The sequence below is a fragment of the Paenibacillus pseudetheri genome (assembly GCF_924513355.1).
Lineage (GTDB): Bacteria > Bacillota > Bacilli > Paenibacillales > Paenibacillaceae > Paenibacillus_AQ > Paenibacillus_AQ pseudetheri.
In genome coordinates this window covers 1-57,671 of the sequence record NZ_CAKMAB010000020.1, presented here as the reverse complement: position 1 = coordinate 57,671, position 57,671 = coordinate 1, and the positions used below count along the sequence as shown (strand labels likewise).

Sequence of the window (57,671 nt, the reverse complement as noted above, 5' to 3'; positions counted from 1 at the left end):
AAAAGTTCTGAGCAATGAGATTTTAAATCCGGTAATCAATCCCTTGAAGGAGAAGATGGCATCGTAGTTTGCCCAAGTCCACTTTCTCGGCCAAAGGTATATCCCTCCCTTGACGGTATCCATAGAATCATTTAATGATATGGCCAGTACGTTTAGAAAGGGGTAAAGCGTAATGACAAACGCCAAAGTCATAAAGGAACAGTTAACGATGTCAAATATCTGATCGGACCTAGAAGCGTTAATAGCTCTGCTTTGTCTGTTCATATCCCTGCCCTCCTACATAATGCTTTCTTTCGATGTTCTTTTAAATATCGTGTTCGCTGTAAACAGTAGGATCACTGCAACTACAGAGTTGAATATATTAATGGCCGTACCAAAGGAATAACGCCCAAGCTGTAAACCATAATTCAAGGCATAAAGGTCCAAGGTTTCGGCCTTATCAGCAACAATCGGGTTGCTCAACAGGAACTGCTTTTCAAAACCGATATTAATCAAGTTTCCGATGGACATAATCAGCAGAATGATGATTGTTGTCCGAATTCCCGGAAGCGTAATATGCCACATTTGTCGAATCCGGGCCGCCCCATCTACTCTGGCCGCTTCATACAGTTCCGGATCAATTCCCGTCATTGCAGCCAAGTAGATGATCGAATTCCAACCTGTCTCCTTCCAGACATCGGAAGCTGTCACAATTCCCCAAAACCAGTCTGCTTTCGCCAAAAACTGAATAGGTTCAGCAATAATATGCAGATTCATAAGTAGTCCGTTGATTCCGCCATCAATGGACATCATCTTGTTGATGATTCCAGCTACGACAACCCAGGATACGAAGTGGGGCAGGTACGATACGGTTTGCACAATACGTTTAAACATTTGACGACGCAGTTCATTAAGCAAAAGGGCAAATAGGATAGGAATTGTAAATCCTGCGAATAACCCCATAAAGCTCATTGCCAGCGTGTTTTTGAGCGCCATGTAAAACCGTTCATCATGGAACAATTCCCTGAAGTTATCAAGCCCGACCCATTCCTGCTTCATGAAAGACTTACCCGGCCGATAGCGTTGGAATGCCATCGTCCAGCCCCAGATCGGGATATAGTTAAATAAGAATACCCAAGCAACAAAAGGTATGGACATCAAATACAAATACTTTTGTTGAAGAAGGGTCCTCCAGAACTTACCCGATTTCCCCCGGGGTTTAAGTGGTTTCGCTACTGTTAACGCTTCCATTTACATTGCCTCCTTTTCTCTGACTTCATGATAATCTCTTGAAATCGCTTATATAACCCAATAAAATAGTGTAATTAATCATGTGAAAACTATATTTATTATTTGAAGAATGCTAGCCTTAAGTTTTATTCTTGAAATTGAAATGTATTTACTAATACCAAAAGCCATAGCTTTAGTGCTTTTAAATCTTTTGGATACTTTGCTTTTTTGAGATATCCATGCTTCTTTAAATAAAAAAAGACCTCGTATAGGGTCTCTTTATTGTTAACTTAGGCCTGAACCTTTTGAAGTTCTTTCTAAACGATAATCATTTGTGACAACAATAAACTAGAAGAAGATATTTCCTCTACAGATGCAAATTGTTCTTGAGTTGCATCTGAAATATCTTGTGTTCCATATGAAGTATTTCAAATACTTTAGCTTATCTATACTCATGAAAATACTCGAATTTATTAGTAATTATTACGATTTCCGAGTTGATTATAAGTTCATTTGAAAATAATGTCAATCTCAGTTTGAACTAATTAATGCTACTTACGATAAATCTAATCTAGAGACAGATGGGGGCTGCCCTGAAAAATAAACCTGAGGTTGTTATCAAAATCATTAACAGCGACTTGAGGTCTGATTGTACGGGATGCATATATGGGTGCGGTCGCACCCTTCCGACTCCTAATGATTGGGAAAACTCTGAAAAACCTATCACCTATCTCTCGCAGTGGTCTAGTATATATTCTTTTCCAGCTCTTGTTGCCAATAATAATTTTGGGTCGGGAGCCTTTGAATAAAATTTCATCCTTCACGCAACATTTCCTCTATGCCAGTTGTTTACACAGTGTAGACCAAATAAGCGGTTCAAGACGAGAGGAGAACTTAACTATGAATAAACTTTCTACAGCCATTATGGCCTGCACACTTGCGCTTACATTACCGATGACGGTTCTTGCCGCTAATGCACCGAAGAACGGGCTGACTGCCACTCATCAGGAGTATCACATTACTGGGAATAAAATAGTGATAAAACTGCATCCGAAAGTGATCAATAATGTCACCATGGTGCCTGCTCGTGCAGTTTTTGAAGCCCTTGGCTTTACTGTCAAATGGGATGGAAAAAAGAAGGCATTCCATGCTGAAAACGGAGAGAGAGAAACTGATTTTGTTATTGGAACAGACAGTTTTTTTGCCTATAGCACTCATTCCCTTGGTATGACTGCACCCACTTCCCTTGGTACGGCTCCCGTTACAATCAGTGGCTCCGTTTATGTGCCTGTGGGACTGTTCCGTATTATACTTGGCAATGACAATGCCGTCGTTGTAAAAGACGGTAACATCAGTATTAATGGTGATAAAGTAAACAAAGACGCCGACAAAAAGGGAACAGAGATTCCAAATCCCTATGTGAGCTATAATACTGTGGAGGATGCACGAAAGGCAATGGGCGTAGATTTTACGGTTCCTTCATTGCTTCCGAAGAATTACAAGCAGGACGTTATTTCTATCATAAATGACACTGAGATTAAAATGGCACAGATTGTTTATCGGAATGGGGATAATAAACTGTATTATCGTGTATCGCAAAACTCCGGTGACATTAGCGGTGATTACAACGAGTATGAGACCACAAAAACTGTAGCTATAGGAGAGTTAAAGATTACACTGAAAGGAAATAAAGGACTTGTCTCCATAGCTTCTTGGGAAGCAAATGGCTTCAACTATTGCTTGATGCCAGATATTGCACTCTCCGTTGAAGAGTTACAAGCTATCATTAAAAGCATCATATAATTCTAATTCTACGCAATTATGCCAACCCGGAATCAGTTGATTTTCCAGGTCCCTTGTTTGTGATGATTTTAGAGAAAGTGAGGGTATGATGACGAATAATCCCGTCTTACTACAAGCATCCTTTAAATACCTTTTCAGGATTAAAACAGGTTTAAATTTCATCATTTATTTATGTCGTCTCTTCTTTGGCCAATATATTAACCTTAGTAGTGCAGCCAGCAACCAGCCAAGACTTAATTCTGATGCGATGCAGTTACAAGTCAGAGGCGCTAATATACTGCGAGTGGAGACTGCATTAAAGGAGCATGGTGATGCTCTCTTGCGGTTATCCCATTCCTATCTTCATAATATTTCTGATGCCGAAGATATCTTGCAGGAGACCTTAATCCAGATGCTACGGAAAGCGCCGGTTTTTGAATGCCTGGAGCACGAAAAGGCTTGGTTATTGAGGGTAGCCATCAACTTATGCAAAAATAAAATTAAATATAACCAGCGACGACGCTGGGAGGAATTGTCTGAATCACTCTCTTGTGAGATATCGGAGGATCTCACCTTTGTGTGGGATACTGTCGGTTCGTTGCCAGTTAAGTATCGAGAAGTAATCCACCTATTTTATCAGGAGGATATGACTACCAAAAAGATAGCTAAGCTACTCGATAAGCAAGAATCTACTGTTCGTTCCCTGCTACACCGGGCTAGGGGCTATTTGAAAGATGAATTAAAAGAGGTGTATGATTTTGAAGAATAAGTATCGGCAGGTGCAGGAAATGATCTATGTAACACCGGATATGGAACAAAGGGTTTTGGCTCATTTAGCCCAGGCAGAGCAAAGTATATCCGAGGCGAAGAAGCCCGTTGTGCCCCGTATTCCTCTTAAGTTTGTGATTTCCATTGCAGCCTGTTTAGCCCTTGTGGTTTGTTTTATGACGGTTAAGCCTTTTATAATGAAACCGGACACTCCTATACCACCTTTACTAACTACCTCACCCGTTATAGATTATGAGAGCCTGTCCCAGCTGTCTGAAAATCTTCCCTTTCAGCTTTATATGCCTTCGAGTTTATCTAAAGATTATACACTGGAATCCAGTTCGATTCTGTTTGAGAGAACCGCCCAGCTGATTTACTCAAGCAATACTGACAGAATTAAGTTCCAGATGACAGAAGGAGCGCTGGATGAGAGCGGAGATTTTACTGAATATAAGCAAATCAAGATTGTTCCCTCAGACCATGGTGAATTGACCATTAAAGGAAACAACGACCTATTTTCTGTTGTATCATGGTCTCAAAACGGTTTTTCCTTCTCAATTTCCACCAGTAAGCCCTTGTCACTAAAGACTATGGTTGGATTAGCTGAAAGTGTTGCTCCATACTCATCCCAATAATAATAGAGGTGGGCACATAGTTGTGTCCGCCTCGTATTACATGGGTTCATTCATCCAGAGAACCGCCCGAAAGGGTGTATCTTCTACCAGGCTACAGTGACAACCATTGCTTTAGGACTTGGAGTATGAAGCGATGGGCTGAAGTCACGGACATCATCATAGCAAAAGCCGTAGGCCAACCGATCGATACTGTGGTCATGCCAGAACTTCACATATTCGTTGGAAGGTGCTGTTTTAAAGAAATAACTTTCATTTCCCCAGTTTGTTGGGTCAACCGTAAGCAGCAGGTGTCTGTTGATTGCCGCGCACAGTTGGGCCTGGATCGCCAGTTCAACATCGGTAATCGACGCAGGTTGGCCAGCACTTCTTCTGTCAAAGGCACCTTTACCTTCCAATGCGTCAGGAGTTGTCGGTTTATCCACATAGTATAGGTACGGTGTGAATCCACTGCCGTTATTCGCATCCTTTTTGAATACGAGCTTGTCGGTTCCCGGCATCACATGCCCGCTGTAGGTTACCAGATTGCCTCCGCCGACAGGGACGGAAAATACCAGTTCTTTGCTGCGGTAAGTATTCCAGATGTCATTAATGTAGGCATCAAAAAAGTGCGTATTGTCTTCACCGTTCACGGGGTGTCCAAATGAGCCTTTACCCGGAGCCAGAATCCGGTATGGAGAGTTTGCCAAGGAAACGAACTTGTCGGATACCTCGTTCTTGTAGGCGGCGTAAATGGCCGCGCGAGATTCCGTTTCGCCGACAGTACGGTTGTAACCGTCGTGTCCGATCAATTGCATTTTTAGCGGGAACCCGAATTGATCCACTCTTGTTGTGTTGCCATGGAATCCGTTTGGACCCAAATTGAATTCGATAAAATCAAAATAAACCTTCTGGTTGGCGTCCGTTGGGGAGTTGATGTCCGGTCCCTGATATCCAAGGCCGACGATATTTCCGGCGCCATCCAGAGCGTCAACCGTACGGATTAACACAGGCTCACCATAGCTCACATAGAGCCTTGCAGATTCGATATCCGGGATGGATACCCAGCTTACGTCACTCAGCTTATGGAAGTAGTTGGTGTAATAATCATTCGTATTATTGCCGTCTTGGTTATTCTTGTAATAGGTATTGTCCGTTCGTTTCATTTCGACTAGGCTGCCGGTTGCATCCACGTGAACGAATTTTCCCGTTTGATAGGATTTGCCGACAATCTGCCAGTAAACCTGGCTATCTGTGTATTGGCCTTTGCTGTCATTTTTAATCTGGATAGTCAAGCGGTTGCTTCCGACCGGCACATCCGGGCCTCCGCCCGTATTAATGCTGTATGCCGAAATCGCTGCTGGAGAGTCAAAATAACCGGTTTTTACAGCTATGGCCTTGAGGGTCTGGCTTTGCGACACTTGGATGGCTCCGGTGTATAGTGCGGACTGGCGGGTGGGTGTGCTGCCGTCGGTGGTGTAATAAATGGCGGCATCGCTTGGTACAGCAGAGATAGTAACATTCTGTGCTGAGGTGTAAGTGCCTGCACCTGGGCTGAACGTTGGAGCGGATAATGTTGCCGGATTTTCTCCTCCGCCTTGTCCGTAGGTGTAAGAAACCTGTGCTGTGTCGGTTGCTCCTCCGGTTGCTTCATTAAAATAGGTAAATGAGTATTTAATGACATCATTCGCAGCTAATGCAACAGGAATTTTATATTCATAGTTGCCTGTAGCTGTATTTTTTTGCATGGAGATATTCTGCTGAACACCTGTTTGACCACCGGATGTGATGGTGTAATGTACATCCAGGAATCTCAGCGTTAAGCTGGTCTGAAACCAAATTGTGCCTGTGGAGCCGGTCTCACTTATGCCGGCAGTGTAGTCACCCGCCGCATTCACCTTCGTGCCCACCAGCGGCAAAATAGCCAACGCCAGCGTTAACCAAACTGTAAAGATTTTTTTAAACATAATTAGCCTCCGTTTCTTTTTGTTTCTTCTATTTTTACTTCACCATCAGCGAATCGCGTCCATTCCCGATGAATTCCCAGAAAATTTATTCATTGGAATGAACGAAACAGAGTTTCGGGATTTCTTTGTGTTTGTTTCGCAAAGCTATTATATGCCGGGAAAATAGCGCTTACTATACATTCATCTACATAAATCAATGATTTTTTACGAAAATTAACGAAACAGTTGATTTCCAATGCACTGAGGACGTATCAAGATTGAGCATTTGATCGAAGTCTGGACAGCGGGGATAAATCGTTATGTGAAGCGGTAACCATTTGAGTATAGACGTAGAGATGCACACAGGGTTGAAACCGAGCATGAACGAGAAATGCGTCGTTTGAAATTGGAGGTAAATGTCCTGAAAAAGTGGTTACAAATCTTGAAAGGGGAGGGTTGGAAGAAGAGATATGTCGTCATCGGCGAGCTTAAGCACAAGCAAACCATAAGCCTCTGCCTATCTGAAACGCAAGGATAAGGATACTGACGGGCGTAAGATCAAAGCCATTTATGAGCACCGTAACAGCACCGTAGGATACCGCCTTATACAGGATGAGTTGTACCTTCAATATCGTCTTGTTGTGAATCACAAAAAGGTTTTGCGACTCATGCGGGACCTCGGTATTAAAGCGACTATACGCCGTAAATATGTTCACAGAACAAGCTGTGAGGCGGCAGTCTCGAATGGATGGATCGTTGAAAATCTGTCGAAACGAGACTTTAAAGCCGACAAACCCAATCAGCAGACATAATGATAATCCGCTTTCAGCATCGTACACTTCACCTGTGTATTTGAAAGAGTTGGAGGTTCCTTCTTTCCGGCAAGTGCTCTTTATATAGTGCAGGCCTCGGCATAATACCGGAAACTCGTGTTGCTCCCATTTTTGCCGACAGCCTAAACCTATGTATAATTTGACATGATATCAATCTTGTTTCTATTTGACTAATTTCCCTAAAAAAGATAAAAAACCTCCAACCCCGTATATGCGGCTTCGGAAGTTATTCATTGACTGCGTTTCGCAGTTACTCTAAGTACAGAATCCCAAAATCACAGCTGCTATGAAATTCTGGTTTGTTCGAATGAACTTCGCTCCATGTTCCATAGTGCGGATAGGTCGTATCGTCGCCGCACTTGTAAAAATTTCCTCTTATCCTTTTTCCCGGCACTGCCCGAAAGTCCGAAAAATAAGATTGTACCCAAACCCATGAGATCGAAAAGCTTAATTCCCAATACACTTCCCCTTTATCATTGATTTGATCCGTGGTGGATAGGATGTGGAAAAGTGCCGGATTGATAGTGATTGGGAAGCGATCATACCGATCCGCTCCTATCTGCAAGAGGATTGCACCATTCGCATTAAATTCGAAATTCATATAACGCTGGTCCGAATCTGGAGTAGGCTGAAAAAAGAACTCGATGCAGCTATCCTTATACACGGGATCATTCATGTTTCTATATGTTCGTATAGGATTCTTTTCGTAAACCTTAAACTGAAGCTTCAGATCCTCCTGACTGTAATTTAATCTTGCTGTAACGACCGGATTATACCCTTTAAGCCATTGATACTGCTTGATGATCTGGACTTCATCTGTATCTGAAACATCCGTCTGATTTGTCAGGCGGGAAATTACTAAGGTTTCCAATTTTCTTTCCATGGTTCGTTCCCTTCTGTTCGGAATCCCACTGGGGTTAACACAGCAAAACAACACTATGTTTCCAGAGCCTATAATCTCTGTAATCCGTTGATGATCCAGCTGCTGGTACCCGACGGCACCGTAAACATCCCTCGGATCTACCGCCTGATGTCGGATGCTGTCCTTCACATAAGTGTGGACGATATAATCCTTCAACAGGTGTATACCATGCACCGGGTCATCCCCTGTTACCATCACCATGTTGGTCCACCCTTATTTCGTGCAAGGTAACGTAATTCCTTCATGGATCGCCCGGTCGGCCAGGAGAGCGATCTCCATCGCCTGGAAGGCATCCTCCATTGCCGGTATAGCGGGCAAGTTGTTCTCCAGCATGGACAGGAAATAGTCCAGTTGGGCACCCGTAGGCTTCACGGAGAAGTCCATATTGATCTGCCGGACCGTTCCTTTCCGGTGGTCTTCGACCTCGACCAGATTTCCCAAATGCTGATCCTCTCGCGGTCGTTCGTTCTTGTAGATGATGCGGATCCGGCCTGCGGGTCCGATGAATTCCTTCCGGCTATCAGTCGGAATCCCCTTGCCCCATCCCGTCTCAAAGTAGCCGATGGAGCCGTCCGACAGACGGAGGGTCATGAGTCCGTAATTGTAAGTGTACGGCGGGACTTCTTCATAGAGACGCTGCCCGATCCCGTTGACGCTTACCACGTCCGCCCCTGTAGCCCAACGCATCACATCGATATAATGGACGCCGCAATCCACGATCGGCGAGACGTCCCGGAGCAGGGACAAGTGGGAATCCCAATTTTTAGAGGGCTTCAATTGGGATAACCGGATGACCAAGGGGAAGCCGATGGCGCCCTCCCGGATCATCTTCATAACCGCCTGGTACGTGGTGTTATGGCGAAGGATGTGACCGATCAGGACCTTGGTTTTGGCTCCACGGGCCAGCTTCATGAATTCCTGCGTTTCCCGTGCATTGCCCGCCATCGGCTTCTCGCATAGGATATGCTTCCCTGCAGCGAGACAATCTTTTGCGATCTCCAGATGGGAGGACGGGTACGTGGCGATAATGACCAGATCCACATCGTCACGCTCGATCAAAGCCCGGTAATCCGTGCTCCAACACTCGGCTCCGTATTTGATTGCCACTAAAGAGGCCCTGTCTCGGTTCCAATCCGCCACGCCGATCAACCGGACCCGCTCCTGTCGTGATATCGCGTCCAAGTGGAGAGAGCCCATATAACCGCAGCCTATCACGACCGCCCCGTACCTTTTCATGATGCATCCATCCTATCCTTCTCACTCGCGGAGGTTATTTTATGTTGATCCAAGCTCCTTGTTGGGAGAAACGAAGTCTCCCTACAACGTCTAGTCTTCTTGGGCATTGATGACTTACCATTCTTCATGCATATCCTTCTCTTACATTTGTATTATACCGGATTACTACAGAATAACTTTCGTCTAGTTATGATACCTTGTTACCTTTATTATATAAGAATGATGGAGAGTTTTATTTAGCTAAGAAAGTTACTTTTTGCACGATTCCGTTATTCCATCTAATCTATGTAAGGGAGCTGTCCCGCTATGCCCCCCCTCTCTCCAACACCCGGTCTGCAAGCGAGTCCCCTTCCATGAGTGGACTCCATCCATCCATTACGCGCAGTTCCAGAAGGTCCGCCTCGCTTGTTCCCGGGAAGGAGGCTGTACGATTTCGAGCTGCTCTATGTGTGCCACGGCCAGTTGTCCGTTGTGATGGAGGAGGGAACCTACACGGTGTTACCCGGGCAGCTTATCGTTAAGCCTTCCGGCGTCTACCACCGGAAGGCAACGGAGGCTGATCCGGCCACCAAACTGATCGCGATCCATTTTGACTTCTTCGGGGAATTGAACATCAACAGGGAAGAGGATATGGTGATTCTGGAGGAGGGGGTAATGGAAGGAAAAATTGAGGTAGAGGCAGTGAAAGAGAGCTGTTCCCCGTTGTCGGAGGAGCCGGTATATCAACCCTCCCACGATTGCGTGCAATTCATGGAGAAGCTGGTCCACGAGTTTACGATGCGTCCACTGGGCTACCAGCTGGTATGTAGGGGGCTAATGCTGAACATTCTAGCTTCCCTCATTCGTTCCCAGATGTCCCGGCGAATCACAGGCGCTTCGGTCCATGACCAGAAGGTAAAGGAGATCATACAGGACATAGAGGACATAGAGGAGACTCCGGCTGCAACGTGGAGCAATGCCATTCTTGCGGAACGTCTCGGAATGTGCGAGGACTCCACCTCCAAGCTCTTCCGCCAGATTGTAGGGATTCCCCCTGGAGATTATGTGCGCTCCATCCGGCACCGGGAGGCCCACAAGCTGTTGCAGGAGACTATTTGGCCAAACGAACGGATCGGAGAACTCGTCGGTTACCCGGACATCCACTACTTCAGCCGGGTGTTTACCGCGCCGAGAGAATCTCTCCACGAGGTTATCGGAAGTTGTCGCGAGTGCTGTAACTTGACGATTCAGGTAACTAGTTCTTATCGATCGATAACTTTAATCCAAATGATTTAACCCACGTTGAGTAGCGAGGAAGCTATAAGCTGTTTTTCACTATGATTATAGCTGGAGGAAATTTCATTATCAATGAGATGAATCAAGCTTTCGTTTATTAAGCATTAGCAAGAATAACATAGCGATCATCGTACCATATAGTAATGACGCGCCTACTACCGATAATTTATTAAACAGCGTCGCCGATTCATAATCAAACAACACATTTATAATGCTATTTAATGGGGGAAACAATATCATAGCACTTTTTAAGCCATCAGGCAGACGATCTTCAATCCCTTGTACAGAAAGCGTAATGACAATGAGAAGACCCAACATCAAGAAAGACATTACGCGGGATCGAATGAATTTAGAACTGAACCAACAAGCTAGCGCGACCCCTAACCAAGCTGCAGCAATATGATAGATGAAGGACATGCCTAGTTCTTCGAGGCTAGGATTTCTATCAAATTTGTGGAATATGGCTGGGAACAAAACCGCATATAACGCCAACGGAATGGAAAATAACCAGCTATATAACAATTTAGAGATATAAAGTTTGAGTAAACTTCCACTGTGTAAAAGTGTTACAGATTCCTGATTAACCGTTTCAATATCAATAAGCGTATAACCAATCACCGCAGAAACAATAAATAAAAATATTGTTGAAAAGGCATAACTGGACATCACTGGATTGGGAACCACACTATATACAAATAGGATACCTAGGATAAAAACAAAAGTAGGTGGACCATACCGATAAGAACGCATGAAGCAAGTATGTATGAATGATATCAGTGCAGTCATTGTTTCAATTCCTTTCTTGTTAGGTTGTTAATAACTCCACCTTTATGTATAAATTCAAGTAAAAAGTCACGATAATCCTCCTGCATAATGGTGAATAAGAGATGACCACTATCACATGTTTTCCAAGTAACGTCAGAAAATAAACCAGAAAGACGATCCAAAGTCTCCTGATCCACTGAGCCTTCCAATTCGAAAAAAGCAGTCGATTGATCTGAAGAATTATCTGAATTATCCATCAATATTCGCCCTTGTCTGATCCAGTATGTCCTATTCTCCAATTGACTTGCTAATAACGGCTCATGAACAGCTGCAAGTATTGAGGTTCCATGAGATTTTATTTTCTTCAATGAGTTAAGTAAGTGGGCTGTAGATTCTTTATCTAATCCTGAAAACGGCTCATCCAGTACAAGGATATCTGGCGTTTTAATCATCGCTTGCATTAGATTCGTTTTTTGTAACATTCCTTTAGAAAATTGAGTCATTTTCAAAGTATTGCTCTGTTCAAGACTAAAAAACTCATGCAATTCCCTAATGCGATTTTCCAGATTTTTTTTGGGAATATCAGATATTCTTCCCATGTGTGTCAGGTACTCAGTAGACGTCATCCTTAGTTTTGAGAGGCGGTCAGGTGTGTAACCAATAACTAAATTAGAATGCTTCAGTAACCTCTCTCCAGAACTTATTGGAATTAACCCACTTACAATTCGGAGCATCGTACTTTTTCCGGAACCATTGTTCCCCCTCAGAATTATACAATCTCCTCTGTTAATCGTAAGAGAGACATCTGTTAACACATCTCTATTTCCGTATTTTTTCGAAACTTCTTTTAGTGTTAATAGTGCATCCACTGTCATTTGTCCACCACCTTTTAAAAAAATCACTACCGTTATATATTAACATTATAATATAATTAAAGGAATATAATGTATTTACGGCGTTGATTATGCTCACAAATTCATGAATAAAATAAATAGTTGCAAGTCTGATTAATGATATTTAATACCTCACTACAATGCTGCTCAATGAAAAAATGTCCGCTTTATAATAAACTGTAGCGGAGCCCCCTGCATGAGGAAATGAATATATTCTCATTAAACTGCCACTCCTTCAAATCTGAATATTAAGAAGTATGATAGGCCTCATATAATGAACGATACTTCCCCTGCTGTTTCATTAACGTTACTGGAGAACCGTATTGTATAAGTTCTCCATCGTCAAAACAAGAACAAGATCTGAATTCTTTGTCTCATCAATTTTGTGTGTTATTGAGATCGTTGTCCTGCTTTTCATGAATTGATTCAATGCTCCGTTACGGTAATTAATACTAAAGCAAATTGTACATTCAGCCACAACATGGCACCAATCGTTACTATGCCTAAAACAAGATAGTAAACGTAGTTACTAAATCGATCTGTCAATGTTTTCTCTACAACAAACAGGTCATTTGTAAATAAAGAGCGCACGCTCTCGCTGTGATGCTGGTCATAATAATAAAGTGGCATACGTAATAAATGAGCAACCATATAATTACGCATCTCATAGGACCAGTATTTAATAGTTCTCCAAGTTAGAAAAGCAAAAATAGGGGATGCAAGTATAGCAATTGGTTTCGAATCTGTTGGTTGTGAACATCATAGGCCGGGTGCCAGTCATTTATTCCAGACAATCGGCATGCCCTTTTTCCTCGTTATTAGGCATTCTGTACAGCTCTACTTCTTCCCTTACGTTATCTCCGATTGCCCAGCCAAGCAGCTTCAGGTCTACATCTATGTATTTCTTGCTCGTGCGATACTCCGAGATTACTTCTGGAGAAAAATGGCGCTCTTCCTAGTGCTGCTTTTTGTCAGCGGTGTGTTATACGATTTGATATGTATTCTTTTATTCTAGAAGCAAAATCTATCTGACACCCTTAAAAGGATGCAGCCTTCTAAGCTGCATCCTTTTAATTTACGGATTTTTAATTTATATAAACATTACTTACTAATTCATCGGCAATCACATTGGTCGGAATGATAAATTCAACTACACCCATATAACCTGGCGCAACTTCGTATTTATCAAAAGAAATGACAAGTTTGCCATCATTGTTAATATAAAAGGATTGATCTTTAGCAATGCTTTCAAAACTCTCAAAATTGAGTTTATCATCTACCCAATACGTTTTGTCCGGGTCCGCCTTCATCTGATGTCTCATTTGTTCTTTAATATTTTCACTGATCAGCCTGATATAGCTGTCCTCTTTAAATAAACTTGGTAAGGTAATTAAAAGTTGATTTTTCTTATCGATTGTATCGTATTTAAATGTTGTTGAGGATGAGCCAACCGTATTTACGACATATCTGCCAATGGCAAGAATCTGATCGTTGTCGGTTTTGACTTCATAGCCGCTGTCCACGCCTGTATGGCCCCCGCCATTTTTCTTTAACTCCTTCATTTCAGCTATAAAATCGCTGTACAGCTTTTCACTTTCTTCCAGATATTTGGTATTTAGAGCGGCTTCTAACGTTTTATTTTCCATATTCGTAATGGCCGGTACTTTGATATTGGCTTTAGCGGTTCCTTCATCTACTTTAAGCTCTGTAAAAGTCAGTACTTTGACGAGTGAACCAACCAGCGGCACATCTGATAAAGCCTTTGCAAAGGCAGGACTGGCATTAATGCCTGTTACCAATATAATAGCCGCTGCCCCAACCCCAACGAGATTCTTCAACCAACCCACATGTCTTTTTTTGCTTTGTTTAATGGCTTTCTTCACCACGAAGTCCAGTTCATCTGGGAGAGGCGTATTTTTATATTTGCTTTTTAACTGTTCCAGTTGTTCGTTCATCTTATTTTACCTCCTCTAAAATCTCATCACTCATTTTAATTCGAAGTTTGCGGAGCCCTTGATACAATCGTGTTTTTACAGTACTGATGTTTTCATTCATAACTTCCGCAATTTCGTCAATTTTTAAATCTTCAAAATATCTAAGTACAATCACAGTACGATAAGGATGGGGCAATTCCTCCAAAGCTTTCTCCAGATCTATGTCAGGGTAGACGTCTCCACCTGTAGGACTGTTAAATTCCAATGTCTTATCATCTACAATTTGAATCCGCTGTTGTTTTCTCAGGAAATCGATCGATGTATTCACCAGAATCCTGTAAAACCAGCTTTTTATCGAACCTTCGGATTTCAATGTTTTTGATGAAGAGAGAGCTTTATGGATCGTATCCTGAACAATATCGAGTGCATTTTCAGCATTTTTCACATAACTAAAGGCTAAGTGATACATATTCTCTTTATTTTCCGTAATAAAATCAATGAGTAACTTTTCAAACTTCTTATTCATTTAAAGACTCTCCCTTTGATATGCGCATATCATTTCCTGGCTATACAAATAAGACGTGAGTGGTACCTAAAAAAGTTTGTTTTTCGGTTCATGAGTATGAAATGAAAAAATTTCAAGTTCATTTCCTAATTCGCAAAGTAGGGTCCCCCACTGTAATGAGAACTACTAAGAGTTCCGTCGGATTAAAAAACTCGATGTTCCTAATCCTAAGGAAATCGAGTTTTTTACGCAAATCTAATTTTTTCTTCCGTGAGGGAACGTTACGAGGTGACACAGAAAATAAAGAATTATGCTCGTATTGAACTATGGGGCAACTTGAATCTACAAAAACCTATTTTAGCAGTTTAAAAGATTTCCCAATGTTCAAATCACCATAGAGTTGGTCAAACAGCTTGCCATCCTTCGACTGGGGATCAAACGGATTGGACTGCGGAGTTGTATACACATACACCATTCCGTTGGCTTCCGTAATTACACTCCCTACAGACGGGCCTTGTTCACTGGAGAGGCGGCTCCAATCATTTTTGGAGAATACGGAGATCATCAGCAGCATTTCAGCATCTTTTCGATCTTTTGTCGTATAATCGAACTGCACTACATGCTTAGCCAACGGTATGATTTTATTTGCACTTGCACCTGCATATTGGCTTGCCTTGTAATATCCCTTCCATGAAGCAGGCAATTTCAAACTGAAGTTTGCCTGAGAATTAGTGTATAGTTCTTGGTTATCCGCCACAACATCTTTTGCCAAAACATCTTTAAGTTTATTCCCTTCCCATGTTAAGATCAGATGATCCACGTATCCACCATTTCCTCCTTGAGGGGCTGTTGTGATAATATCATTCACTTTGTTACCTGTATAGTCACCGATAATCAAATTCGGTTCTCTTCCAAGTTCTCCGTACAATTTCCCGTCCGTTCCTTCGTACACCCAATCATATTTATCGTATCTGTAGGTTTTTCCATCTTGCACAATAACGGATAAATTACTCGCATACGCATCCAGTTTTCCATCAATTTTTTCTTTTGTCCCGACCAAAATCACTTGGTCTTTAACGGAGTCACCGGTAACATCGGATATTTTGTAATCAAGTACATACGTATTTTCCTTCAGTTTAAGTTCGGGCACTCCAATTTTTTGACCAATTTCTATTATTTGCAATGTTTTTTCGGACTGCTGATTCACCATTTCTGGAACTGAGTTGGCCTGTTTTGCTAATGAAATTTGTGGCGCTCCGATTCCAACCGCACAAATGAAACCCGCTAGTACTAAATAAGGAATTTTTTTCGCAAACTGTTTTTTCATCTTCCAAACCTCCGTTTATTCTTGTTTGTTTCTTACATTAGTAAGACGTATGAGGTAACCTAAAAAGTTTGTTTCTGGGTTGGCAAAGATTTTTTTATATTGCTCTCAACTGAAGCTGTCTTTTTTCCTATGGTTACATAATTTTCCCCGACCATTTGCAGACTTTCACGGTATTGGTTTTCTGATTCCGCTCTACGGTTATCTGCCCTATATGTTACTCGTACGTAAATATACGTTTACTTTCTCTGCGTTCGATGTGAAGGAAACGACATGCATAGAATTTGGTTCGCAGGAGAACATACTCAAGGAAAATCCTAATTATTAGTACTATGGAAAGTAACTATGCCAGCGGTTGTAAATTCTTCTGTTCAACCATTCCAAATGTGTATTGACGCTTGCATTAAAACTAGTGTCCACTATATCAATATTCTTCGTGACTGTGCTGACATATGTGTTTGGGCATCTCAGTAGATAGCCCGCGGCAGTATGTATGTGTACGAAGTGGATATGGAAATAGTGCAAACAGCGAGAGTGTTGACTCAAACATGAATCATTCAGTGTTGGATCATTCGGGTACGAGTGAAGTGAAAAAAATCACGTAGTAACTGCCGCAAATCAATAAACTTCCTGAAAAATCGGCTTATCTTGTATTCGATTCTGGCGTGGAACAGCGCAGTGAAGAATAAAAAGGATGCTGAATTCGACAGAACAACAGCAATGGAAAACGACTTGTCCAGTGCGCCATATTATGCAATCAAAATTGGTCCCGGGATTCACTACACCTTGGGTGGTGTGAAAATCAATTCGAACACAGAAGTTTTAAATAAAAGCGGTAAGCCGATTCCGGGACTGTTCGCAGCAGGCGAAGTTACAGGCGGATTACACGGTCAAAACCGGATCGGCGGTAACTCCGTTGCGGAAATCATTATTTTCGGTTACCAAGCCGGTATTAAATCAGCTGAATTCGTAGAAGCACAATAAGATGTCAGCATCCTTTCTTCACTCAGCAAACAACAACGCTTGGGCTCATCAGGCCCAAGCGTTGTTGTTTTATTTAGCCGTATTGAGATTACCTCTGTTCTATGTTAATAACAATCCAAACTTTTTTACCGAGCTATTTAGTTAAACTATCCACCCTAAACCATTCATGACCGCCCGGTTTAAGCTCAACCTCAATATAGCTCTCAGTATTTTTATATAGCTTCGTTCGTTGCGGATCCTGTGAGTTGTTAATGACGATTCCCCAGCCAGTTTCCAAATAAACGGCGCATTCCGTTTCTACATTATCACAATACCATGTCGACATCTCATTCTCTGCACTTGCAGCCCAATAGATCGATCGAAGCAGTAAGCGGCTATTTGCCGGTGAGTAAGGTATTCCTGCAATATAAACGCTGCGTCCTTTCCCAAAACTATTCGCCGCGACGGCAATGTCGCCTCTTTGCATCTGAATGATTTGCGTTTGCTCACTTACACTGCGAATAAATTCAACTTTCTCTCCACAATCAATCGGTTTAGCCTGTCCCCCCATAATGAAGTGATCGCTCGTATTTTCTTGATCATACTTAGTGTAGCTTAAGGTGTAGCCTATTTCTTTATCGACACCCAGCACATCGCTCATCTGAAAGAAACGTCCCTGATGCATAAACGCACTTGGTTCGCCAATTCCAATAAAGCCGCCACCATTATAGACAAATTGTTTCAAGCAAGCAATGATTGCTTCATTTGCCCAATAATCGTCGCCGCTCCAGGCGGTTCCTGCATCCCCGGCGTTCAAAATGACTCCTATATCTTCCGGTATACCCGACTCTAGCACATCATCAAAGCTAATAAACTCAACATCAACTGCTAATCCACTTAACGACTCGAGCATGCCTAGATAGGTATAAATTTTTTTGTACCAAAGAGAATGGGCTACCATCGTAGTCTGCCAAGAGCGAAGCTTGCCCCAAGAATTGAGCACTGCTACTTTAAACTTAGGCGTATATGCCTTCGTACCGTTCATTCGCTCATATAGCGTCCGAAATTCGTCACTTATCTGTTCCACACATGTTATAAAGTCAGGAAATGAAGCAGCCAAGCTCAAATAACCGCCATAACCGATTCGGTCGACTGGTTTTCGTAGAATTGCTCTTCTCGCCTTTACCCAATTATCAATTGCTTCAGCCGTTGGATTGCCTCCCTCATAGAATACATCCGGAAAAAAGTACGGAAGAAAACGGCCCTCTGTATATTTCACACCAGGTATATCGGATATCATTCGCAACGTGGCACCATTACCAACAGAGCCTACCACAGCGTCTAGCCCAATAGACGGAAACAGATCGCCATAGGGTTCAGTACCGATCCAATTGTCGCCCAGAAACATTATCGCTTCACGTCCTGCTTGATGGGTGATGTCAACCAATTCCCGACTCTGTTTACAGACAAATTTGTGTTGAAATTGCATCCAATCGCGATACTGTTTGCTCGGATTGCGGAAAGGCGTATTATGATACCCCTGATCAACAAGATACTCTGGACGCATCCTGTAACCATACTCCGCCTCAAATTGCTCCAGCGCTAGCGGACTAACTGTCGTCGAATAGCCAAACCAGTCGACATACTTCTCCTTTGCTAACTCATTAAAGATTATGGTGAAGTGGTAGAAGAAGGTGGTAAAACGTACTACATCAACATGCTTGTTAGCTTCGAGCCAGTCTTTCATATACTCTGTGATATGTGCCCACGTTGGCGAGTGGCGAGCATCATATGGAATCTCATGCGGCTTATCTCCCCATTGATTCGTAATATGATTGTACATCTGGGTCTGATCCCAAATTTGCCAGACTAGAAACGTAACGGTATAGGTATGGAATCTGTTCACCTGATGGAGGGTAACAATTCCTGTTATAGGATCGACACTCCAGCTTTCAGGATCCACGATTTCTCCTGTCGTTCGGTTAATAACTTCCCACCATCGCTTGGGATCATGATCATAATCTACTTCAAGCTGTTCCCGATAATAGCCCTTCATTAGCTCAATTTGCAGCGACTCCTCGACAGCCGTAGTATGGGGCGTCATAATGTACATTTGCTGACGTTGATCGGGATGCTCGTGTGCCCACAACTGATCATTTCTTGTCGGGAAATACGTGGAATAGACTTTCATCTTCATCTCCTGCAACTGGTCAGGCAGATCCGTTCCATCACTATTCCGTACTGCATCAGCTCCCCATCGCTCAAGAATGTCTTTCATTAAATCGTAATCCATGCCTGCTTCTATGGGTACTGTCATTCGTCCTTTGCTGCTCAACTAAGATCCCTCCTTATGATTTCACTGCGCCTGCAACGATACCTTTGAAAATGTACTTTGAAAATACAAGGTAAATCACAAGTGTCGGCAACATAACCAATATAATCGCAGCGCTTAAATAATCCCAACTTCCAAACTTTGAACTACTAAAATACATCAACGTTGTAGTCAACGTTCTTAGTGTGCTTGACGGCATATACAAATACGGAACATACATATCATTCATAACATCAACCGCTTTAATAATTGCTAATGTTGCAGTTGCCGGCAGTAGAAGTGGGAAAATCATTTTAGTAAAAACTTTAAAGTACGAACAACCATCCAGCATCGCACTCTCATCCAATTCTTTGGGAATACCATTTATGAACTGCGTATAAATATAGAGCTGTACCAGATTCGTTGCTGCATAAATCACGATCGGAGCCCAAATTGTATTATAAAGTCCAAGATTTTTAATAATGGTAAACCGTGAAATTTCAGTAATCATACTGGGCATGATCATACCTGCTACAAAGAGACCGAGTATGATCTTCTTCAAACGAAAATCAAATCTATTAATCGCATAGGCAGTCATTGTTCCCAATAGAGAATTAATGATGACACTGAATGCAATAAGGAATAAAGAATTACCAAAGCCCTGTAAAAACTTCCCCTTTTCCAGTACAACTTTGTAGTTATCGAAATCAAAGCTTACAGGCAATTTCAGAGCAAATTCAGAGCCAATTTCCACCGAAGTTTTAAATGAAGCGAAAAACGTTATAAGCAAGGGGATAAAGATAATCATACAAATCATAATTAGAATGAAATACAAGGCAAGCTTTTTGATAGGGATTACTAAACGAGTCGTCATCATTCCTCACCAACCCCCTTTAGGTTGAACAGCCTGTTCTGTACACCATTCAGGATTAAAATGAGAATTAACATCGTGATGCCCATCGCAGAAGCCATACCGAAGCTGTTAAATTTAAAGGCTGTCTCCAAGGTATATAATATGAATGTACTACTCGCATGACCCGGACCGCCCTGTGTCATAATATATGGAATATCGAACACTTGTAGTGCCCCAACGACGTTTAAGAACAAAATAACCTCGAGTACCTTTTTCACACCAGGAAGGATAATATACCAGAAATTCTGAATGCTGTTGGCACCATCGATTTCTGCTGCCTCGAATTGATCCTGAGGAATGGATTGTAAGCCGGCTAAGAATAAGATGACATGGAAGCCTGAGAATCGCCAAATCGATACAAACACTAAGCTAATGTTAACTATAGAATCATTCGTCAACCAATTCTGTATGAGCGACTCTAGCCCAAGCACTTCAAGAATACCATTTAACCCACCATTTATAGGACTGTAAAAGAAGGCGAAAATATACGAAATAGCAACCCCATTGATTATGTAAGGCATGAATACGATGGTCTTAAAAAACTTACTGGCACGAATCTTACTATCCAATAAAACCGCAATCATTAGTTCAAGCGGAATCATAATTGAATGAAAAATGAAGTAGATGCCGTTATTGCGAAGGGATAGCCATACATCTGATGAATCCGTAAACATCTTAATGTAATTGTCAAAACCTATATAAACTTGATGGGCTTCAACTCCATTCCAATCGGTAAAACTTAGTCTGATAAGCTCTATAAGCGGGTAAAGTACAAACACCAATAGCAGGAATATAGGAATCAATAAAAAGCTGAATAACAGTATGTTTTTCTGCTTAGAAATCGTTTTCATTTCTACCTCTCCATTTCTTTCTATATTTGGAAAGTGGCTATCTAAACGGTAGCCACTTTCCTCTTTACTCAACTTTCGAATTGAGATTTATTTTTATTTGGAACGGGCATTTTTCCAACTTTTATTCATTTCCTGCATCATCTTATTGAAATCCTTGCCTGACATCATGTCCTGCCCCATTTTCTTCACATCGAACTTAATAGCCGATTCGATCTTCTTATAATCCTCATTGCCGCCTTTATTAAGCACATAATTCAGATTGGATACATCAAAAGCTCCGTCGAACATGGTACCTAGATCAATCTTAGTATCCTTCATCGTTGATTGAAGCTGCGCCTCTGTCAAATATTTCGAATACCATGCATCGCTGAAGAACCAGTTAATGAATTCTTTCGCTTCTTCTGGATGCTTCGAAGTTTTCGGAATCGTATAGAACGTGTCTACCATTGAAATCGTATTGAATGGCTGATCTACGGAGTCACGAACCGGTAGCAAGAAGGCGCCAATATCATTCATATCCACATCTGTCATCGATTTCAAATCACTGCCGAACCATTGACCAAGAGCAATCATCGCCGCCTGCTTGGAAGCAAACATCAGCTTGGATTGATCAAAGCCAACACCGAGGGGATCTGGACCCATAACCTTTGCATCGTACAGCTCCTGAATTTTCGCAGAAGCATCATAGAAGGCCTGGCCTTTCGTAAAAGGTTCATCGATCGTCGCCATCGTTGACCAGTAATCCCCATCACCCGCTACAAGAGAAGGCATAAACTCGTTAAAAGGATAATCCGGCCATGCGTCTTTTCCGCCCATCGCAATCGGAATATATTTGCCGCCGTCTTTAATCTTTTTAGCAGCCGTTACGAACTCTCCCCAAGTCTTTGGAATCTCAAGTCCATATTCCTGGAACACACTCTTCCGATACCAGACAAACTCATTGAATTGGCTATCGGGTACACCATAAATATGATCATCCACCTTGAAATCAGCTGCGAACATGTTGTTCTTGGCTGCATCCAAGTCATCCAGAGGTAAGATATTATCCTTGAAATTAATTAGCCATGCTGATTTTAGTGGCAAAATATCTGGCAATTCGTTTGCTGAATTCCGGATCTTCATCGTATTTTCATACTCCGTATCCTTTAACAGTTCCAATTCAATAGTGACATTCGGGTGTTCTTTTTTGTATTCGTTTACAAGATCCAGCTTTGTAAATAAATCCTCCGTAATTGTTGACCATATCGGGAGTTTTAATGTAACAGGATCCTTCTTTTCTTCTTTCTGCTCCTGCTTAGTATCCGGCTGAGTAGTAGATTGCCCCTTATCAGCAACCGTTTCCCCTTTAGCACAACCTGTAAACAATGGAATCGTTAAGGCAGAAATCATGATCATACTTAGTATGCGTGTAATACGTGGTCGAGCATTATACATTTTACATTCCCCCTATACTTATTTGATGCAGGCTATTACTCATCTGCTGCTTATATCATAGCCCTTCCGATATGAGACCTGAATGATAAAACATTAGAAATCATGATATAGTTTTGGCTATCGATCTCTTGAAGAAGGAAGAAGATCACCTGCACTAGAGCAGAAGATCTTCTTCGAAGTTACTTCTATTTTTTTGAATTTAGCATTGCTAGAATCAAGGTGACTGCTTCAGCTCTAGTGGAAGAGGCATTCGGATTAAATTTGCCATCCCCATTCCCCTTAATTAAGCCTGCTTCTGCTGCTGTTGCCACATAAGGTCTTGCCCATACTGGAATCTGGTCAGCATCATCAAACGTCAGTGTTGCCTTTGGATTCACTTCAAGACCCAGTGCACGAACGGCAATGACTACTAATTCAGATCGTGTTATTTCTTTATTCGCACGGAATGTGCCATCTTCGTATCCCTTAATGAAACCGGCTTTAGCAATGGCTTGAATGAAGGCTTTAGCCCATACTGGGGTTTGCTTTTGATCAGAAAAACTAACCTCAGTATCACCAAGGTCCAATTTCAGCGCTCTTGCTAACATCGTTGAAAACTCACCACGTGTTACAGTACCATTCGGACGGAAAGTCTCGTCTTCATAGCCAGTTACAAAACCAAGTTCAACTGATTTTTCGATGGAAGCCTTAGCCCAATGATCCCCAAGATCAGTAAGCTTTACTTTTGGAAGTCCAGGCTTAGTTGGTTGTACTGGATCTGCTGGTTTCGTTGGCTTATTGACATCTTCTGGTTTTGGTGTAGGCGTAGGGCTTGGCGTTGGATCTGGTGATGGTGTCCAGCCACCGCCCGAAGAGCTAGCTTCAGTCGTCACCGTTACACTCGGACCATTCACGCTCCAGTTTCCTGCTGCATCACCTGCTTCGACTTTGAAGGTATATGTCGTATCAGACGACAGGTCACTGACTGTATAGCTAGTGATATCCCCTGTTAATGCAACTAGTTCGTTTCCATTCTTGTAAACCTTATAGCTTGTTACACCCTTATCATCCGCTGCTGCCGTCCATGAAAGTGTAAGACTAGTTCTGCCAACATTCGAAGTCGTTAATGTTTTATCTTCTGACCATGTTGGTGCTGCTTTGTCTACTGGTGTTATATCCTTATAAGTTGCTGTTACTTTAACAGCTTCACCAGGCATTACAAATGTAGTAGATTGTGCACTTGCATCTTCGAACACAACGCTAATGTTATCCGTCATCCATTTATCAAATTGTTGGCCTTCCGGTGCGCCATAGGCTGCTATGGTAACGGTGGCTCCTTGAGCATAATTTCCGCTACCTTTACCATGTACGACTTTAACGGCATAATCTTGACCTGGAGCTACTACGTCCTTATAAGTTGCTGTTACTTTAACAGCTTCACCAGGCATGACAAATGTGGTAGCTTGGGCACTTGCATCTTCGAATTCAACACTAATGTTATCCGTCATCCATTTGTCAAATTGTTGGCCTTCTGGTGCGCTATAAGCTGCAATTGTAACGGTGGCTCCTTGAGCATAATTTCCGCTACCTTTACCATGTACGACTTCAACCGCATATTCTTGACCTGGATCTACGGTTGATTTAGCTCCGTAAGCTTCAAACTCACGGAAACCTGCCCATGCTGAGCCAACACCAAGAGCAGTTACTTTAATAAATTTAACATTTTGAGCTGACCAAATATCTTCTGTAGCGCTTTCAGTGACTGGATTATCCCACTTATCCACCGTTTTTCTCCAGGTTTCGCCATCAGAAGATACTTCAATTCTATACTTCATCGTACTTGAAGCTGTTTCCCAAGTCATCTTTGAACCCGCAACATCGTAATGTGCTCCCAGGTCAACCTTCCACCAATGTTCCTTACTTGGATCACTTACGCTCCAACGCGTTGATGTTAGACCGTCATTCCCCATCACTGCCGTATTAGCTGACTGCTGATTACTTGCCGTTGCAGGTTTATTCAGTGCAATGTTCGGATCTTCTTTGACTGTAATTTGTGCAACAGCTTTCATGTTTGTACCTTCTATCGTACCATTTACAGTAAATTGACCTTCTTTGTTAATCTGCTCATCCGTAATAAGATCCCACGTCACAGCTACAAAACGCTTTGAATTATCACTCATTGTTACTTCGATCATGCTTGGTAAAAGCGGTTTCAAACCAATAAATGTGCTCATTTTTATTTTAGGAATTTCACTAATTGTAGCTTGGCGCTCCGTAACTATAACAATAGCCTGTGCTTTGATATTAGAACCTTCCACTATACCCTCTACATTGAATGATCCAACATTTTTATAGCGATCTTCGGCTATTTCACCCCAAGAGACAGGTACATGGATCACTGTACCCTTTGAAGTTACCATCTTAGCCGTTGCTGGCATCATAGGTGCAGTTCCTACTGTCGTGTAAACCGTCATCACTTTTGCATCTACGATATCTACTGCCCCACTCGCTGTTACGGTTACAGTAGCTGTAATCGCTGCAGCTTCAACGCCATTAATATGTCCTATTACTTCAAATTCTCTTTCTTCTGCATATTCTGAAGGGGTAATGGCTGGCCATTGCACTGGCAAATTCATTTCTGTGCCATTGCTCAGTGTTGCCTTTACAGTTGCAGGCATTTCCGGATGCATACCAACTGTAGTACTAACTGTAATGGTATTGGGTCCAGTTATGGATGGAGCTTCTTGAGCAACTCGCATTTCAGCTACACTCGCCCAACCATTAATTCCTTCTAATGCTGTTAACTTAACATGAGTTATTGGCTTAGGATTATTAATATTTATAGACTTTGTATCTACATTAACCTCCCAATTACCTTCTGCTACCTTCTCAAAGTTCACTCCATCGGCACTTGTATATAACTCATATTTCGTTATCACTCCATTCTTCTGGCTTTGTCTTGGCGTTACATCTACTCTGTTTACACTGTAAGCTTTACCTAAATCAAGCGTAATGGATTGTGGTAATTTATCACTTCCATCCCAAGCAGTGTGCCACAATGAACCTGTGTTTCCATCAAGAACATTTTCTGGTGCATCACTTGGTTCATAACCCGTTGCACTTGCGGTGATACCATCTACAGGAATAACAGATAAATCAACAGGTGTAATTTGTGGTGGTTCAATCGTAGCATCCTTTGCTTCTTTAACCACTAGATCATCAAGGATAAAGTCTCCTGCTGAACTCCCCGTAGTATTCCTTGTTCCTATCCAGAAATCTTCTGTGCTTGCTGTAAATTTAACCGTAAACGGTGAAGAAACTGTTACCTGTGGCATTGGTACATTCATCACTTCCTTAGTACCGTTACCAACAACGAAATTAATCTTCTTATCGAACTGACTTTCATATTTGAAAGACACTTCGTAAGTTGTTCCTTTATCAAATCGTAGAGTCTGCGGTAATGTTCTCATGATCAGACCGCTACCTGTTTTATGTGACTTAATGGACCATTCGCCATTTAATACGTCATCAACTGCTTTTCCATTCCAACCTTTCTGGGTGTATGGAGCGTGTAATTCTGATAAGTGAGTACGTGGATCACTTACTCCGTCAGCATCTGCTATGACAAATGGCGTCAACCCTTGGTCCACATGCTCAAAATCTTCTGCTACGACTATCTCTGGAGATTGCGGTACAACTCGCTTGGTAGGTACGCAGCGAACATCGTCAAAGGTTACAATTGCTGTTCCTCCAGCTACCTTCAAGTACAATGTGGCTGTATCCTGTCCTGCTGCAACATCAAACACGACTCTCATTCGTTGCATATTGGTGCTGTGCTTGGAGTCAGCTGAAATGTAGTTTTGCAGCGGTGAACTTTCCGTATAGTTCGTGATGTCTGCTCCGCCAAAATCTTTCACGCCAATCGTCGTTTTACGTTTTGCATTTCCTGCCGTGTTTGGATCAGTTGCATTTGTACTGCTTGGCGTATTCCCTACCTGAACATATATGGAAGCCGAGTAGGTTCCAGGGTTCAATCCTGATAACTCCGTCTCTAATACAGTATCTTCCATATTTTCTTTGACGACTAATTCATATTGTCCACGATGGTTACGTTCTACGGTTGCTGCACTGTCTCCACCTTTGATAATCGACCAGTTGTCTAATGTTCCGCTGTTAAAGCTTGGGTCCTTTGCAGGCATCGCAAATCCCCAATTCATATCTTCAACCTTTGGCGTAACGTCTCCTTTATAAACAACGTAAGCCTGTTTTGCTGCAGCATTTTCAATCGTGATTTTGCCATCAACTACACTTAATTCTTTTGCTTCTTGCTTACCCGTATCAGTTAATGTATATAACTTCACTGTTGATACATCGTTCCAGCTATTTGGAAGCTCCCAAGTCGTTGATCCTCCAACTTCATTGTAGTGGTACAGTTTCTCTTCAACTTTTGCCAATTCACTATTTGTCTTATCATCATTTGGCGACCATGGCAGCAAATATTTAAGGTTTGAATACGTTACATTATCATAAGTATTACCGCCCTCTGAAGCTTGTGTAATTGTTACATCTTCTTCAAGAAGCTTTTTACCATCCTTCGTGAATGTTCTTTTTCCATCTTCTGTTCTTTGTGCAATGACATTTCCTTCAAATTCCACTCTACCTACGTTGTTTTTCACATCGTACTTCGTCATTGGGAAGCTTTGTAGATATTTCGTTGGCAGATTTGTTTTGAATACATCATCGATCATCTCATCATAATCTACTTTACCCGTCCATCCTTCCGCATCATTTGCCTCCGTACCGCCTAGGATTGGATGGCGAACGATCCACGTATCTTTCTGGTGATTTCGTAAAAATCTTGCGATATCACTGCTATAACCCTTGATGCTCTTGCCGCCGTAATCATAGTCAACCGACCAGTGATTCCAAACGGCTTCATCTTCTAATACATTTGGAAATTCAGTAGTAAGGGTCCATCCGAAAGAATTCACTTCTCTTGCAAATCTTCTTCCGTTAAAGCCTTGTTCATACCATGCATCCGCATAAATAAAATCAAGGGTTGGCGCATCGTCCTTTAACATCTGTAAACGGTTCAGTCTGTTGCCAGAATAAACTTCTCTACGGTATGTTGGGTCATCGAAGTCATAGGATGGATCAAGCCAGTCCCAGCCGGGTTTGTTAACATTTACTAATTGATCATCGAAAGCCTTTGCTTCTGGGTGAGCACCTGTCCCGCTAATATGTACACCCATGAAAGCATTGTATTTCTGCGCTTCTCTTACAAGTGTATCCATATCCTTCTGTCCGCCCTGACGTACACCAATATGCCCGCCGTAATCCGGATGTGCGGAGTCATGCCCTTCTGCTTGGTAACCCTTTAACTCCACCCACTGTCCAAGCCCGTCTGTTGATAGATATATTTTCTTTGTTTCATCTAAAGTCTTTAAGAATGGGTTGGTTGCCTGGCTGCCAAAGTTCATCGGTATACGGTGAACAACAAGTTCAGACATTCGATCGCTGCCTACAGGATTGTTCATGATATCACGAAATGCAACAGCTGCATCCTGCCAATCCATTTTAGCATCCGCATTTGCATCCGCTGTGATAACGACCTTACTATGTGGTAAAGGTTCTGTTATGTTTTCTGGCATATTATTTCCACGATAAACCCATGAAGCACTCCACAAAGCTGTACGGGAGTAATCTGTTTTCTTGGTTGTCTGTTTCACAATCCGGTGATTGTCATTATCTCCATCGGCATTTGTATCACCATATGCATTTGACCATACACCTGCTGCCAGTTGATCATTGTTAATGAACGCGTACATATAGTTTTTTGGTGAACTATCTACCGTAGGAGTACCTGATACATCTTGATAAACATCACCTTTTTTATAAACAGCGTTTTCCATTCTGGAACCGGCAAATTTGGCACCCGTTTCTGTACTTCTTACTGATACCAAGCTATGGTTCGGAATTTCAATGGTATGTATTCTTGCTGTACCATTTTCCTCCACCTTTGTTACTTCGAAATCAAGTGAATTTTTCACTACTTTCATTGTTAGCTTAATGACTACATTCATCTCATCAACAGTTAGCACATAGTAGGCTTTGTCTGCCTCTTCTGTGTACTCTACTTTCGGTACATAGTCTGTTCCGTTAATTCTTATTGTGTTTAGTACATCTTCTGATCCATTCAGAACTTTATTGTTGAATTCATACTTTATTACTCTTGGGAAATTCTGATCTAATTGAACTGACATTATATTTGATTCAATGATTCCATCATTAGCTGCTGCATCCGCAATTCCTGAAAATGCAGGAATAGTAATACTACTCAGCTGTGTAGAGACTACCACAATGGCTAAGTTTTTAATTACCTTTGATAGTGACATTTTTATCCTCCTTCGAGTTCAATCTATTCCTTGCCAATTGCATTTAATTGATCTTTTGTGTAATTGCCATCGATCAGCATCACCTCCTTTGAGTCGACGATCTGAAACCGCTTACAAAATCACCAGTATCATTGCTTGTCATACTGACTGAGGAAGAGATCGCTTATTTTTTTGAGAATCTGAATATAATGATGAATTCCTGGAAGTATTCATAGAAAGGAGCATTCTGTAGGATTTCAAATACCTTTATCGATATTGTGAAAAGAGAAGAGTCAATCTACTTTATATGTGTTCATCTTACTCTCCAGCCACTGGGAAGTTAATGACGATAATTTGGATTTATTGATAAATTTTACGGAAATCAGGTAAATAAGATCTTATTAGATCGTGTACCCTGAGCTCCCCTCTCTGTCGCACTCGAACCTCCTGATTTCATAAAACAATACGAAGAAGATCGCCTACACTCGTGTAGGCGATCTTCTTCGAAGTTAAACCAAATGGCACAACACAAAAATGCAGTAAGCTAAACCATCATTTATTTTTAGTTTAGCATAGCTAGAATCACAGTGACTGCTTCAGCTCTAGTGGAAGAGGCATTCGGATTAAATTTACCTTTCCCATTCCCCTTAATCAATCCTGCTTCTGCTGCTGTTGCCACATAAGGTCTTGCCCATACTGGAATCTGGTCAGCATCATCAAACGTCAGTGTTGCCTTTGGATTCACTTCAAGACCCAGTGCACGAACGGCAATGACTACTAATTCAGATCGTGTTATTTCTTTATTCGCACGGAATGTGCCATCTTCGTATCCTTTAATGAAACCGGCTTTAGCAATGGCTTGAATGAAGGCTTTAGCCCATACTGGGGTTTGCTTTTGATCAGTAAAACTAAACTCCGTATCGCCAAGTTCCAATTTCAGCGCTCTTGCTAACATCGTTGAAAACTCACCACGTGTTACAGTACCATTCGGACGGAAAGTCTCGTCTTCATAGCCAGTTACAAAACCAAGTTCAACTGATTTTTCGATGGAAGCCTTAGCCCAATGATCCCCAAGATCAGTAAGCTTTACTTTTGGAAGTTCAGGCTTAGTTGGTTGTACTGGATCTGCTGGTTTCGTTGGCTTATTATGATCTTCTGGTTTTGGTGTAGGGCTTGGTGTTGGATCTGGTGATGGTGTCCAGCCACCACCCGAAGAGCTAGCTTCAGTCTTCACCGTTACACTCGGACCATGCATGCTCCAGTTTCCTGCTTTATCACCTGCTTCAACTTTAAAGTTAAATGTCGTGTCAGACGACAGGTCACTAACTGTATAGCTAGTGATATCTCCTGCTAATGTAACTAGTTCGCTTCCATTCTTGTAAACCTTATAGCTTGTTACACCTGTATCATCCGCTACTGCTGTCCATGAAAGTGTAAGACTAGTTCTGCCAACATTCGAAGTCTTCAATGCTTTATCCTCAGGCCATGTTGGTGCAGTTTTGTCTACTGGTGGTTCTACTCCGGGAATTTTTGCATCATCGAAACCTTTTACTGCGGATTGAAGCGCTTCAATCGCTAAGGTCACTTCTGCTTGTGTTGTTGCCTTCTCTACAACACCTTGTGCTGTTTCAATCGCTGCTTTTATTGCATTTACTGCTGCTTGCGGATATTGTCCTGGCTGATTACCGACGACTCCATGATCAACTTTGACCTGAGCTGTTGTAATCGCTGCTTCGAGCTCTGTTGTATCCACTATAGGTGATTTTACGCCGTAAACTTCAAACTCACGGAAACCTCCCCACAGTTCCGGGTATCCCATGACAGTTACCTTGATATATTGGGCACCCTTAGCCTTCCAGTTATCTGTTCTAACTTGTTCCGTGTTGGTTGTGTTATTCATATGGTCAATCGCTGTGATCCAAGTTGCAGCGTCACTTGAAATCTCGATCTTATACATCATGGCCTTACCGGCTTTTTCAAATATTACCTTTGAATCGGTTAAATCATATTTTCCGCCAAGATTCACCTGCCAATAGTGTGGATTCTTATCATCAGACACGCACCAACGAGTTGACTCATCACCATCGTTACCCGCTGATGCTGGACCGCTGTTTTGCTGGCTATCTGAAGTAACAGGTTTGTTTAATACGACATTGTTTGATTCCGGTATAATTACACTCTTCATACCGCGTACTCTTATTTCATCAATCGAAGCGATTCCTTCTGTAAATGTTACCCTCACATACCTTACTTCATCATTTGAAACTCTGTCCGTTTTAACCTTGCTGGATTCTGTATCCGCCGTTCTGTCAACTGCATGTGTCCATACCTTATTATCACTTGATACTTCAACCCTGTACTTACTTGCATTTTCTGCAACCCATTCAAGCTCGATTTCTGTCAGGTCATATTTTTCTTCTAAATCAACAGTCCAAGTCTTCATCGTATCTTCATATACAGCCTTCCATGCAGTAGCTATATTACCATCGTTGGCCTTTGAAGCCTCAGACCATACTTGTTCACTGCTTGCTACAGCTGTCTTGTTATCAGATACGACTGGTATTGAATCTGCATTTTGATAAATGTTAATTTCAGCAGCGGAACCGTATCCATTTTTACCAGCCAATACTTCAAATCTCAGGTAACGAGCCTGCGTAGATCTAAATGTTACTGTCTTCGGTGTGGAATCGTTTACAAATATTCCTTTTTCCTTGACCAAGGTGTAGTTTACGCCATCCATGCTTGTGTAGATATTGTACTTGGTTACAATACCGTTATCTCCACCGGACTGTCTTGGAATATATTTAAGCTTATATACGTTATATGTTACACCCAAGTTGAAATCCAATGTGTGAGGAGGCGTATTTCCACCATTCCATTTTGTATGCCAGATCGTATCTAAGTTTCCATCTAGGGCATTTGCTGCTTTATTATCTTCGGCTTGAGTTTCCTCACTTGAAGCAGTTACTGTCATGCCAGTTGATGGAATCATTTCAGGGTCAGCTTCTGTTGTAATATTTACACCCTCACTCCATTCACTGAAACCAGCAAAGTTCTTTGATCTAACCTGTACGGTATGAGTTGAGCCTGTAAGTAACCCTGTTTCTGAAAATGGGCTTGTTGCATTGCTTATGATCTTATTATCAATCTTGATATCATACTGTAATGCTCCGGATACAGCATCATCCCATGCGATATCAATCGTTGAGCTGTTTGGTGAATCCACTTGAACATGAGCTGGAGCTGCAGCAATCTCCGGATAATCACCAGAACCAAACATAAACCAGTTTAGCTTGCACATTTCCGTATCCGCACCGTTAAATACTAAGAATATCTTTTGCTTACCTGTAACTTCTTTTGTAAGCTCTGCTTTAGCATTTACATACTCATTCAAATCACTTGTATTAGGAATTTGTAGTATGGCTATCGTTTCGGCTAGATTTCCTTCTGCATCAGCTAGTTTAACCTCAATCGTGCCGCTAGTTTTGTTACTCGCTACTCTTACGTTAAACCATTTTGCTTCCCCATTGCCAAAATCCACCTGGTCATTACGCAACCAGTCGCCATTCTTGATATTAGCCATACTTTGGTCATATCCACTGTTTACATCATCATCTGTCCACTCCGTTTTAGCGTTGATCGTAAGGTTTTTATCTGTTGCATAGTTTTGATCATCATACCGTTCAGCATCAATCTTCTTATTTACACGAAATAAATTACCTTCATTTTCAGTCATTGTCAGTTCAAATGAATCAACATCAATATATCCGCCAAGGGCTTTTGTTGCATAGTTGAAAATACCAAACCTCATACCAACGTAGGTTCCGTAACGCATTTCATATCTTCCGCCTAATCTAGTAAAATTCACTCCATCTAGACTGTATGAGAACTCTGTTCGATACTCAAATCTTGGAGTTTCAGCTTTAAACCAGATATTCGTTGTTCCTTCTAGAAGATCAATGGATGCCTCTTCTGACCATAAGTCCTGAACAACGATTCTCTTCTTTCCATCTTCATTCTTTATTCCGATGAAATTGGAATCTTTTTGTATTACAGATAATCCAGCCTGATCACCGTCAGCCATACGGCTTATATCCATCTTTACAGTTCCTGTACAATCTGGACCAATAATTCTTTGAGTAAGCGTATTTCTAGCATATGCTAAAGAATTTGTTACACTAGATGTTTTAAGTCTTATATCTCCTGGTCTTTCCGTAAGACTCCACTTGTCATTGTCAGGATTGTGATTCCACTGCCATTGTAGACCTAGCTTGCTGCTGCTGAAATCATCTGATGTTGCAGGTGCCTTTGGCTCAGTTGCTTCAAGCCCTGGTATATTAGGTTTTTTATAAGTAACAACCGCTTTTTCCCCATCAAACTCTCCTAAATATGGCCATCTATCTTTCCAGTTGACTGGTTGTAAAGTAGGCACACGTCCCAGCTTGCCTCGATCCTGGAATATGACCGACCACCATTCGGATTCTTTACCTTCTCCTTGAGGTACGTCTACCATACCTCCCTGATGAATACCATTGCCTGCAAAGTTCATAAAACTAGTTATAATATCTTGTGCTTCATAAGGGCCATTCGCCAAGTCTTGTGTTCTGATCGCTATTTCTTTCTTTGAACCCTTGTTCCATGTCGGAGTGCTTAGAATGTAGTAGGTGCCATCTTTTTTATACACATGTGAACCTTCATTATAGGCGCCACCCTTGTAGTCATATATCATCTTTCCATTTCTTGATGCTTCAGGCTGTCTCTTCGAAATAATAGAGAGTTCACCTGTTGCTTCACTAACAATCTTCAGCTCACTTAAGTAAAGTTGACCTTGACCATGTACAACGTATACTTTTCCATTGTCGTCAAAAAATAACCCCGGATCGTATAGTTCATCTTCTAACTTGTAAATCTCCCATGGACCCTTGGCGCTATCTGCAACACTTACGTATGCAGCATCTCCATTGATGTTATACATCAAGTAGAATTTACCGTTATGATACCTCAAACTGGTTGCCCATGGACCTTCATCATAAGCATTCAACCCATTCTTAAGGTCGTACCTGTCACCTTCCATTCTGTCAACAGCGTAGCTTTCATATTGCCAGTTCACTAAATCTTTGGAACTCATGATTGGACTTCCGGGAAATAGGTGCATACTCGTTGATGACATGTAATAGGTGTCTCCCACCCTGATCACATCATTATCCGGATAGTCCCCCCATATAATAGGATTTGTGTATGTACCATCTCCGTTGTCTGCAGCCCTGGCATTAGGTGCAAAATTGACAAACATTGCAATTAGCATTACCAGCACCATTGCTTTTTGTCTGGAACTGAACATTTCAGACTTCCTCCTCTTAACTAAATATATGATTATAAAGAGCTAGTTGAAGTAGTTTCTTACAAAATGTGTAGTTATTGGGACAATATAAATTTATGAAAAGATTCATAGGAAGGAGCATTCCGATTACAAAATGCTATCGTTCATAAGTGAGGATAGATAATAAATCGAATGTTTTATTTTTAATCTTACTCTCCCGCAATGGATAGGATAATGATAATAATTTTGATTTTTTGATAAATTTTACGGTAAGCGTAAAAACCCCCTCCAGCGCACTCGAAGCTCATGCTTTCAAAAAGCTGCATTCGCGTATGTGCTTGGAGGGGATTAGTCTACTAAAATATAATATAGCGATTCTTCTCCAACTTATTTAAGGTGGTTTAACATGCCTAAAATCAATATGATTGCCTCAGCTCTCGTTGTTGAACCGTTGGGATTGAATTTGCCACCCCCATTCCCTTTTACCAGACCTGCTTCCACAGCAGCTGCAACATAAGGTCTAGCCCATGAAGAGACCTGCTCCGCATCCTTGAAAGTCAGTCGTGCATTAGAATCTATTTTAAGACCAAGTGCTCGAACAATAATGACTACGAATTCAGATCGTGTAATTTCATGGTTCGCACGGAATGTACCATCTTCGTAACCTGAAATGAAACCAGCTTCAGCTATGGCTTGAATAAATGGCTGAGCCCATGCTGGTGTTCCCTCTTTATCATTAAAACGAAACTCCTTATCATTAGACTCCAATTTCAGTGCTCTAGCTAACATTGCAGCAAACTCACCACGGGTTACAGTGCGGTTCGGTCTGAAAGCCCCATCTTCATACCCTCTTACAAAACCTAGCTCTACAGACTTTTCAATGGAAGCTTTAGCCCAATGATCTGCAATGTCCGTAAACTCTACTTTTGGCACAACAGGCACAACAGGCACAACAGGCACAACAGGCTCCGTAGGTTTAACGGGTCCAGTTGGTTCCACTGGCTTAGTCGTTGGTAAAGGTTTAGGATCTGGCGTTGGATCTGGTGATGGCGTCTGTCCACTACCCGAAGAGTCAGCTTCAGTCGTTATCCTTACACTCGGACCAGTCACACTCCAGTTTCCTGCTGCATCGCCAGCTTCGACTTTAAAAGTGTAGGTTGAGTCAGCTCCTAAACCTGTAACATTGTACCCAATCATATCTCCTGCTATGGTAGCCAATTCATGACCATCCTTGTAAACCTTGTAGCTGGTTACAGCCGTATCATCACTAGCCGCTGTCCATGTGAGCTGAACGTTCGTTTTGCCAACATTTGAAGCTGATAATTTAACATCCGCTGACCATGATGGTGCAGTTGTGTCTGTTGCTGCCGCTGATTCCAAGTTGAAATCAAGTGTTGTTGTTTCATCTGCTATGACATCTGCACTTTTGCTTTGCTCCGTGAAGCCATACACACTAGCTGTTACAGTGTAGCCAGTTCCTACTGGCACATTCATAATTGCATAGATTCCTTCTGCTGACGTTGTTGCAGCGTATACAGCTTCACCTACCGTCAGACTTACTTTAACGCTTTCTAGAGGAGCGTTTCCTCTCGTCGTCACTGTTCCTGCAATGGTTCCTGCTTTCGTTGGTACAGTTACATCATGGATGAGCTTGGCATCTGCCCAGTCCACATGCGTATTATACCTAGCTTCAGGATTTACAGGATTATTATGCCATTCAGCAACAAGCTTAATCTGCTTTGCTCCTGTGATATCAAGATCAATAAATTCACAGTTGTCATCTCGCATCTTGACAGGGCTTGTATAGATTAGCTCTTCATCTTTAAATACTTTAAAGATTGCTTCTCCACCCATCTTAGGAGCTTTCTTGTCAATTCCTGCATAGGATTGGAATCTTGTATACCCGTGTCCATCTACATGGTATATGACCTCTGAATTTGTATCGGATGATAGTCCTTTCGTAAAGGTCTTCACTCCTGCTGCCGTGTTTAAGTCAAGGTTGGAACCACCAAGCTGTGGCTCATCCTTAAGTACTGCATTATAATCACTATGTGCGGATACCCATTCAAGATCGCTAACATAGTCAAATTCTTTCTTCTCTGGTTCTGTATAATCCTGTCCATATAAAATCAATTCCGCCATGCCTATTCTGAACCCGCCGCCAGCAATGATGTCCTTTATCGTTACGCGAACATAGTTGATGTTGTCATACGGCTTATCAAATGTCTCTGGTGTGAAATGCTGTCCACCTACATAGCGATTATCGAGAGCCTTTTGCCATGTGTGGCCATCCGTAGAAACTTCTAAATCATACGTGTACCAGTTACTGTCCTTCTCCCAGAAAATACGGCTTCCAATAACGGATTGCGGTTTGTTGAATTTTACCGTAACGGACTGCGGAAGCGTTAATTCCTTGGCTAACCAACCTGTTCCTATCGTCGTTACGCTATCTCTAAGCTTACCCGTACCCCTGTCTGCTTCACTTTCCGAAGATGCCGTGATAGATTCGATTTTCGTATCTGTAATTCTGTCACCGGGTTCTTCATTTTCTAAAGGTATGATCTTAAACTCATATAAAGATGCCCAATCACCATTAGTTATACGATCAACAATGCTTAATCTTACATATCTCCCTTTTGTTTCTACGAGCTTTGTTTCTTCATGTCCATTCGGTGTGGTATTTAATGTATTATCAATAACTTTCCGCCAATTGGTCCCGTCTTCGGATACTTCAATATCGTATTTATAAACATTTGTACTTGTCTCCCAGATCACCTGAAATCCAGCTATTGCGCTGCTTTTTTGTAAATCAACCTGAATCCACTGCGGTAAGGATGCTCCATTTGCACACCATCTTGTACCTTCGTCATCATCTACTGCATTTTTTGCGAAGTTACCTGATTGTTCGGAAGAACTCGTAACAGGTTTACCAATTGCAATATTTTTATAGATCTGTTCTGTGGTTTCTAGTTTGTCAACTCCACCAACCCATGGTGTATGCTGTCCGTCAGGGACAAACTGCCCTTTATAGGGTACTGTACTTACAGTTAAGGATCTCGCATTTAATCCTTCTGCTGTAGCATGAATGTTTATACTTCCACTAACGTCTGCAATTCTTACAAATGCGAAACCTATACCGCCTTCAACGCTCTGTTCTTCGACACCTATTCGTTCAATATTTTTGCCGACGAGTTCACCTTCACCTGTTACAGCAATTTTAATCTTACCCTCGTAGTTGGGTACTACCGTTCCATTTGCATCAACGACTTTGAAGTATACAGGGATTACATCTGAACCATCTGCTACGGGCAGGATTCCTCTGTCACGTACTTCTATTTCTATTCCAGCAGCTTGACCTGGTGTTCTAACTGTATGCGTTTTCACAACTTTCCCATCTAAAATCGCTTCTGCTCTAAGCTCTCCAGCCGCAAACTTATCTAATGTAAATGTAAAGATGGGGCTGCCACCTTTTTTAGCGATGTTCGGAACAGATTTCAGAGCTTCTTCCCTTGTCATTTCACGTACCAATACATCATTCTGATATAGCTTCACACTGTCGCAGTTACTGAATACGTTAATATTTAGGCTTGAGGTTGGAGAATATGTGCTTGCTATGAACACCATTGGTCCATAAACAGGATTTCTAGCCGATTGCATGGACTGTAACCAGTAGTAATCATATTTTTCATATCGATCTATATCGACTGTTCCACTTCCCAACGTCATCGTTGTTGATCCGCGTGCGTAGTCATTCCAGCTCCATAAGAAGTATCCACCTATTCTGTCATTTGCATCGAGGCCACCCCAGTCCGAGTAACCATCTCCATTTAAATATCTCTGACGCGTCAAAATCTGAGTTATCATCGCGTCTTCGCCTTCTTTTCTCAGCGCCTTGCTGGATTCCTCAAAATCACCCCATTCGCGAGTAAAAAAGGGCTTGTTAGGATCAAAGTCAGTCCATTTGTTAGGGTCAGCATCCCAATTCGTATCAACGACTTTGTAGTTCACATCATAGAAAGATCCCTGAAGTCCATGGTCAGCCGCTGTATACATCTGGTTGCCAGGATATTCTGTATGAGCAATCGCAGTAACCTCTTTTGCCCATGCTGCTGAATAGCCCGTCTCATTCAGTGAAGTTTCCCATAGGATTACGGATGGTCTGTTTCTGTCACGTCTGATCATTTCCCGTGTATCTCTTAATGTTAGATCATAGAACTTTTGAGTTTTCGTGAAGTTCTGCCAGCCGGGCTGACATTCAATCACTAATAATCCTAATTCATCGGCTGCATCTAAAAAGGCCGGATCATTGGGATAATGAGTCGCACGAACCGCATTAAAGCCATTTTCCTTGATTTGCATAGCATCACGATACTGCATCGAGTTAGGAGCTGCATCTCCGATATTCTGATAGGCCTGATGACGGTTGGCTCCGCGTAAATATAATCTTTTCCCATTGAGATAGAAACCATCTGCCTTGTACTCTATTGTTCTGATCCCTATCTTTGTCGTTACAGAATCTACTAGAGTTGACCCATTATATACTTCACTGACTAAAGAATACAGATAAGGTGTATCTGGATGCCATAAATTTGGACTGGTTATCGTTAATCCCTGATTAAACTGATGATCTCCACCTGTTGGTACACTTACAGCATCGGCTTCACCCTGAGCAACGATATTTCCTTCCTTGTCCACAATCTTGCTTACAACCTTCGTATCTGCTGAAGTATTATTCTTGTTTACGACATGGGTTTTTACATTCACCTTGGCAGAAGTTTTGCTTACTTCAGGATAAGTCACAAAAACTCCACCGCTAGCTGTTTTATCAGCCTGTAATGCATCTGAAATATGTAAATCATTTGTAATTCTCATGGTTATATCTCTGTAAATACCACCGAAGTAATGGAAATCGAGATTGGCAACTGGCTTTCCTGGCGGTGTATCTGGACTATCATAGCTAGATACCTTTACGGCTAGAACATTGGTTTCACCAAACTTAACTTTATCTGTAATATCTACAGAAAATCCGACATAACCACCATTACGGGAATAAATTTTTTCTCCATTTAAATAGATTTCACTGTCGGTCATGACCCCTTCAAAGTCAATATTGATTGTATTTCCTCTGTACATCTCATCAACCGTAAAATAACGTCTGTACCAACCTATTCCTTGATATACAGCTCGCCCACCATTCGCATGTTTCTTCTCCAGTCTCATGGTGTGCGGAATGGTTATATTGGCAAATGCCTGATCTTCAAAGTCAATAGCCTCTGAACCAGCTAAATCACCTCTGTAGAATCCCCAGTCGCTATTTAAATTCAATACGGTTCTACCATTTGTATTCTGAATAGTACGATCGCTCTCTGCATAAACAGCTGTACTTGAGAATTCAATTCCTAATATCAATGAGAAAATTAATAGCCATAAAGTTGTTCTCTTCATAAGACACCTCTTTAAAATATAATATAAACTAAAGGAGTATAGATACTGTTGCAGCCTCTGGCTATCAAATTAGGCTTTTATATTATTTCACCTCCAAATTAGGGTAGAACTATCACCGTGGGGTAGGAGTACTGCGTATTTTCTCAATATACTGAATATGTGGAGTTAGCTAAATTTGAAAACTATCGGGGGTCATTCGGTAGGTAAATAAACCGTATTATTTATCTTTCCATACTATCCACCCGCTACTTATATGTTAATGACAATAAATTAGATTTCATGATAAATTTTCCGATTTGCATTATTTCATAAGTATTCAGATCTTAGATTCTCAATTATGTCAAGTTAAAACGGATACCATCTTTTTAGACGGTATCCGTTTTCGAAATCATGATATAGTTTTCGGTTACTTAGAAACCGTTTTCATAAACTGATTCGGACTCATGCCACTCACCTTCTTAAAAACCCGGCTAAAGTGCTCTGTACTAGCATATCCGGTACGCTCTGCAATCTCATATATTTTTAAATAAGGTTCCTTCTTCATAATTTCCATTGCCTTTTCCATCCGTACTTTTGTTACAAATTCTTTAAAAGTCTCACCTACCACCTTGGAGAACAATGTACTGAAATGACTTTCACTTAAATGTACGATTTCGCTTACTTTCCGAAGTGTAATATCTTCATCATAATGCTCCGTAATGAAAGCTTGAGCAACGGATACAACCCGATTCATTTGCCCAGCCTTCTTATCCATCTCTTGAAGAAGCTGCTGAACCAAACTTGAAATCCTGGTTTGTAATTTAGCGGCGGAGTCAATCTGCCAAGCCATTCGATATACGTCCTCGATCTTATTCATTTCCTGGTTATTTACAAAACCGTTATCATACATGAACTTCACTAATATCATTAAGAGTTCCATATATCGGGTACGCAGTACCTCATTTCCCATGGAGGCAGAACGCTTTATCAGTGTGAACATTTTATCTAGTTCTTGCAGCACCGATTGCTCTTTCCCCTCCTTCAGTGCATCCAGCAAGGCTTTCTCTTTCCCGATTAAGGTCTCTCCCGACTGCTTCAAGAAATGTCTGGCATCCTCAGGATAAATGATTCGATGCTTATTAATAACGAAGCGCAAATCAGCATTTTTTCGAGCTTGAAGATAATACGCCGGGATTTGCTTTACCTCTTCACACATCTCACTTACGCCTATCGTGACTTGAATGTTAATGTATTCCTTCAGTACAAATATGATTTGATTCATGATCTGTGAAATATGCTGTCGCACATACATTAAACTACTCGTTCGAAACGATAAAACCACTACGTACTCATACGGATTACAACTAATAACTTCACCTGTTCCTACCTCTGTTAGCACCTGATCAATTGACTTTACAACGGAACTTACAAACTCCCCAATGGACGATCCATATCGCTCCTGCACCTCGGCAGAGCTTTCTACTCGAATCAAGGAAATTATAATGCTATTCCATTCCAGCCTCATGTTCAAATCCTCCAGAATAGAAGGTTCGGACTGAGGACTCACGCCAATTTCAAGCCATTCCCGGATGGTTTGCTGTTTCAATCGTACCTTTTCGCCATTACGGATTTCTCTCGATTGTCTTGTCATGGTCTGTTCAACTTCAAAGTCGTGCTTGATCCGATTCAAGAGATTCAGGACAACATTCGGATCCATCTCCGATTTAAGAATGTAGTCATTGACTCCCCTCTTAAATGCCTTTCTTACAAATTCAAAATCATCATACGCACTTAAAATGACAACATGTGGAGAAGTCCCAATAACCTGATTAAGCTCATCAATAAGCTCTAAACCATCCATCACAGGCATCTTCAAATCCGTAATCACAATGTCAATCTCTCGATTTTCCTTGATATACTGAAGGGCTTGATAACCATTACTCGCTTCATAAACAATCCGAAATCCGTTCGATTCCCAGTCAATCAGCGTAGATAATGCCAATCTCATAATAGTCTCGTCTTCTACGATCATTACATTCATCTCTCGGTCGTCCTTTCCATGAAAAATCATGTTCATATCAATGGAAGTAGAATAGTAACGATGGTACCTCTGTCTAACTTACTATCAATTTCCACGCCGTAAGGATGACCATAATTAAGCTCAATTCGTTGTAACACATTATGTACACCGATCCCGCTAAAATTCCCACGCTGGTATTTCTCACCCTGATTCAGCAATTCACTAATTTGATCGTCTGTCATTCCTTTACCATAATCCGTGATGGAAAAGCATACTCCAAGCTCATGCCGAATCGCCTTCACCTCAATAAGATCATTCATATTTTGTTGATCCAGTCCATGAAAAATAGCATTCTCAAGAATCGGTTGAAGCAGCATTTTGGGCATGCTGTAATTCAAAAGCGTATCATCAATATGAAACTGGATATTCAGCTTCCCCCCATAACGAACCTGCATAATATGAACGTATGACTCTAGTACCTTGATCTCCTGACCGATTGGGGCTAGCGAGTTTGGTTCACGAAATACATGAGTCAGAAGGGCAGATAGGCTCTCAATAATTTTACGAATATTGTCTGTTTTTGCTATCATCGCCATAAGTCGAACAGAATTCAATGTATTCGATAAGAAGTGTGGATTAATTTGTGACTGCAAAGCTTCAATTTCAGCCTGGCTGCGCGCTCGTTCCTTCAAATCCCGTTCTTGCATAAGATCTCTGATCTGAGAAACCATGCGATTAAAGGAATGGCCCAGCCGCTTAATCTCGCCTCTTCCGTCTGCCTTGACCTCCATCAGAAAATCACCTCTCTCCACCTTTTTCATCGCTCGAATGAGATTCTGCAGCGGCCTAAGCAGGTCTTGGAAAAACCAAAGTAGGAAAATTATAAAAAAGGCGGAAATACCAAACATAAAAATGAGGGATATCTTTAAGAATTGATCAGCGTCCCTCGTAACCATGCTCTCATCTAAAATATTGGCGATACTCCAATCTGTCTTCTCGAACGAATACAGCTTAAGAAGCTTTTTCTCTCCATTTATCTTAATAAAGGAGTAATCATCATCATTAGTATGAGATGGCTTCTGTACCATCTTGGACAGTTCCATCATGATTCCAGGATCTATCTTATCATGATTGTTCTGATTCACAATTCGATTACCGTTTCGATCAATAATGAACTGTTTAATTTTAGGATTAGAATGAATCAAATCTGGAAGGGAGGCGTGAGTCGTCAAATAAACCATCTCAACCTCTGATTCCAAAGATTGATCTGGATGAAGCAATAAGGTAAACATGTCCTGTTTATCTGAAGTAATACCGTTCAGGCTATCAACAATGAATGTTGTTCCATTGCTGCTCCTCAGCGCCTCCTGATACCATGGCAGATTGCGAATGTTAGCACCGGACATCGTTGGAGGGTTCTTAAAATAATAGTAGCCTCCATCCTTAAATGTAAAAATAACACTGACAATCTCATTACTATAATTTGAGATAATATTCAAGTATGCATCGATCTCACGCGCAAGTTGAATTTTTTCTACGGAAGTCGCACTTCTGCTCCACGCTGAGACTGCATCTAATATCATGTTGTCGTTCACATTAGCGATTGTAGCAATGGTAAGTGAGGCTCGTTTCAGCTCAGAATTCATATTGTTAGATGCGATATCCAGTTGTTGATCAACTTGATCAATGGATCTTTGAATTAATGATGTTGAATAATATTTATAAAATATTGTGATAAACAAGATGAAAGGGACGATGATAATCAACACAAAAGTTCCAATAAAATGCTTAGTAATCCCTTTATCTCTATATCTGAACATGGATACCCTCCATACATGTATATGTCACTTATTATCGGGTCCGGTTATGACAAAGAAGATCACCTTCAATAGCGTACTAGAGCAGGCAATCTACTTTGTTAAATGACTCCTATTCCATCGAGGTAACTTATCATTCCATTAACTACCACAGGACATAACCTAACTACAGTTTACAGATTGAAAAAGATATTTTAATGATATTTCTTCTTATTACATGATATTTTTTCTGTATTAACTCTAATCTCCCTTCCCAATCCGTACCCAGTATAAAAACAGGATATTCTGCTTAACACAGTCAAAGGAGTCATCCCTAGTGTAGAAAAAATCTACTTGAGGGATGTCTCCAGAATTTAGGAAAGCTCTTGGATCATCCTATCCAATTCAAGCCATATAACGATCCACAACATTCCGTGCAAGATCTGTATAAGCAATATCTAAGTGAATCTTGAACACTCTACTCATCGTTTTGGGCAAACTCAAATCTTGTAAAATACTTGAAGATAAAATTTGTTATTTTCATTATAGGTCAGGGTAAAGACCTCATCTAGTATAATTTCGTGACATTATTTCCCTATCTTTACTTCAGCGACGATGGCATAAAAAAAATCGCAAGCGGTCAGATGAAAAATCCAGAATTTTTTCTCAAGAATGCAGCAAAAACACCTGCCATTATAAATTATAGCAGGTGTCTATTTTTTCTATTTTTTCAGAAATATTATCTCGTCAACCACCCATCAATGCCCTAATTCTAAGCACCCTTCAGCCATTTCAGCTTGAATATATAGATGGGCAGATATGCCGCTAATATCATGGGGATGATTAGCTTGACTGGGAAGATCATCATCAAAATAAGCACAACAGCGATTGGCTTTTTGAGTACGGCACTGGTAAGTGCAGTCGTTATAATGCTAATGGATGTTACAGGATCGATGGGGAATAACATTGCAACTCCATATCCTATACTTACCCCTGCGAAAATAATAGGAAATATATGTCCGCCTCGCCAGCCCGTAGATAAACAAAATTCGGTTAAGAATAACTTTACAATACCTAATAACAATAATAAATAAATGGACATATGGGTCCAATCAGCTGCTAATTCTGTAAGCTCATGCTCACCAGAAAATAAGGTCAGGGGAAGAACCGTTCCTATTAATCCTAGTACTAATCCGCCAATAGCAGCTTTGACGATTTTGTAATTATCAAGCGGTTTGAGTACCTTATGAAAAAAAGATCCAAAAAACTCGTATAATTTGCCCAGCAATACCCCGATAAGGATAAGCGGGATGATCGCTATGATTTCTTTTACACCGATGGATGCCGGACCAAAATCAGCTATAGTAAATTTTCTGTTATCGATTTTGGATAAAAATACAAATACACCAAAAGCTGCAGCCGTCGTTATGGAATACACAAGTGTCTTGATTAGTTTTATAAATTTTGGATCTTTCCGATCTTCAAAGAATGTAGTCACTCCATATAGCGGTGATCTAAAAACCATGCCAATTGTAGTCTCAACACTGTACTCGATAATGATATCTTCATATTCGTTGACAACAGATTTTTTCTTAACGAATGATTTCAAAACATCTCCTGCCCACGTAGAAAGACCTCCTACAATCCCGACTAAAGCCGCCTCGGGACCAAGACTGGCTCCAAAAGAAAGTACACAAATTGCAATTATGGCGCCCTTAAACACTGAACTGTAATCAATTCTTTTTGTTTGCTTGAATTCCGCTACTACTTCATCTGTTAATCGCGGATAATTACCAAGGTACTTTTGAGATAAACCTATCAAAATACCGCCAACTACACTCACGATTAGTGTCCAATACCCAATATCAATTACATTGGGCAAATCAACCCATAAAAAGCGAGTCGTTACAGAAAGAATAGCGAGAAAGCTCCATACAAAAAGCCCAACCATCCCTCCTGTAATGATGCTATATAGAATAAAAGTACCTGCTCCTAAAAACTTCATTCTCTTATTGCCCCACTTTCCTAATAGCACAGATCCTGGTCACACATGATCGAAATGATGTTGAGGTGATCTGTGATCATTGTATCATATTCGGTTCTTGAACCACAGCCAGTGATTCTCTCCTGGATGCAAGGTCCTTCTGAGAGGTCAAGCATGTAGTGATAAAAGGTAAACCCCTTGCCTTGTTCACCGCGTCCGATCATTTCCTTGGCGAGAATTTCGTACTGGTTGTATATCTCCGGGAGGTTCTCCTCGGTAAGTGCATAGGGTTCCCTTGGATCACGGATGACCGGTTCCATCGAGATCTTGTCAAAGCCAAGGTCTGCGATATGAAATATATCATTGGTGAAATCGACATTGTTACGGGTGTAGGTTCCTCTTACATAGTACTCTTGGTCTCCGCGCTTACGAACGAATTCCTGGAACTTCGGAACAATATGCTCATAGCTGCCTTTTCCGTTAACCGTTTTGCGAAGTTGGTCATGAACCTCTTTTCTTCCATCCAGGCTCAATACGACATTATACATTTCCTGATTTAAAAACTCGGTGACCTCATCGTTCATCAGCATCCCGTTCGTCGTGAAGGTGAAGCGGCCTTGTCTACGCTCCAGTATTCCAGTTTATGAACAACTTCTTCCGTGAGGACTACTGAATTGCCGGTTTGCTCCTCTCCATCGTTGACAATGTAATAAGTGCTAGCGACTCCCGTTCCACTGTCGGTTGCGTCCAGAAGTACCGTAACATCTTCATTCACTGTGGAACTGGCGTCAAGACTGTACTCTATCTTCTCTGCACCGGATCCATTGTCCGAGGAGGCAAGCTCAAGCGTAACCGGATGTTCGTACCAGCCGTTCTGCGCTTCGGGTTGAGACGGCGTGACAGCTGCACTGCTCTCGGGTGCGTTCTTGTCGATATTGCTGACTTCATAGCTGGTAATATTCGATATGTTGCCCACATCATCCGTACTCCTCGCATAGACCGTGCTGTTCCCAGTCATGACAATCGGAGAGGTGTACAGTGACCACGTACCATCAGTACCCACTTTATATTCCTTCACAGCTGCGTCATACGGATAGTGAATCGTTACGTTGAAGTCGATGTTGGTTGGTGCTGTCACATCAGCAGTAAAGGTGGCATCCGCCGGTGGTGTATTATTTACATTGAACTTGAACCAGTCGATATTACCCACTCCATCTCCACTTCCGGCAGCAACAATATACAAATTATGCACTCCGCTCACGCCAGATACAGCGCATGTCTGCGTTGCGTAAGTATCCCATCCGCCAGTTGAGCTTATGGTTAATGTACCAATTAATGGTCCGGTCGTGCTGTCAAGCCTTAACTGGAGCTGCTTACCTGCATAAGCAGGATCGACGCCCACATTGGCCATGAACTGACTGATACCCGTACCGAAATCGATACCGTTATATACCATCCAATCGCTTGGATCTATATTGCCAACGACAGTCCCTGTTCCAATGCTATGGGTCGCAACTCCCCTATGCGAGCTATAGTTCTCAGCCTGAATGGTGTCAGTGCTTGGCGTTGTCGTCGGTGCTAGCAGTTGGAACCAATTCAGATTCAAACCGGTTTTGCTGGCGTACAGCCGTATCGTCTGAGGTCCTGCACTTAGTGTCACCGTATCGCTTACCGTCGCCCAATTTTGCCATCCGCCTGTACTTGGGATTGACGTTGTTTTCAGATTGACTCCGTTCTCCTGCAGTTGGACTTCACCGGTGTATCCTACATTAACAGCTACCCGATAATTCACCGTATAGATACCGGTGGTCGCGACATTAACGTTGTAATCCATCCAATCGCCAGCGTCGATATAACCTACATTCAACGTGCCTTCTGATGATGGTTCCGTTTGTACGCCCGACATCGCGTTATAATTTTCCGCTTCGATCTTGCCAGGGATCGGCACAAACTTCTCGATCTGGAACCAATTCAGGTTCCACCCGTTTTTGGTAATATAGAGTCTTATCGTCTGAGTTCCTTCGCTTAGTGTTACGGTATCGCTTACTGTCGCCCAATTTTGCCAGCCGCCTGTACTCGGGAATGAAGTGGTCTTCAGATTGACTCCGTTCACCTGCAGCTGAACTTCACCGGTGTATCCCCCATTAACGGCTACCCGATAATTCACCTTATAGATGCCGGCAGTCGCGACATTGACACGATAGTCTATCCAGTCACCAGCGTCTAAATAGCCCGCAGCAAAAGTGCCCTCTGAGGCTGTAACCGCCTGAATGCCTGACATATCATTGAAATCTTCCGCTTCAATCTTGCCAGGAATCGGTGCAGGAGGTGTCGGCAACGGATCAGGCAGAGGGGTTACTGTACCCCCATAAATATAAAACTGATCGTAATAACTCACGCCTCTACCATCGCCAGACCCGAGCTCGACACGATTAAAATTGGATATAGTGGTTAAGGTCTGAACCAGCACGCCGTCAATGTACAGCTTCACGTCACTTCCGCTTGTATAATCCCATTTCAGCTCATGCCAGCCATAGGTTCGAGGAACAGTAGTTGCCGTTTCGGTTGATCCATTCATAACAACGTAATATTTATCGCTTACCGTCGTATCCATTCCTATCCCTACAACCTGAACACCATTGTCTGCTCGCGCCAGCGATTTCACCGTTGAAGAGATGGTCGTGCCAGAATCGTAAGGAACTAAGTTACTGCTTTGGCGATCGAACATTTTTACAGTGACGATTTTATTGAGCGAACCGCCGAAATCTCTGTACAACACCGGTTTTGAACCGGTTGGCGCAGCATCGCTGTGTATTGTCAACGCTTTTTTGCCATGAAGAACGCCTTCAGACATCCATTCCGTGGTCACAACAGGTCTCATACCTTTATAAACCCACTTCGTCCAATCCATTCCATTTTCGAAATCATCTTTGAAATAAATATTGTCCGGTTCTTGAAATGAAACTGTTGCGGGTAAATAGACACTTGGAAAATTAGCCCCGACACCGATGTTCGCATAATCCATTAAATCGTCATTAAAGGTGGCGACTTGATTATAAGCGGTGCCAAAGTCAATATTTGTGTTAATTAATGCATATTTTGCATTATAGCCGCCAACTTCAAAATTAAAATGCTGCGGATTTACGATTTTAACATTTCGCAATTCAAATCCGGAAGTACCCATATCCAAATTCATGCCATTGGGGGTGATGTCTGTCATGCTTGTATTTGCTCCCACATTATCAATGACCATCTGATTGATATAGTTGGGCTTATAATTGGTTTGGCCCTGATATAAATAGCAGGCGAAGAATGCACCGTCATCTCCACCATCCTGCTGCATGTCATGCAGATAAACATATTCAAACGTGTTATGATGCGAATACAAATCAGTCATCGGATTGTAGTTCTTATCGCCGTTCGGAAAGGCAACGTTCGGATTACGGTTCCAACCTCCTGTTACAAAAATCCCTCTTCTTGGCGAGTTGTAGATTTCAAGATGCGAGAACGTATTATAGCCGGAATTATTGATGGTAATCCCTGCGGATTGACCAACCAGCTGTCCAATATCATGGATCATCGTATTGGTAACCGTATTATGATGGCTGTATCCGTCCCCGTTTGCGTCTCCGGCTACCCCGGGATATCCGCCTTCAATATTCACACCGCCATGTCCGGTATATTCGATCAGGGAGTTATTGATATTTGTATACTGGTTCGCTAGATAGAGTTCGATCCCGAACATGCCCGCATTTTTAATATGCGAATTGCTGATCGTGATGTTACTCGTATTGGTCAACGTAATGACTCCAACCTGGAACTCCACTCTTTCGCTCTGCTCGGTGTATGACGGCTGTGTGCTTCCCGCCGCAGCCGGTGGATAATAACCTAATCCTGCACCAGCATCGCCCCAGTTCCACCCGTAGCTGTAGTAGTCCGAGAATTCCGTATCTTTAAATTCCAAGCCATTAAAAGTGATATGCGATACCATGCTTGTACGGGAGGCGCCTTTGATATCAATGATTTTCTGGACAGCAGGGATCACGATGTCCTGATTGTCAATGCTTCCTGAACCTGCTAGTGGATAGTAGTATAAATATCCCGTTTTTTTGTTGAAATAGTATTCACCGGGTTGATCCAAGAACCCCAGATTGCCCTGCAAGAAGTATCTTGCATTCGTACCGGTCTTATATTTGGGACGGTATGCCGCAGCATTATTCGGATTGGTTTTAAATTGAACCGTACGCGTAGAAGTATTAATACCAGCAATCGGGATGGTATCCGTCATCCAATCCCAATATCCGCCGTCCCACATATACACCTGTGCGTCTAAGTCGCTGCGTGTTTGCGCGTTCACTAATCCGGCTAAGGATACCGCATCAATATCGCCGGAGTTATAGATTAAGGTGCTGATTCCACCGCCGGCGGATCTCATATAATCCGTTTGAGAGGCAGGAAATCTAGGATCGACATTTAAATTCCTAGTTCTGGCCATGACAGCCCTGGTATCATTGACGTATAGTGTATTGAACTGAATCCCTGTGCCGACATAGGTTTTGTAGATGTTCCCAACGGCACTGACGGGCAAGTCTGTATCGACGCCTGTACGTGTTACCGGACTCCATGCAGAGGTTACCTTATTACCGCCAATGAATTTCGCCGTACCGAGGCCGTCCAAATTCGTGTAGACAACATTATATCCATTGGTGCCCGAATCTCTTTCATCAAAGGAAATCGTGTTGTTTACGTAATAAGTACCTGAAGCCACGTATACATAGATATCTCCAGTCATATTGCTGTTGATCGCCCTAACCACATCGCGGGATTTCGTAAGTGTAGCAAACGGCTGAGACTGTGTGCCCGGATTGGAGTCGCTGCCATTCGGGGCTACATAAAATGCCGTTTGAACGGCTGCATGGACCGTGGACGGAAAAACAGGTACTACCGTAGCAAAAAGCATGAAAAGACACATGACAAAGCTTGCTTTGTTGTACAGTTTGACATGGAATACCATGAGAAAAACCCTCCTATTCTTAAATCGTTTATAAATAAGGACCTTCTCCTTTTAGAAATAAGGCTACTTCTGCGCCAAAATATACTGTGCATCTCGCCGCAAATATTCCGCCGCTTCGCTTGAAATATGCTTCCAAATTTGCGCCTGCACTTCATGTACAAAGCTGTTCAAATTGTTGTTCTTCAATTTGGCCTGATTGCATTCCCACAAAAAATGAACCCCCTATCAAATGAATATTGTTCATGATAGGGGGCTATAATGTGCTCTCTTATTTACCGTTCGCTTTTCTCCATTCGTCAATTTGCTTCTGCTTTTCAGCAATAATGTCGTCAGCTCCGGCTTTTTTTAGTTTGTTTATAAATTCATCATAGTACTTGTCAGGTTCTACTGAACCGGAATTGAGCGTGTAGAGGTATTCCTTCAAGGTCGCGTCCACGTTGGCAATTTGGGTCTTCACAGGTTCCGAGTCGAAAACGAAGCCCATCACCGGGGATACCATAGCCGTTTTATCTGCTTCGTAAATGATGGCCAGCATCTTCTCCTGAGTTTCTACATTGGTATTTTGATCCCACAGCATTCTGCCGTACGACTGTCCAATTTCCCACTCGCTATAATTAAAATTGTACATGTCCGGAATCATTTCAACTTGTTTCTCGCCTATTTTCTTGTAATCCTTTCCTTCTTCGCCGAAAGCTATAAGATGGAACAATTCATCGTTGGTATTTATCAGTTCAATCAGTTCAACCGCCTTCTCCGGATGCTTTGAATTAGCCCCAACCGCGACTAGAGCGGTGGAAGGACCATTTGCAGATATGAATGGCTCGGTGAACCTTTTGGTGTAAGAGTATACCTTATCATCCACCGGCGCCATAGACATAAAACTTTGAGCCTCCAATTCAGGCATATCAACCAGGTCAGGATACGGGTTGGCGTACAATGCAGCAATCCGTTTAGCTTTCCTGTCCGGGACATAATCTTTCATCGTTGCGGCATCATTCTTGATGTATCCATTCACATACCAGTTTCTGAATGTCTTCAAATAACCCTTATATTCCTCCGTTTCATACTGGTTGAATACCTTGATGTCCTTATCGTTAATCCTGATCCATCCGGGAATTTTATTGTCGGCTACTGCATCCATACCATACATGATCGGCATATCTGCAAAGTTATCGGCTTGGTTGCTATATTCCCAAGGAATGATGCCAGGCTCTCCCTTTTTCACAGCATCCAGAAATGGGGTTAGATCTTCCCAATTCTTCATTGACTTCCAATCGAAATTATATTTGTCGGCAAAATCTTTTCTTAACTGTACACCTTTTGCTCCAGCCATTCCCCATACCTGATAGTTAATGGAACCGTAAATTTTTCCGTTTACTTTAACTCCATTCCAAATACTGTCGGGTACTCTTGATTTTGTCACCGGCGCGTACTGATCCAGCAGCTCAGTGATATCTTTATAGGCTCCTTTGGAGGCATTCTGGAAGTAGTTCAATTCTCCGAAGCTGCCGGTAAAGGCAAGGTCAAACGATTCTCCGGACGATATCATCAGATTTAATTTTTGCGGATACGCGCTCCAATCGGTAACGACAACTTTTAACGTAGCATTGATCTTTTCCTTAATAATCTTATTTGCAGCCTCCATAATTCGATCCATATCTTTCACCGGAGAGTTTGCGATGTAAAATGATAATTCTACAGGCTCTTCTTGCTTCGCCGGTTCATTCGTGGGTTTATCCGTGGGTTTATAAGTGGATTTATTCGTGGCTTCATTCGAAGGCGCTTCGGATTCGGATTTTGATCCACATCCGCTAAGCGTTAGAACCACAATGAACATGAATAAGATTGAAGTAGTTAAAAGTTTTTTCAATTTAAACATATTGACCTCCTTTATTCTCTTCAACAAGGATTTGTATGACCTATCCGTTTGCCTGAGCTTTAAGTTGAACATTTGTAAGGAAGTTATGAAGAAGATCCTAAGAGGTATATTTCAACGCCACCTTGACGTCTTATGGCAAGTTCCCGGTAAGCATCACCTCCATCATGGTAAAAGCTACAGTGTTTCTCATTGCTATTTTCACATTACTGCCCGGAAGAATAGTTGCCTACTGAAAAAAGTATATTTTCCTTCAATTAAGAAACCATTAAACTCTTTAAAAAGGATACTTTCCATGAAATTTATGTTTTTGGGTTCTAAGCTTTCACAGCTCCAAGTGTAAGACCCTTTACAAAATACCGCTGCAAAACCGGATACATTACAATAATGGGTCCAATCGAAAGGATACAGGCAGCCATTCTGGCGCTTTCTCCCGGAAGGATACCCACAGCCTTTTCAATAGATCTGGATGCACTGTCATTACTAAGCAAATACTGAATATTCGTTAATAAGGACTGGAGCAAATATTGGAGAGAATAAAGTTTGTTATTCTCGATGAAGAGCGCACTGGTAAACCAGTCATTCCAATAGGCGATGGCGATAAAGAGTCCGATCGTTGCAAGAACTGGAGTAGACAGCGGTAGTACAATCCGAAAAAAAGTATTAAACTCCCCTGAACCGTCGATTCTCGCTGCTTCCGTAATGGAGTCTGGCAGCGCCTTGAAGAAGTTGCGCATGATCATTACATGCACTGGGGACAGTAGCAATACGACGATCAAGACAAACAATGTATCCTTCAAATGGAGATATTTCGTGATCAATATGTAATATGGCGCTAATCCCCCATTAAACAAAATCGTAAAGAATACCAAAAAGGCGATCTGATTTCTGTACCTCACCTCTGGTCTTGAAATGGCATATGACAACATGGAGGTGATAAGCAAATGAAGAATCGTACCAACGACCGTTACAAGGATGGTTATCTTGTATGCATTCAGGATGGATGTAGAGCCGGAGAATGCATACCAATAGCCCGCGAGACTAAAGTCTTTTGGGAAAAGGTGATATCCCTCTGTGATAATCGATTTTTCATGAGTTAAAGAAACGGACAGCACCATCCATATCGGAATGAGGCACATTAAACTGTAAATAATGAAAATTATATTGACTACAAGCTTCGTGAATGTTCCCTTTCTTTTTACTAGAGACCCTTCCATATCCACACGCTCCTTCATCAGCAGTCTAGAACATTGCGCTCTCGGGATCATATTTTTTCACCAAATAATTACAGATAAGAACAAGGATCAACCCTACAACAGCCTGGTATAAGCCTACCGCTGAGGACATTCCGATATCATTCACGGTTCGTAATGCTCTAAACACATACGTATCGATGACGTCCGTCGTCGAGAATAATATCCCCGATTCCCGTGGCAACGTATAGAACGCACTCCAGTCACCAAGCCCGCCGTTGAAAATTTTCCCCAGCGACAGAAGCGTCAGAATAATCACTACAGGCATCAAGAGCGGAATAGTCACATACCATGCTTTCTGCCACTTGCTGGCGCCATCTATTTCGGCCGCTTCATAGTATTCAGGTGAAATCCCTGTTATTGCCGCAACATAAATCACTGAAGTATATCCCACTTGCTTAAGAAGGTAGGCTAGTGGCATAATAAATCGCCAGTATGAAGGTTCTCCATACCACTGAATCGCTTCAAGTCCTAGTGATTCACGAATTCTATTCACTAGCCCCTGATCCGTATTCAGTAAGGTATAAACAATATACTCTCCTACCACCCATGATAGAAAAAACGGCATGAGCATAATACTTTTGTACAATCCCGTACGAAGCTTACTTCCTGTTTCCTGCAAGAGGATGGAAAACACAATAGAAATGCTCGTAACCAATCCTAGAATGACCAAGTTGTAAAAGATCGTATTAAAGGTAACTCTCCAAGCAAGATCAGATTTGAAGAAAAATTCAAAGTTTTTAAATCCGATCCATTCACTTGCCAGTATTCCCGCTACGGGATTATAGTCCTTGAAAGCAATAATTACCCCGAACATCGGTAAGTAATTGAATATGAGAATAAAAAGCAGTCCTGGCAAAACCATGACATAAAATGGCCAGCGTTTTACTATCTCTTTAAAAAAAGTGAACCGAAACCGATGTTGAGGCTGTTTAAGCTTTCCCTTTACGACAGTTGTAGCTGGCATATTATTGTTCATAAACCTTCTCCTTCTTTCTAGAGTCACTCGAGCAACCTCATCATAGCCGTTTACTCGTTTGCTTCAAACCGAAAAAAACATCGTTTTCTTTAATTCCTTGTGGACATCGTTTTATTAAAAAATATACATTTCATTAAATTTTGGATATTTAAACAGATAGGGTTCAATATACTTATTTCAGAAAGGTAAGTGAGAGTGAACATCGAAATATAATGAAGGCAGCACCAAGGAGGGGAGTGAATATACTATGGGTGTGCCTATAAAAAGCTTTAAACAAACAAACTTGTACATCAAAATGCTGCTAACTTTTACTGCAACCGTTACGCTGCTCATTCTAGGGTTGTCAGCCCTCTTGTATCACAATTACGTAAGAGCCTCGTTGGCTAACGAGAGCCGAAAAGACACTTCCATACTGTATCAAATTAGCTACAGTATGAATTACATGGATAGCCTTGCTCAAAAATTCATGTCTTCGGCCATTGTCGGACCTCACGTTTCCAATCTTTTGTATAATCCGAACGGCGACAAGATGCTACTCAATAATGCTCTACGAAATTTGGACCAGCTTGTCGTTACGACGGATTACGTTCATTCGGTATACACGATTTCTATACCTTTAGATCGGATTACCTCCACAGAAAACGGTGGTTACTATTCGCTCAAACAATTTTACGATCAAGATGCAGTAAACTTACTTCGGAATTGGGATACCCAATCTTCAACCACAACACCGATCGCTCGTAAAATTCCAGGCCCTAATTCGTTAACCAGAGTTGGAAACGTTTACACGTATGTGCTTCCATACAAAACAAGTTTTGAAAAAAAACCGCGTGAAGCGGTTGTTGTTAACATTAAAGCTAATGTTCTACGGGAACTCATCGCTTCCTTAAACATCAAAACCTCCGTTACCGGAAACGATATTGTCGTGATCGACTCCAACGGAACGGTGATAAACCACGCTTCGGAAAATATGTTCCTACGGAATATTCGGGATGAGGAGGATGTCCGGACCGTTTTAGCTTCAGAACAGGCATCAGGCAGTTTTAAATCGAATATCGATGGACAATCCTACAATATTACTTACGTGTCCTCAGAAACACCAAAGTGGAAATTTATAAGCCGAACTTCATACAAATCCTTCATGTCACCATTAAATGCCGTCAAATCCTCGACCATATTCACAAGTTTGATCGTACTGCTATTAGGGTTATTATTTTCATATATCATGTCGAGATCTTTATATTCTCCGTTCAGAAGACTTATAGAGAACGTTCGACTTAAGAATGATGAATTGGAGCGTAAGCAGCGTGATCAACGTCAATCCCTAAAAAACACCTGGTTAAAAGAGTTAATCTTAGGCATTAAGGACGTCATCCTCAAGGAGTTAAAATCCCAAAAAGCGGAACTCGGCATCAACATAGATTTGAACGCTCCACTCCGGATGATTGTTTTCCGGATTGACCACTATCCATTATTCCTGGACCGTTATAATGAGAGAGAACGTACCCTGCTGAAATATGGAATCGCTAACATTATTCAAGCGATTACTTCAGCAAAATGCACAAGTGATGTCATTGATATGGATACAGATAAACTCGTGTTACTCTTACAATGTTCAGAATCGGATAATGAACAAGAACAAGGCATCATAGCGATGGTGCAAAGTATACAGCATTCCGTGTGTGAATATTTGCATTTCTCTCTTTCCGTTACGATCAGTGAGCCAATCGAATCCCGTGATCTTTTAAGCGAGACGTATTCTGACACGCTTACCCTTTCTTTATACCGTCTGACAGCCGGACATGGCAGCATCATTACCCCCGCCTACCGAGCAGGCATCAGTGGAAGTCCGCTGTCTTTCCCTGAAGCAAAGGCTAGACTGCTTCTGGATTCGTTAAAGCTTGGACATATTGAGAAAGCAACGAGATACTATTACGAGATTGTTGAAAGCTTGAAAGGTACACCTTATGAAACGATGCTCTCCTCATTTATGCATCTTATGTTTATGATCAGCAGCTCCTTCCACTCCGTTGCAGACAACAACAATCCCCGTATATCGGGTGTATTTCGTACGTTTTACTCCGAAATAGACTCTTTTGAGATTATCGAAGAAATCAACCAGACCTTTGAATCTTTATTTGCTGAAATCAGCTCGACTATAGATGTCATGAAGTACAACAAACGCAATAATATCACCAGTCGCATCAAGAAAATGATCGAAGAACAATATCAGGATAAGAATCTAAGCCTAAACATTATTGCCGATGAACTTCAAATGTCCAAGGTATATTTGGGAAGATTATTCAAAGAAGCAACAGGTAAATCGGTTGCTGAATATATTACGGACGTACGAATGACTAGGGTAAAAGAATTGCTGAACAAAAACAATCTAACGACCAAAGAGATTTTGGAGGAATGCGGTTGGGAAGATTTGAACTATTTTTATACATTGTTCAAGAAGTATTTCGGAGTGCCCCTCTCTCATTATAAAATTTCAATGAAAAACGATAGTGAACTAGGTTAAATCTGAATCCGATGGGGAAAGAAAAAGCCGAGCGAAAATCAGGAGTGGATACCTGGATTTCGCTCGGCTCAGCGGTAAACTTTAAGTGCTCAGCAAAATATTCTGTTATTGCAAAGTAGTGTTTTCTTGCCTCTTCTTCTGATTAGGGCAATATTTGTCTATACCAGATTGATAAACCCAATTAATTCATCTTAAGCATATATTTCTGTGACTAGCTTATCTGACATGAACCGATAGGTTACGATTTCTAGTAATGTCAGGACAAGAAGACAACAATTTTCAAACGAATCGTATTCATTCTCCATTTGCTAATCACAATATCACCTGCCAAAAAAATAATTTAACATAACAACCAAAGGAAATAACAGATGCCACCCAGTATCAACGAAATGCTCGAATTACCAGAGTAACTAATGAATCAGATTCTTTCTATACGACGGATTGTAATATGAAGTGCGACAGCTGCTAAGAGAATAAAAAAATAGCCCATGACTGATTCGTGTAGAATGAAGTTACCACACCACCCCTACACAAGGAGAATCAGAACATGAACTACACTCATTTTAGCATAATCGAACGTAGTCAGCTAGAAATCTTGCATCGTTTGGAATGGACCAACCGAGAGATTGGTAAAAAGCTTGGAAGACACCACT

At 41.7% G+C, this 57,671-nt stretch carries 32 protein-coding genes and 3 pseudogenes (1 of these 35 running past the window's edge); 6 read left to right on the top strand and 29 right to left on the bottom strand.

The annotated features are described in order from the left end of the window. Together L1028_RS18005 and L1028_RS18000 are read right to left on the bottom strand one after the other, a co-directional pair. Positions 1–264, bottom strand: the 5' portion of a protein-coding gene (locus tag L1028_RS18005; RefSeq protein ID WP_234536465.1) for a carbohydrate ABC transporter permease. 642 nt of this gene lie to the left of the window's left edge; 264 of the gene's 906 nt are visible here — the first part of the coding sequence; its start codon is at positions 262–264; its stop codon lies beyond the left edge, outside the window. 12 nt (positions 265–276) lie between these two features. Beyond that, positions 277–1,230, bottom strand: a complete 954-nt coding sequence (locus tag L1028_RS18000; protein WP_234536461.1) for an ABC transporter permease — start codon at positions 1,228–1,230, stop codon at positions 277–279. Between the two features lie 879 nt (positions 1,231–2,109). Here L1028_RS18000 and L1028_RS17995 point away from each other — a divergent pair. The 3 genes from L1028_RS17995 (at position 2,110) to L1028_RS17985 (ending at position 4,394) form a co-directional block, all read left to right on the top strand. Continuing rightward, positions 2,110–3,012: a stalk domain-containing protein gene (locus L1028_RS17995; RefSeq protein ID WP_234536458.1), complete on the top strand. Its 903-nt coding sequence runs from the start codon at positions 2,110–2,112 to the stop codon at positions 3,010–3,012. Between the two features lie 283 nt (positions 3,013–3,295). Next, positions 3,296–3,760 (top strand): RNA polymerase sigma factor, encoded by a 465-nt coding sequence (locus L1028_RS17990; protein WP_234536456.1) that lies wholly within the window; start codon positions 3,296–3,298, stop codon positions 3,758–3,760. Continuing rightward, positions 3,750–4,394, top strand: a complete 645-nt coding sequence (locus L1028_RS17985; RefSeq protein ID WP_234536453.1) for a hypothetical protein — start codon at positions 3,750–3,752, stop codon at positions 4,392–4,394. The genes L1028_RS17990 and L1028_RS17985 overlap by 11 nt, the downstream gene beginning before the upstream one ends. Positions 4,395–4,477: 83 nt before the next feature. Here the strand turns inward: L1028_RS17985 and L1028_RS17980 are convergent, their stop codons facing one another. From L1028_RS17980 to L1028_RS17960, 5 genes and pseudogenes are all read right to left on the bottom strand, one after another. Further along, positions 4,478–6,298 carry a beta-1,3-glucanase family protein gene (locus tag L1028_RS17980; RefSeq protein WP_234536449.1) on the bottom strand — a complete coding sequence of 607 codons (1,821 nt, stop codon included), beginning with the start codon at positions 6,296–6,298 and terminating at the stop codon, positions 4,478–4,480. Positions 6,299–6,804: 506 nt separating this feature from the next. Then, a complete protein-coding gene (locus L1028_RS17975; RefSeq protein ID WP_234536430.1) occupies positions 6,805–7,155 on the bottom strand; it encodes a hypothetical protein in 351 nt (116 codons plus the stop codon). Between the two features lie 244 nt (positions 7,156–7,399). After that, positions 7,400–8,032 carry a carbohydrate-binding family 9-like protein gene (locus tag L1028_RS17970; protein WP_234536610.1) on the bottom strand — a complete coding sequence of 211 codons (633 nt, stop codon included), beginning with the start codon at positions 8,030–8,032 and terminating at the stop codon, positions 7,400–7,402. Positions 8,033–8,112: 80 nt separating this feature from the next. Then, positions 8,113–8,275, bottom strand: a pseudogene (locus L1028_RS17965) (sugar phosphate isomerase/epimerase); the annotation flags it as partial. A 9-nt stretch (positions 8,276–8,284) separates the two neighbouring features. Next, positions 8,285–9,268 (bottom strand): Gfo/Idh/MocA family protein, encoded by a 984-nt coding sequence (locus L1028_RS17960; RefSeq protein ID WP_234536607.1) that lies wholly within the window; start codon positions 9,266–9,268, stop codon positions 8,285–8,287. Between the two features lie 444 nt (positions 9,269–9,712). On the opposite strand from L1028_RS17960, the gene L1028_RS17955 reads away from it, so the two are divergent. Then, a complete protein-coding gene (locus tag L1028_RS17955) occupies positions 9,713–10,582 on the top strand; it encodes a helix-turn-helix transcriptional regulator (protein ID WP_234536428.1) in 870 nt (289 codons plus the stop codon). A 69-nt stretch (positions 10,583–10,651) separates the two neighbouring features. Here the strand turns inward: L1028_RS17955 and L1028_RS17950 are convergent, their stop codons facing one another. The 6 genes from L1028_RS17950 to L1028_RS17925 form a co-directional block, all read right to left on the bottom strand. Continuing rightward, positions 10,652–11,368 carry a hypothetical protein gene (locus L1028_RS17950; RefSeq protein WP_234536425.1) on the bottom strand — a complete coding sequence of 239 codons (717 nt, stop codon included), beginning with the start codon at positions 11,366–11,368 and terminating at the stop codon, positions 10,652–10,654. After that, positions 11,365–12,222, bottom strand: coding sequence for an ATP-binding cassette domain-containing protein (locus L1028_RS17945; protein WP_234536423.1), 858 nt, complete (start codon positions 12,220–12,222; stop codon positions 11,365–11,367). Before L1028_RS17945 ends, L1028_RS17950 begins: the two co-directional genes overlap by 4 nt. A gap of 444 nt (positions 12,223–12,666) precedes the next feature. Then, the gene (locus tag L1028_RS17940; RefSeq protein ID WP_279306879.1) at positions 12,667–12,951 is read right to left on the bottom strand and encodes an ABC transporter transmembrane domain-containing protein; all 285 of its coding nucleotides are present in this window, start codon (positions 12,949–12,951) and stop codon (positions 12,667–12,669) included. A gap of 374 nt (positions 12,952–13,325) precedes the next feature. Further along, entirely contained in the window at positions 13,326–14,195 is an 870-nt protein-coding gene (gene rsiV / locus L1028_RS17935; RefSeq protein WP_234536418.1) for an anti-sigma-V factor RsiV, read from the bottom strand. Between the two features lies 1 nt (position 14,196). Beyond that, positions 14,197–14,700 (bottom strand): RNA polymerase sigma factor, encoded by a 504-nt coding sequence (locus L1028_RS17930; protein WP_234536416.1) that lies wholly within the window; start codon positions 14,698–14,700, stop codon positions 14,197–14,199. A 331-nt stretch (positions 14,701–15,031) separates the two neighbouring features. Continuing rightward, a complete protein-coding gene (locus L1028_RS17925) occupies positions 15,032–16,006 on the bottom strand; it encodes a hypothetical protein (protein WP_234536413.1) in 975 nt (324 codons plus the stop codon). A 614-nt stretch (positions 16,007–16,620) separates the two neighbouring features. Between L1028_RS17925 and L1028_RS17920 the strand changes: the two are divergent. Continuing rightward, a pseudogene (locus L1028_RS17920) lies at positions 16,621–16,987 on the top strand (FAD-binding protein); the annotation flags it as partial. Positions 16,988–17,120: 133 nt separating this feature from the next. On the opposite strand, the gene gnpA reads toward L1028_RS17920, so the two are convergent. The 16 genes and pseudogenes from gnpA to L1028_RS17840 all read right to left on the bottom strand — a co-directional run bounded on the left by gnpA (position 17,121) and on the right by L1028_RS17840 (position 54,494). Continuing rightward, entirely contained in the window at positions 17,121–19,283 is a 2,163-nt protein-coding gene (gene gnpA, locus L1028_RS17915) for a 1,3-beta-galactosyl-N-acetylhexosamine phosphorylase (protein WP_423803062.1), read from the bottom strand. Between the two features lie 31 nt (positions 19,284–19,314). Further along, positions 19,315–20,154, bottom strand: coding sequence for a carbohydrate ABC transporter permease (locus tag L1028_RS17910; protein ID WP_234536407.1), 840 nt, complete (start codon positions 20,152–20,154; stop codon positions 19,315–19,317). Beyond that, on the bottom strand, positions 20,151–21,041 hold the full coding sequence (locus tag L1028_RS17905) for a carbohydrate ABC transporter permease (protein WP_234536387.1): 891 nt from the start codon (positions 21,039–21,041) through the stop codon (positions 20,151–20,153). The genes L1028_RS17910 and L1028_RS17905 overlap by 4 nt, the downstream gene beginning before the upstream one ends. 93 nt (positions 21,042–21,134) lie before the next feature. After that, positions 21,135–22,475: an ABC transporter substrate-binding protein gene (locus L1028_RS17900; RefSeq protein ID WP_234536385.1), complete on the bottom strand. Its 1,341-nt coding sequence runs from the start codon at positions 22,473–22,475 to the stop codon at positions 21,135–21,137. Between the two features lie 185 nt (positions 22,476–22,660). Then, positions 22,661–28,849, bottom strand: coding sequence for an endo-alpha-N-acetylgalactosaminidase family protein (locus tag L1028_RS17895; protein ID WP_234536319.1), 6,189 nt, complete (start codon positions 28,847–28,849; stop codon positions 22,661–22,663). Positions 28,850–29,390: 541 nt separating this feature from the next. Beyond that, positions 29,391–34,169, bottom strand: a complete 4,779-nt coding sequence (locus L1028_RS17890) for a discoidin domain-containing protein (protein ID WP_234536299.1) — start codon at positions 34,167–34,169, stop codon at positions 29,391–29,393. Between the two features lie 366 nt (positions 34,170–34,535). Beyond that, the gene (locus L1028_RS17885; RefSeq protein ID WP_234536282.1) at positions 34,536–39,593 is read right to left on the bottom strand and encodes an S-layer homology domain-containing protein; all 5,058 of its coding nucleotides are present in this window, start codon (positions 39,591–39,593) and stop codon (positions 34,536–34,538) included. Between the two features lie 406 nt (positions 39,594–39,999). Continuing rightward, the gene (locus tag L1028_RS17880; RefSeq protein WP_234536260.1) at positions 40,000–41,613 is read right to left on the bottom strand and encodes a response regulator; all 1,614 of its coding nucleotides are present in this window, start codon (positions 41,611–41,613) and stop codon (positions 40,000–40,002) included. 32 nt (positions 41,614–41,645) lie between these two features. Continuing rightward, positions 41,646–43,412 (bottom strand): cache domain-containing sensor histidine kinase, encoded by a 1,767-nt coding sequence (locus L1028_RS17875; protein WP_234536257.1) that lies wholly within the window; start codon positions 43,410–43,412, stop codon positions 41,646–41,648. Positions 43,413–44,160: 748 nt separating this feature from the next. Next, the gene (locus tag L1028_RS17870; protein ID WP_234536254.1) at positions 44,161–45,393 is read right to left on the bottom strand and encodes a chloride channel protein; all 1,233 of its coding nucleotides are present in this window, start codon (positions 45,391–45,393) and stop codon (positions 44,161–44,163) included. Between the two features lie 86 nt (positions 45,394–45,479). Beyond that, positions 45,480–45,986 (bottom strand): annotated as a pseudogene (locus L1028_RS17865) (thioether cross-link-forming SCIFF peptide maturase); the annotation flags it as partial. Next, positions 45,956–49,363, bottom strand: coding sequence for a carbohydrate-binding protein (locus L1028_RS31515; protein ID WP_341482562.1), 3,408 nt, complete (start codon positions 49,361–49,363; stop codon positions 45,956–45,958). The pseudogene L1028_RS17865 and the gene L1028_RS31515, both read right to left, overlap by 31 nt. A gap of 1,086 nt (positions 49,364–50,449) precedes the next feature. After that, positions 50,450–50,596, bottom strand: a complete 147-nt coding sequence (locus tag L1028_RS17855; protein ID WP_234536250.1) for a hypothetical protein — start codon at positions 50,594–50,596, stop codon at positions 50,450–50,452. A 58-nt stretch (positions 50,597–50,654) separates the two neighbouring features. Then, the gene (locus L1028_RS17850; RefSeq protein WP_234536248.1) at positions 50,655–52,265 is read right to left on the bottom strand and encodes an ABC transporter substrate-binding protein; all 1,611 of its coding nucleotides are present in this window, start codon (positions 52,263–52,265) and stop codon (positions 50,655–50,657) included. Positions 52,266–52,579: 314 nt separating this feature from the next. Beyond that, on the bottom strand, positions 52,580–53,479 hold the full coding sequence (locus L1028_RS17845; protein ID WP_234536245.1) for a carbohydrate ABC transporter permease: 900 nt from the start codon (positions 53,477–53,479) through the stop codon (positions 52,580–52,582). 25 nt (positions 53,480–53,504) lie between these two features. Further along, entirely contained in the window at positions 53,505–54,494 is a 990-nt protein-coding gene (locus L1028_RS17840) for an ABC transporter permease (protein ID WP_234536243.1), read from the bottom strand. 247 nt (positions 54,495–54,741) lie between these two features. Here L1028_RS17840 and L1028_RS17835 point away from each other — a divergent pair, with 247 nt between their 5' ends. Further along, entirely contained in the window at positions 54,742–57,018 is a 2,277-nt protein-coding gene (locus L1028_RS17835) for an AraC family transcriptional regulator (protein WP_234536239.1), read from the top strand. Positions 57,019–57,671 lie beyond the last annotated feature (653 nt).

Bases quoted from the DNA above. Each gene is read 5' to 3' on its own strand.
- L1028_RS18000 (WP_234536461.1), bottom strand. From the start codon at position 1,230: ATGGAAGCGTTAACAGTAGCGAAACCACTTAAACCCCGGGGGAAATCG.
- L1028_RS17995 (WP_234536458.1), top strand. From the start codon at position 2,110: ATGAATAAACTTTCTACAGCCATTATGGCCTGCACACTTGCGCTTACA.
- L1028_RS17970 (WP_234536610.1), bottom strand. From the start codon at position 8,032: ATGGAAAGAAAATTGGAAACCTTAGTAATTTCCCGCCTGACAAATCAG.
- L1028_RS17960 (WP_234536607.1), bottom strand. From the start codon at position 9,268: ATGGGCTCTCTCCACTTGGACGCGATATCACGACAGGAGCGGGTCCGG.
- L1028_RS17950 (WP_234536425.1), bottom strand. From the start codon at position 11,368: ATGACTGCACTGATATCATTCATACATACTTGCTTCATGCGTTCTTAT.
- L1028_RS17945 (WP_234536423.1), bottom strand. From the start codon at position 12,222: ATGACAGTGGATGCACTATTAACACTAAAAGAAGTTTCGAAAAAATAC.
- rsiV (WP_234536418.1), bottom strand. From the start codon at position 14,195: ATGAACGAACAACTGGAACAGTTAAAAAGCAAATATAAAAATACGCCT.
- L1028_RS17930 (WP_234536416.1), bottom strand. From the start codon at position 14,700: ATGAATAAGAAGTTTGAAAAGTTACTCATTGATTTTATTACGGAAAAT.
- L1028_RS17925 (WP_234536413.1), bottom strand. From the start codon at position 16,006: ATGAAAAAACAGTTTGCGAAAAAAATTCCTTATTTAGTACTAGCGGGT.
- gnpA (WP_423803062.1), bottom strand. From the start codon at position 19,283: ATGACAGTACCCATAGAAGCAGGCATGGATTACGATTTAATGAAAGAC.
- L1028_RS17910 (WP_234536407.1), bottom strand. From the start codon at position 20,154: ATGATGACGACTCGTTTAGTAATCCCTATCAAAAAGCTTGCCTTGTAT.
- L1028_RS17905 (WP_234536387.1), bottom strand. From the start codon at position 21,041: ATGAAAACGATTTCTAAGCAGAAAAACATACTGTTATTCAGCTTTTTA.
- L1028_RS17900 (WP_234536385.1), bottom strand. From the start codon at position 22,475: ATGTATAATGCTCGACCACGTATTACACGCATACTAAGTATGATCATG.
- L1028_RS17895 (WP_234536319.1), bottom strand. From the start codon at position 28,849: ATGTCACTATCAAAGGTAATTAAAAACTTAGCCATTGTGGTAGTCTCT.
- L1028_RS17890 (WP_234536299.1), bottom strand. From the start codon at position 34,169: ATGTTCAGTTCCAGACAAAAAGCAATGGTGCTGGTAATGCTAATTGCA.
- L1028_RS17885 (WP_234536282.1), bottom strand. From the start codon at position 39,593: ATGAAGAGAACAACTTTATGGCTATTAATTTTCTCATTGATATTAGGA.
- L1028_RS17880 (WP_234536260.1), bottom strand. From the start codon at position 41,613: ATGAATGTAATGATCGTAGAAGACGAGACTATTATGAGATTGGCATTA.
- L1028_RS17875 (WP_234536257.1), bottom strand. From the start codon at position 43,412: ATGTTCAGATATAGAGATAAAGGGATTACTAAGCATTTTATTGGAACT.
- L1028_RS17870 (WP_234536254.1), bottom strand. From the start codon at position 45,393: ATGAAGTTTTTAGGAGCAGGTACTTTTATTCTATATAGCATCATTACA.
- L1028_RS31515 (WP_341482562.1), bottom strand. From the start codon at position 49,363: ATGGTATCGCATATCACTTTTAATGGCTTGGAATTTAAAGATACGGAA.
- L1028_RS17850 (WP_234536248.1), bottom strand. From the start codon at position 52,265: ATGTTTAAATTGAAAAAACTTTTAACTACTTCAATCTTATTCATGTTC.
- L1028_RS17845 (WP_234536245.1), bottom strand. From the start codon at position 53,479: ATGGAAGGGTCTCTAGTAAAAAGAAAGGGAACATTCACGAAGCTTGTA.
- L1028_RS17840 (WP_234536243.1), bottom strand. From the start codon at position 54,494: ATGAACAATAATATGCCAGCTACAACTGTCGTAAAGGGAAAGCTTAAA.
- L1028_RS17835 (WP_234536239.1), top strand. From the start codon at position 54,742: ATGGGTGTGCCTATAAAAAGCTTTAAACAAACAAACTTGTACATCAAA.